This window comes from Flavobacterium sp. (assembly GCF_035299245.1).
GTDB lineage: Bacteria > Bacteroidota > Bacteroidia > Flavobacteriales > Flavobacteriaceae > Flavobacterium.
Genome location: NZ_DATGWY010000001.1, coordinates 1 through 57,671, shown reverse-complemented (window position 1 = coordinate 57,671; position 57,671 = coordinate 1). Strand labels below are relative to the sequence as shown.

44 protein-coding genes, 1 tRNA gene and 1 pseudogene are annotated in these 57,671 nt (G+C 35.9%); 39 read left to right on the top strand and 7 right to left on the bottom strand.

Annotation, left to right across the window (positions count from 1 at the left end; translation table 11 throughout):
- Window positions 1-53: 53 nt before the first annotated feature.
- Window positions 54-124 (top strand) — tRNA-Gln (locus VK161_RS00230).
- 202 nt (window positions 125-326) lie between these two features.
- Here VK161_RS00230 and VK161_RS00225 read toward each other — a convergent pair.
- Complete coding sequence (locus VK161_RS00225; RefSeq protein WP_324212728.1) at window positions 327-1,151, bottom strand: universal stress protein; 825 nt, start codon at window positions 1,149-1,151, stop codon at window positions 327-329.
- Window positions 1,152-1,327: 176 nt separating this feature from the next.
- On the opposite strand from VK161_RS00225, the gene rimP reads away from it, so the two are divergent.
- The 3 genes from rimP to infB are packed head-to-tail and all read left to right on the top strand — an operon-like array spanning window position 1,328 to window position 5,794.
- Window positions 1,328-1,795, top strand: a complete 468-nt coding sequence (rimP, locus tag VK161_RS00220) for a ribosome assembly cofactor RimP (RefSeq protein WP_324212727.1) — start codon at window positions 1,328-1,330, stop codon at window positions 1,793-1,795.
- An 8-nt stretch (window positions 1,796-1,803) separates the two neighbouring features.
- Window positions 1,804-3,045 carry a transcription termination factor NusA gene (nusA, locus tag VK161_RS00215; protein WP_324212726.1) on the top strand — a complete coding sequence of 414 codons (1,242 nt, stop codon included), beginning with the start codon at window positions 1,804-1,806 and terminating at the stop codon, window positions 3,043-3,045.
- Window positions 3,046-3,082: 37 nt separating this feature from the next.
- Window positions 3,083-5,794 (top strand): translation initiation factor IF-2, encoded by a 2,712-nt coding sequence (gene infB, locus VK161_RS00210; RefSeq protein ID WP_324212725.1) that lies wholly within the window; start codon window positions 3,083-3,085, stop codon window positions 5,792-5,794.
- 52 nt (window positions 5,795-5,846) lie between these two features.
- Here the strand turns inward: infB and VK161_RS00205 are convergent, their stop codons facing one another.
- Window positions 5,847-6,239: an SPOR domain-containing protein gene (locus tag VK161_RS00205; protein ID WP_324212724.1), complete on the bottom strand. Its 393-nt coding sequence runs from the start codon at window positions 6,237-6,239 to the stop codon at window positions 5,847-5,849.
- Between the two features lie 281 nt (window positions 6,240-6,520).
- Here VK161_RS00205 and VK161_RS00200 point away from each other — a divergent pair, with 281 nt between their 5' ends.
- The 10 genes from VK161_RS00200 to queG all read left to right on the top strand — a co-directional run bounded on the left by VK161_RS00200 (window position 6,521) and on the right by queG (window position 20,218).
- Entirely contained in the window at window positions 6,521-7,858 is a 1,338-nt protein-coding gene (locus VK161_RS00200; RefSeq protein ID WP_324212723.1) for a c-type cytochrome, read from the top strand.
- 33 nt (window positions 7,859-7,891) lie between these two features.
- Window positions 7,892-10,954: a TAT-variant-translocated molybdopterin oxidoreductase gene (locus VK161_RS00195; protein WP_324212722.1), complete on the top strand. Its 3,063-nt coding sequence runs from the start codon at window positions 7,892-7,894 to the stop codon at window positions 10,952-10,954.
- A gap of 28 nt (window positions 10,955-10,982) precedes the next feature.
- Window positions 10,983-12,389 (top strand): NrfD/PsrC family molybdoenzyme membrane anchor subunit, encoded by a 1,407-nt coding sequence (gene nrfD / locus VK161_RS00190; protein WP_324212721.1) that lies wholly within the window; start codon window positions 10,983-10,985, stop codon window positions 12,387-12,389.
- An 8-nt stretch (window positions 12,390-12,397) separates the two neighbouring features.
- Window positions 12,398-12,925: a DUF3341 domain-containing protein gene (locus tag VK161_RS00185; protein WP_324212720.1), complete on the top strand. Its 528-nt coding sequence runs from the start codon at window positions 12,398-12,400 to the stop codon at window positions 12,923-12,925.
- A 6-nt stretch (window positions 12,926-12,931) separates the two neighbouring features.
- Window positions 12,932-13,477, top strand: coding sequence for a cytochrome c (locus tag VK161_RS00180; RefSeq protein ID WP_324212719.1), 546 nt, complete (start codon window positions 12,932-12,934; stop codon window positions 13,475-13,477).
- 27 nt (window positions 13,478-13,504) lie between these two features.
- Window positions 13,505-15,049: a quinol:cytochrome C oxidoreductase gene (locus tag VK161_RS00175; protein WP_324212718.1), complete on the top strand. Its 1,545-nt coding sequence runs from the start codon at window positions 13,505-13,507 to the stop codon at window positions 15,047-15,049.
- A gap of 18 nt (window positions 15,050-15,067) precedes the next feature.
- Window positions 15,068-16,237 carry a cytochrome c oxidase subunit II gene (locus VK161_RS00170; protein ID WP_324212717.1) on the top strand — a complete coding sequence of 390 codons (1,170 nt, stop codon included), beginning with the start codon at window positions 15,068-15,070 and terminating at the stop codon, window positions 16,235-16,237.
- Between the two features lie 20 nt (window positions 16,238-16,257).
- Window positions 16,258-18,063: a cytochrome c oxidase subunit I gene (locus VK161_RS00165; RefSeq protein ID WP_324212716.1), complete on the top strand. Its 1,806-nt coding sequence runs from the start codon at window positions 16,258-16,260 to the stop codon at window positions 18,061-18,063.
- An 81-nt stretch (window positions 18,064-18,144) separates the two neighbouring features.
- On the top strand, window positions 18,145-19,167 hold the full coding sequence (gene ruvB / locus VK161_RS00160) for a Holliday junction branch migration DNA helicase RuvB (protein ID WP_324212715.1): 1,023 nt from the start codon (window positions 18,145-18,147) through the stop codon (window positions 19,165-19,167).
- 127 nt (window positions 19,168-19,294) lie between these two features.
- Window positions 19,295-20,218 (top strand): tRNA epoxyqueuosine(34) reductase QueG, encoded by a 924-nt coding sequence (queG, locus tag VK161_RS00155; protein WP_324212714.1) that lies wholly within the window; start codon window positions 19,295-19,297, stop codon window positions 20,216-20,218.
- 9 nt (window positions 20,219-20,227) lie between these two features.
- On the opposite strand, the gene VK161_RS00150 is transcribed toward queG, so the two are convergent.
- The gene (locus tag VK161_RS00150; RefSeq protein ID WP_324212713.1) at window positions 20,228-21,247 is read right to left on the bottom strand and encodes a LacI family DNA-binding transcriptional regulator; all 1,020 of its coding nucleotides are present in this window, start codon (window positions 21,245-21,247) and stop codon (window positions 20,228-20,230) included.
- Window positions 21,248-21,404: 157 nt separating this feature from the next.
- Here VK161_RS00150 and VK161_RS00145 point away from each other — a divergent pair, with 157 nt between their 5' ends.
- The 21 genes from VK161_RS00145 (at window position 21,405) to VK161_RS00045 (ending at window position 48,388) form a co-directional block, all read left to right on the top strand.
- Window positions 21,405-23,846 (top strand): TonB-dependent receptor, encoded by a 2,442-nt coding sequence (locus tag VK161_RS00145; protein ID WP_324212712.1) that lies wholly within the window; start codon window positions 21,405-21,407, stop codon window positions 23,844-23,846.
- A gap of 115 nt (window positions 23,847-23,961) precedes the next feature.
- Complete coding sequence (locus VK161_RS00140; RefSeq protein ID WP_324212711.1) at window positions 23,962-24,306, top strand: glutaredoxin family protein; 345 nt, start codon at window positions 23,962-23,964, stop codon at window positions 24,304-24,306.
- Between the two features lies 1 nt (window position 24,307).
- Window positions 24,308-25,618: an MFS transporter gene (locus VK161_RS00135; protein WP_324212710.1), complete on the top strand. Its 1,311-nt coding sequence runs from the start codon at window positions 24,308-24,310 to the stop codon at window positions 25,616-25,618.
- Window positions 25,605-26,783 (top strand): glycoside hydrolase 100 family protein, encoded by a 1,179-nt coding sequence (locus VK161_RS00130; RefSeq protein WP_324212709.1) that lies wholly within the window; start codon window positions 25,605-25,607, stop codon window positions 26,781-26,783. Before VK161_RS00135 ends, VK161_RS00130 begins: the two co-directional genes overlap by 14 nt.
- A 1-nt stretch (window position 26,784) precedes the next feature.
- Window positions 26,785-27,720, top strand: a complete 936-nt coding sequence (locus VK161_RS00125) for a carbohydrate kinase family protein (protein WP_324212708.1) — start codon at window positions 26,785-26,787, stop codon at window positions 27,718-27,720.
- A gap of 31 nt (window positions 27,721-27,751) precedes the next feature.
- Window positions 27,752-28,978, top strand: a complete 1,227-nt coding sequence (locus tag VK161_RS00120; protein ID WP_324212707.1) for an MFS transporter — start codon at window positions 27,752-27,754, stop codon at window positions 28,976-28,978.
- Window positions 28,979-29,170: 192 nt separating this feature from the next.
- Window positions 29,171-31,471, top strand: coding sequence for an NADP-dependent malic enzyme (locus tag VK161_RS00115; RefSeq protein WP_324212706.1), 2,301 nt, complete (start codon window positions 29,171-29,173; stop codon window positions 31,469-31,471).
- Window positions 31,472-31,535: 64 nt separating this feature from the next.
- Window positions 31,536-32,117: a Holliday junction branch migration protein RuvA gene (ruvA, locus tag VK161_RS00110; protein WP_324212705.1), complete on the top strand. Its 582-nt coding sequence runs from the start codon at window positions 31,536-31,538 to the stop codon at window positions 32,115-32,117.
- A 3-nt stretch (window positions 32,118-32,120) separates the two neighbouring features.
- Window positions 32,121-39,371: a cell surface protein SprA gene (gene sprA / locus VK161_RS00105; RefSeq protein WP_414655406.1), complete on the top strand. Its 7,251-nt coding sequence runs from the start codon at window positions 32,121-32,123 to the stop codon at window positions 39,369-39,371.
- Between the two features lie 84 nt (window positions 39,372-39,455).
- Complete coding sequence (gcvH, locus tag VK161_RS00100; RefSeq protein ID WP_324212704.1) at window positions 39,456-39,836, top strand: glycine cleavage system protein GcvH; 381 nt, start codon at window positions 39,456-39,458, stop codon at window positions 39,834-39,836.
- A complete protein-coding gene (locus tag VK161_RS00095) occupies window positions 39,829-40,200 on the top strand; it encodes a VanZ family protein (protein WP_324212703.1) in 372 nt (123 codons plus the stop codon). Before gcvH ends, VK161_RS00095 begins: the two co-directional genes overlap by 8 nt.
- 48 nt (window positions 40,201-40,248) lie before the next feature.
- Window positions 40,249-40,992, top strand: a complete 744-nt coding sequence (deoC, locus tag VK161_RS00090) for a deoxyribose-phosphate aldolase (RefSeq protein ID WP_324212702.1) — start codon at window positions 40,249-40,251, stop codon at window positions 40,990-40,992.
- 15 nt (window positions 40,993-41,007) lie between these two features.
- Window positions 41,008-43,131: a gliding motility protein RemB gene (locus tag VK161_RS00085; RefSeq protein WP_324212701.1), complete on the top strand. Its 2,124-nt coding sequence runs from the start codon at window positions 41,008-41,010 to the stop codon at window positions 43,129-43,131.
- Between the two features lie 87 nt (window positions 43,132-43,218).
- Entirely contained in the window at window positions 43,219-44,112 is an 894-nt protein-coding gene (gene cyoE, locus VK161_RS00080; protein ID WP_324212700.1) for a heme o synthase, read from the top strand.
- Window positions 44,112-44,693: a cytochrome c oxidase subunit 3 gene (locus VK161_RS00075; protein ID WP_324212699.1), complete on the top strand. Its 582-nt coding sequence runs from the start codon at window positions 44,112-44,114 to the stop codon at window positions 44,691-44,693. Before cyoE ends, VK161_RS00075 begins: the two co-directional genes overlap by 1 nt.
- A gap of 42 nt (window positions 44,694-44,735) precedes the next feature.
- Entirely contained in the window at window positions 44,736-45,737 is a 1,002-nt protein-coding gene (locus VK161_RS00070; protein ID WP_324212698.1) for a cytochrome c oxidase subunit 3, read from the top strand.
- Window positions 45,738-45,759: 22 nt separating this feature from the next.
- Window positions 45,760-46,113 (top strand): cytochrome C oxidase subunit IV family protein, encoded by a 354-nt coding sequence (locus VK161_RS00065; RefSeq protein WP_324212697.1) that lies wholly within the window; start codon window positions 45,760-45,762, stop codon window positions 46,111-46,113.
- Between the two features lie 78 nt (window positions 46,114-46,191).
- The gene (locus tag VK161_RS00060) at window positions 46,192-46,854 is read left to right on the top strand and encodes a hypothetical protein (protein WP_324212696.1); all 663 of its coding nucleotides are present in this window, start codon (window positions 46,192-46,194) and stop codon (window positions 46,852-46,854) included.
- 1 nt (window position 46,855) lies between these two features.
- Window positions 46,856-47,536 carry an SCO family protein gene (locus VK161_RS00055; protein ID WP_324212695.1) on the top strand — a complete coding sequence of 227 codons (681 nt, stop codon included), beginning with the start codon at window positions 46,856-46,858 and terminating at the stop codon, window positions 47,534-47,536.
- Between the two features lie 2 nt (window positions 47,537-47,538).
- Window positions 47,539-48,120: a DUF420 domain-containing protein gene (locus tag VK161_RS00050; protein ID WP_324212694.1), complete on the top strand. Its 582-nt coding sequence runs from the start codon at window positions 47,539-47,541 to the stop codon at window positions 48,118-48,120.
- Window positions 48,121-48,229: 109 nt separating this feature from the next.
- A complete protein-coding gene (locus tag VK161_RS00045) occupies window positions 48,230-48,388 on the top strand; it encodes a hypothetical protein (RefSeq protein WP_324212693.1) in 159 nt (52 codons plus the stop codon).
- Here the strand turns inward: VK161_RS00045 and VK161_RS00040 are convergent, their stop codons facing one another.
- Window positions 48,389-49,768 (bottom strand): DUF4403 family protein, encoded by a 1,380-nt coding sequence (locus VK161_RS00040; protein WP_324212692.1) that lies wholly within the window; start codon window positions 49,766-49,768, stop codon window positions 48,389-48,391.
- Between the two features lie 213 nt (window positions 49,769-49,981).
- Here VK161_RS00040 and VK161_RS00035 point away from each other — a divergent pair, with 213 nt between their 5' ends.
- From VK161_RS00035 to tsaB, 3 genes are read left to right on the top strand one after another with little or no spacing between them, the layout of a single operon-like run.
- On the top strand, window positions 49,982-51,349 hold the full coding sequence (locus VK161_RS00035) for a TolC family protein (RefSeq protein ID WP_324212691.1): 1,368 nt from the start codon (window positions 49,982-49,984) through the stop codon (window positions 51,347-51,349).
- A gap of 4 nt (window positions 51,350-51,353) precedes the next feature.
- Window positions 51,354-52,652 (top strand): efflux RND transporter periplasmic adaptor subunit, encoded by a 1,299-nt coding sequence (locus VK161_RS00030; protein ID WP_324212690.1) that lies wholly within the window; start codon window positions 51,354-51,356, stop codon window positions 52,650-52,652.
- An 11-nt stretch (window positions 52,653-52,663) separates the two neighbouring features.
- Complete coding sequence (gene tsaB / locus VK161_RS00025; RefSeq protein WP_324212689.1) at window positions 52,664-53,320, top strand: tRNA (adenosine(37)-N6)-threonylcarbamoyltransferase complex dimerization subunit type 1 TsaB; 657 nt, start codon at window positions 52,664-52,666, stop codon at window positions 53,318-53,320.
- 4 nt (window positions 53,321-53,324) lie between these two features.
- On the opposite strand, the gene VK161_RS00020 is transcribed toward tsaB, so the two are convergent.
- The 3 genes from VK161_RS00020 to VK161_RS00010 form a co-directional block, all read right to left on the bottom strand.
- The gene (locus VK161_RS00020; RefSeq protein WP_324212688.1) at window positions 53,325-54,146 is read right to left on the bottom strand and encodes a mechanosensitive ion channel family protein; all 822 of its coding nucleotides are present in this window, start codon (window positions 54,144-54,146) and stop codon (window positions 53,325-53,327) included.
- 68 nt (window positions 54,147-54,214) lie between these two features.
- The gene (locus VK161_RS00015; protein WP_324212687.1) at window positions 54,215-54,574 is read right to left on the bottom strand and encodes a YtxH domain-containing protein; all 360 of its coding nucleotides are present in this window, start codon (window positions 54,572-54,574) and stop codon (window positions 54,215-54,217) included.
- 63 nt (window positions 54,575-54,637) lie between these two features.
- Window positions 54,638-54,838: a dodecin family protein gene (locus VK161_RS00010; RefSeq protein ID WP_324212686.1), complete on the bottom strand. Its 201-nt coding sequence runs from the start codon at window positions 54,836-54,838 to the stop codon at window positions 54,638-54,640.
- Window positions 54,839-54,997: 159 nt separating this feature from the next.
- Between VK161_RS00010 and VK161_RS00005 the strand changes: the two are divergent.
- A pseudogene (locus tag VK161_RS00005) lies at window positions 54,998-57,671 on the top strand (hypothetical protein); the annotation flags it as partial.

The window sequence follows — 57,671 nt, the reverse complement described above, 5'->3', positions numbered from 1 at the left end:
TATTTGCTTAAAATAAAATTTGTATTAAATTTGCACCCGCATTCATGCATTATTGGTCTATGGTGTAATGGTAACACAACTGTTTTTGGTGCAGTCTTTCTAGGTTCGAGTCCTAGTAGACCAACAAAATAACCCTAACTTTTTTAGTTAGGGTTTTTTGTTTGTACTAGGTGAGAAGTTTATTCCGACAGCTTTAGCGTATCGGAAAGTCCTAGTAGACCAACAAAATAATCACAACAGTTAAGTTGGGATTATTTGTTTTTATAACAAATAAAAAACCTCTCGAATTGTGGAGAGGTTTTTTAAGTTGCTATTTAGGTTGGTTGTTATATTTTGAAAGTCACCACCGGACGAGTGGCATGGTTTACTAGATCTTCGCTAATACTTCCATTGAAGAAGTGAGACAGCCCTTTTCTTCCATGAGTACACATTCCAATTAAATCGGCATTAATGCTGTTAGAGAAATTTAAGATTCCTTTTTCAACATTAGTTTCGTTATAGATGTGTGTTTGATGTTTGTTTACTTTGAAGTTAGAAATAAAATTATTCATAATCTCTTCAGAAGTAGAAGTAGATTTAAAATCGTTTGGTGTGTTGATCATCGCTAAGTGTAAAGTTGAATCAAATTTGTTGGCAAATTCAACTACTTTTTCAAAAGGTTTTTTTACTTCATCACTAAAATCAGAAGCAAAAACGAAATCATTAACTTCGAAGTTTTCTTGCTCTTTTTTGATGATTAAAACAGGAACTTCAGAGTTTCTAACCACTTTTTCAGCATTAGAACCTATGAACATTTCTTTATATCCGCTTGCTCCATGTGAACCCATTACAACTAAATCAACGTTGTTTTTTTGACTTATTTTTAATATTCCGTCAAATGCTAATTCAAACTGAACTACTTCAGAAACTTTGATTCCGTCAAGGTAATCTTCATCCATTAAATCTTCCAATTTTTTGATTGCGGCATTTTTGAAAAACATTATTTCAGGGATATCTTTTCCAGCGCCAATGGCATCACCGGCTTGATGAGGCAACTCAAGCATGTGTAATAAAATAATTTCACCATCGTTTTTTTTGGCAATTTGAGCAGCTACTTTCAAAGCATACTCAGCGTGCTTAGAAAAGTCTGTAGGTATTAAAATTTTTTTCATGATTAGATATAAATTACTGGTTTTATTTAGTTTATTTTTTCTTTGATAAAGGTAAGGATTTTTTTTAAGATTCGTAAATGATATTTGTCATTAAAAAAAAATTGTATATTTGCACCGTTATTTATTATCAAAACTAAATAATGAGGGAAGCAATGCTTCCCTCTTTTTATAAAAATATGACATTTAAAGACAAAGTAATTGAATTGTTGAATCAAGCACTACAAGAAAAGCCAAGTCTTTTTTTAATTGATTTGACCATCGACAATTCTAACAAAATATCCATAACTTTGGATGGAGATAATGGAGTAATACTCCAGGATTGCATCGATATCAGCAGAATTGTTGAGAATAATTTGGATAGAGAAGAACAAGATTTTTCTTTAGAAGTAGCCTCGGCAGGTGTTTCTTCTCCATTAAAATTGGTACGACAGTACAAGAAAAATATTGGAAGAACGCTAAAAGTTAAAACCAAATCTGAAACAATTGAAGCAGAGTTGGAAAATGCAGACGAAGATAAAATAACTTTAGTTTGGTCGGCCAGAGAGCCAAAAAAGATAGGAAAAGGAAAAGAAACAGTGATTAAAAAGGCTGAAATTCCTTACAATGAAATAATAGAAGCAATTGTTACAATAAATTTTAATTAATAAGAATAATGGAAAATATTGCATTAATCGAATCATTTTCAGAGTTTAAAGACGATAAACTTATTGATCGAGTAACGCTTATGGCGATTTTAGAAGACGTTTTTAGAAATGCTTTAAAAAAGAAATACGGTTCGGATGATAATTTTGATATTATCATAAATCCTGACAAAGGAGATATGGAGATATGGAGAAACAGGGTTGTTGTTGCAGATGGAGAAGTTGAAGACGAAAATCAAGAAATTGCACTTTCAGAAGCACGAAGAATTGAGCCTGATTTTGAAGTAGGTGAAGACGTGTCTGAAGAAGTGAAATTAATCGACTTGGGAAGAAGAGCTATTTTAGCTTTACGCCAAAATCTTATTTCTAAAATTCATGAACACGATAACACCAATCTTTACAAACAATTTAAAGATTTAATTGGCGATATTTACACAGCAGAAGTACACCATGTAAGACCAAGAGTTGTAATTTTGGTTGATGATGATGGAAATGAAATTGTACTTCCAAAAGAAAAACAAATTCCATCCGATTTCTTTAGAAAAGGAGATAATGTAAAAGGAATTATTGAAAGTGTTGAATTAAAAGGAAATAAACCTCAAATTATCATGTCTAGGACAGCTCCAGCTTTCTTAGAAAAATTGTTTGAGCAAGAAATTCCAGAAGTGTTTGATGGTTTAATTACAATCAAAAATGTAGTGAGAATTCCGGGTGAAAAAGCAAAAGTAGCAGTAGATTCTTATGATGACAGAATTGATCCAGTTGGAGCTTGTGTCGGAATGAAAGGTTCTAGGATTCACGGAATTGTTCGCGAACTTGGAAATGAAAATATTGATGTAATCAATTACACATCAAACATTCAGTTGTACATTACAAGAGCATTAAGTCCAGCAAAAGTTTCTTCCATCAAAATTGATGAAGAAAACAAAAGAGCCGAAGTGTATTTGAAATTAGAAGAAGTTTCAAAAGCGATTGGTCGTGGTGGTCATAATATTAAATTGGCAGGTCAACTAACTGGTTACGAATTGGATGTAATCAGAGAGGGTAGCACTGCAGAAGAAGACGATGTTGAATTGACTGAGTTCTCAGATGAAATCGATGGATGGGTGATCGATGAATTTGCTAAAATTGGTTTGGATACTGCACGTAGTATTTTAAAACAAAATGTGGCTGATTTAGTGAGAAGAACCGATTTAGAGGAAGAGACAATTCAAGAAGTTATCAGAATATTAAAAGAAGAATTTGAGGATTAATTCTCACCAAAATAGTATAAAAAATTAATTAGATTTTATGTCTGAAGGAAATATTAGAATAAACAAAGTTTTAAGGGAATTAAATATTTCTTTAGAAAGAGCTGTGGATTATCTAAAAGATAAGGGAATTGCTATTGAAGCAAGTCCAAACACAAAAATTTCTGATGATGTATATAATATTCTTTGTGGCCAATTTGCTGGTGATAAAGGAAATAAAGAAGCTTCTAAAGGGGTGAGTGAGGAGATTAGAAAAGAAAAAGAAGCGCTTCGAATTGAAAGAGAAAAGGAAATTGAGGAAAAGAGAAAACAAGAAGAAGAACGTCAACGTCTTGAAGTAATCAAGGCTAGAGCAGTTGTTTCCGGGCCAAAGCAAGTAGGTAAAATTGAATTAGATCCAGTAAAAGTGGCTCCAGTTCAAGAAGTAAAACCTGAGCCAATTGTTGAAAAAATAGTTCCCAAAGAAGTTGAAACTCCAAAGGTTGAAGAGAAAAAAGTGGCTCAAGTTGTAGAGGAAACTCCAACTGAAGAAACCCATGAAACTCAATACCAAAGTTTAACAGGTCCGAAAATTACAGGTCAAAAAATTGATTTAGCTCAATTCGAAAAACCTAAAAAGAAAAAAGAAGATCCAAAAATTACTCCAAATAAGCCAGGTGATCCAAAACCAGGAGAGAATAAAAATAAGCGTAAGAGAATTCCACCAAAACCAGGTGAAAACAGACCAGGAACTCCAGGAGCAAATGGTGGTGCAAACAAACCAGGTGGAAACAAATTTGGAGCCAATAAGCCTGGAGGAGGTTTCCAAAAAGGGAATCGCCCAGCTATTGTTCAAAAAGTGGAGCCAACGGAAGAAGAGGTTAAAAACCAAATCAAAGAAACCTTAGAGCGTTTACAAGGAAAAGGTTCCAAATCGAAAGCTGCAAAATACAGAAGAGATAAAAGAGATTCTCACCGTCAACGTACAGATGAGGAACAAAAAGCAATTGAAGAAGGAAGCAAAACAATCAAAGTAACTGAGTTTGTTACTGTAGGTGAAGTTGCAACCATGATGGATGTGCCGATTACCAAAGTAATTGGAACGTGTATGACTTTAGGAATCATGGTAACCATGAACCAACGTTTAGATGCCGAAACCTTATCAATTGTTGCTGACGAATTTGGCTATGAAGTTGAATTCATCACAACTGATATTGAAGAAGCAATTGAAGTAGTTGAGGATAGAGAAGAAGATTTAGTCTCTCGTGCTCCAATTGTAACGGTTATGGGACACGTTGACCACGGAAAAACATCTTTATTGGATTACATCCGTAAGGAAAATGTTATCGCAGGTGAGTCGGGTGGAATTACCCAACACATTGGTGCGTATGCAGTGACTCTAGATAATGGTCAAAAAATTACGTTCTTAGACACTCCAGGTCACGAAGCTTTTACCGCGATGCGTGCTCGTGGTGCTCAAGTAACTGATATCGCGATTATTGTGGCTGCTGCCGATGATGATATCATGCCGCAAACTAAGGAAGCAATCAGTCATGCTCAAGCTGCTGGAGTTCCTATGATTTTTGCCATCAATAAAATTGATAAACCTGCTGCTAATCCAGAAAAGATTAAAGAGCAGTTGGCAGGAATGAATTTATTGGTTGAAGATTGGGGTGGAAAATACCAATCACACGATATTTCGGCCAAAATTGGTACAGGTGTAAAAGAATTGCTTGAAAAAGTGCTTCTTGAAGCTGAAATTTTAGATTTAAAATCGAATCCAAATAAACCTGCTGTCGGAACTGTTGTGGAAGCTCAGTTGGATAAAGGAAGAGGTTATGTAACTACTATTTTGGTGCAAGCCGGAACTTTAAGAGTAGGAGACTATGTGTTAGCAGGTAAGAATCATGGTAAAATTAAAGCGATGCACGATGAAAGAGGGAATTCGGTTAAAGAAGCCGGACCTTCAACTCCAATCTCAATTTTAGGTTTGGATGGTGCGCCAACTGCGGGTGATAAATTTAATGTTTTTGAAGACGAAAGAGAAGCAAAGCAAATTGCAGCCAAACGTACTCAATTGATGCGTGAACAATCCGTTCGTACACAAAAACACATTACATTGGCTGAAATTGGTCGTCGTATCGCGCTCGGACAATTTAAAGAATTAAATATTATCCTTAAAGGAGATGTGGATGGTTCTGTAGAAGCATTATCTGATTCGTTCTCTAAATTATCTACTGAAGAAATTCAAATCAATATTATACATAAAGGTGTTGGAGCGATTACAGAATCGGATGTAATGTTAGCTTCTGCTTCGGATGCTATCATCATCGGATTTAACGTTCGACCAGCAGGAAATGCTAAACAATTGGCTGATAAAGAAGAAATTGATATCCGTAACTACTCTATTATTTACGATGCTATCGATGACTTAAAAGATGCGATGGAAGGAATGCTTTCTCCAGAGATGAAAGAAGAAATCACTGGAACAGCCGAGATACGTGAAATTTTCAAAGTGTCTAAAGTCGGAACAATTGCAGGTTGTATGGTTACTGATGGTAAAATCTTCAGAAACTCTAAAATACGTTTAATTCGTGAAGGAGTTGTAATTTATACAGGTGAATTGGCTACTTTAAAACGTTTTAAAGACGATGTAAAAGAAGTAGCAAAAGGATACGACTGCGGTATGCAGGTTAAAAATTATAACGATATACAACAATACGATATAATCGAAGCGTTCCAAGAAGTGGAAGTGAAGAAAAAGTTGAAATAAAAAAAATCCCCGCTGAATAGTGGGGATTTTTTTTATGATTAAATCATAAAAATTATAACTTACTTGGTTTTATGATGAATGCATTTGGGTATTTTTTTACAAGTAATTTCAAGTTTCTTTCTGCTTCAATTCGTGTTTTATAATTTCCGACCCAAACTTTATAGGAAGGAGTGTTAAACACAATGGTCGCATCAAAGTCTTTGAATTCCTTTTTAAAATCTACAAAAGCCTTTTTAGACAACTCATTATTGCCTGTAAATACCTGAATTTTATAGCGATTATTGATTGTGATACCCGAGTTGATTTTTCTCTTTTCTTTTAATAATTGCTCAAATTTAGGATCCTGATTTACTTCTATATTTTGACTTAAAATCAAATTATTTTTACCAAAAAATACATTTAAAATAAAGAAAAAAAGAGCTTTTTTATACGTTGAAATATTCATAATATATTGATTTTAATGCAAATGTAACACATAGATAACTAAAGGAAAACAAAAATATTATTTAGAATTGATATAAATTAAGAATTAAGATATATTTAAGGTTTTGAGAATAATTGATAAGTCGTATTTTTGTGCAGGTTTTTTAAAAAGGGCAATGTTATTTTTGATAAAAATCATTAAAAAGCATGCCAAAAATTGTAAATTATCATTTGCTATATAAATACAGGAACGCACTATTGTAGGAATGTATTTTATATGATCTGAAAAAATTATACTAACACATGAAAAAAATGGGTAACCATAATTCGATTTCAAGGACTATAATTTTCTGTTTAGCTTTTGCGCTAACGTTCTCCTTAACTTCTTTTTCTCAAGAAACTGCCGCTCCAGCACCTGCTGCCGATGCTGCGGCTACAACAGCTGCTGCGCCTGCTGCTTCTGGTGGTGATCCAGTGGCTGGAAAAGCATTGTTTAATACCAATTGTGCCGCATGTCATAAATTAGATGCTAAAGCAACTGGACCTGCTCTTAGAGGTGTTGCAAATAAGTACGATATGGCTTGGTTGTACAAATGGATCAACAACAGTTCTGCTTTGATTGCTTCTGGTGATGCAAAAGCAGTAAAAGTTTTCGAAGAGAACAACAAGTCGGTAATGACAGCATTCCCGCAATTGACTACTACAGATATTGATAACATTATTGCTTATACTTCTGAGAAAAAAGAAGAAGTTACTCCAGTGGCTGGTGCGGTTGTTGGTAAAGTAGATGAAGGCGGAATTTCAAACAATGTAATTTTAGGAGCGCTTTCGTTGGTAATGTTGATGTTGGTGGTGATGTTGTTCTTGGTGAACAATGTTTTAACTAAAATCGCTAAATCAAATGGTATTGAAGGTGTTGAAAGAAAATTTGATTTCTTGGCTTTGCCTAAAGCATTTGTAAAAAATCAATTTTTAGTATTCGTGTCGGCAGTTTTCTTGTTGTTGGCAAGTGGATACTTTGTTTATGGGTATTTAAGTCAAATTGGTGTTGACCAAGATTATGCGCCAATTCAGCCAATTCACTATTCGCACAGAATCCACGCAGGAAGTAATGGTATCGATTGTAAATACTGTCACTCATCTGCAAGAACAAGTAAAAATGCAGGTATTCCTTCTTTGAATGTGTGTATGAACTGTCACAAAAATATTTCTGAAGTTGCTGATACTACTGCAACCGCTGAATACTCAAAAGCATTTTATGATGCGCAAATCCAAAAACTATACGATGCTGTAGGTTGGGACAAAGCAACTCAAAAATATACTGGAAAAACGCAACCGGTGAAATGGGTTCGCATTCACAAACTTCCTGATTTTGCTTATTTCAATCACTCTCAACACGTAACAGTTGGAGGTATCGAATGTCAAAAATGTCACGGTCCAGTTCAAGAGTACGAAATTCAAAAACAATTTGCTCCTTTAACCATGGGATGGTGTATTAATTGTCACCGTGAAACCAATGTTAAAATGGAAGGAAATGCTTACTACGATAAAATTCATGCTGAACTTTCTAAGAAATACGGTAAAGATAAACTTACTGTAAGCGATATGGGAGGTTTAGAATGTGGTAAGTGTCACTATTAATCAATTATTAAGAAGCTAAAATATTTATATACGATGTCATCAAACAAAAAATACTGGAAAAGTGTTGAAGAGCTAAACGAAAATAGTTCTATTGTTGAGACGCTTAAAAATAATGAATTTGTTGAAGAAATTCCAACAGATGAATTTTTAGGAGACGCAGCGTCTTTGTCATCATCATCAACTACTCGTCGTGATTTTTTAAAGTACGTAGGATTCAGTACAGCTGCAGCCACATTAGCTGCTTGTGAAGGTCCAGTACATAAATCAATCCCATACGTTGTTCAACCAGAAGAAATTATCCCTGGTATTGCAGATTATTATGCAACAACTATGTTTGACGGTTTTGATTTTGCCAACCTTTTAGTAAAAACTCGTGAAGGAAGACCAATTAAAATTGATAACAACACTATAGCTGGTGCTAAATTTACTGCTAATGCAAGAGTACATGCTTCGGTATTGTCATTGTATGATAGTAAAAGGCTTAAAAAATCAAAAATTTCTGGTAAAGAAGCAGAATGGGCTGATGTTGAGAAAGCAATTAAAACTAGTTTGGCAGAAGCAAAAACTTCAGGTAAGCAAGTTGTTTTATTGACTAATACTTTAGCTAGTCCATCTACAGAAAAATTAATTGCCGACTTTTTAGCAAAAAATCCAAACTCTAAACATATTATTTATGATGCTGTTTCAGAATCAGCTGCGTTAGATGCTGCTGAAGCTGTTTATGGTGAAAGAGTTTTAGTGGATTATGATTTTTCTAAAGCTGACGTCATTGTTTCTGTTGGTGCGGATTTCTTAGGAGATTGGCAAGGTGGCGGATACGATAGCGGTTATGCTAAAGGAAGAATTCCACAAAACGGTAGAATGTCGAAGCACATTCAATTTGAATCAAACATGACCTTATCAGGTGCTGCTGCAGATAAAAGAGTTGCCATGACGGTAGCCAATCAAAAGCAAGCACTAGTTAAATTATACAATGCAATTACAGGTTCTTCTGTTGGGACAAGTCTAAGTAAAGACTTGGATGCAGAGGTAACTAAAGCGGCACAACAATTATTATCTGCAAAAGGTAAAGGGGTTGTTGTTTCGGGTATCCAAGATAAAAACGCTCAATTATTGGTAATTGCAATTAATCAAGTGTTAACGAGTCAGGCATTCAACGCTTCTAGTGCACGATTGATTAGAAAAGGCTCAAATCAGCAAATGACACAGTTCATGGCTGATTTAAAAGCAGGAAATGTTCATACACTTATTATGAGTGGTGTGAATCCAGTTTACACTTTAGCAGACGGCGCTTCTTTTGCAAAAGATGTGAAAAAAGCAAAACTTTCAGTAGCGTTTTCCTTAAGAGAAGATGAAACCGCTTCGGTTACTACAATTGCTGCTGCTGCTCCACATTATTTAGAATCATGGAACGATCATAGTTTGACTAAAGGATCTTATTCTTTAACTCAACCTACTATTCGTCCTCTTTTCAATACTAAACAATTTCAAGATGTTTTATTGTTGCTCAACGGCACGCCAGGAAGCTACTATGATTACATCAAAGCAAATTCAGCCTCTTACACTGCCGGTGCTACTTGGAATAAAGTGCTTCATGATGGAGTTGCTGCTTCTGCAGAAGCTACTTTAGTTGGCGGAACCGCTGATTATGCTGCTGCTGCATCCGCTCTAGCGCAATCAAAGCCAGCTGGATTGGAATTAGTATTGTATACTAAAACCGGAATGGGTGATGGTCAACAAGCTAATAATCCATGGTTACAAGAGTTTCCTGATCCAATCACAAGAGTTTCTTGGGATAACTATTTAACTGTTTCTCAGGCTGATGCTAAAGAGTTAAAGTTGATGAATGAAATCGTTGCAAACGGTGGATTAAACGGTAGTTATGCTGAAGTAACTGTTGGAAATGTTAAAATGACAATTCCAGTTATTGTTCAACCAGGGCAAGCAAAAGGAACGGTTGGTTTAGCTTTAGGTTACGGTAGAAAAGCCGCTATGCAAGAAGAAATGCAAGTAGGTGTTAATGCGTATGCTTTCTACACCAATTTTAATAATGTTCAATCGGTAACTGTTAAGAGTACTGGTGATGTTCATGAGTTTGCTTGTGTTCAATCACAAAAAACCTTAATGGGTAGAGGTGACATCGTTAAAGAAACTACTTTAGAAGTTTTCAGAGCTAAATACGATACTCCACAAGAATGGAATCCGGTTCCAATGGTATCTTTAGATCACAAAGAAGTTCCTGCTACATCGGTAGATTTATGGGAGTCGTTTGATCGTTCTGTTGGACATCATTTTAACTTATCAATCGATTTGAATGCTTGTACCGGATGTGGTGCTTGTGTAATTGCTTGTCATGCAGAAAATAACGTTCCAGTTGTAGGTAAAGATGAAGTAAGAAGAAGTCGCGATATGCACTGGTTGCGCATCGATAGATACTATTCTTCAGAAGATACTTTTGCAGGAGATAACAAACGTAAAGATGAATTTGACGGTTTAACGGGTGAAAAAGGATCATTAAGCGGATTTGGAGAAATGGAATTGCCAGCTGATAATCCGCAAGTAGTGTTCCAACCTGTAATGTGTCAACACTGTAACCACGCTCCATGTGAAACGGTTTGTCCTGTTGCAGCTACTTCACACTCACGTCAAGGTCAAAACCATATGGCTTACAACCGTTGTGTAGGTACAAGATATTGTGCTAACAACTGTCCATATAAAGTACGTCGTTTCAACTGGTTCTTGTACGCCAACAATGATGAATTCAACTATCATTTCAATGATGATTTAGGTAGAATGGTCGTTAACCCAGATGTTAATGTAAGATCTCGCGGGGTAATGGAGAAATGTTCAATGTGTATTCAAATGACACAAAAAACTATTCTTGATGCTAAACGCGATGGAAGAGAAGTTAGAGCCGATGAGTTCCAAACAGCATGTTCAAATGCGTGTACTACAGGAGCAATGATGTTTGGTGATGTCAACAACCCAGAATCAGAAATAACTCGATTAGCCGCAGATAAAAGATCTTACCACTTATTAGAAAGTGTTGGAACGAAACCAAATGTGGTTTATCAAGTTAAAGTTAGAAATATTTAGTAATTAATAAGAAACAATATATAGAATTATGTCGTCTCATTACGAAGCACCCATTAGAAAACCTTTAGTTATAGGTGATAAAAATTATCACGATGTAACTGTAGACGTAGCTGCACCTGTTGAAGGAAGAGCCAATAAACAGTGGTGGACTGTATTTTCTATCGCATTAGCAGCTTTCCTTTGGGGAGTAGGTTGTATTATATACACTATTTCTACAGGTATCGGTTCTTGGGGTTTAAATAAAACTGTAGGTTGGGCTTGGGATATCACTAACTTCGTTTGGTGGGTAGGTATCGGTCACGCAGGAACACTTATCTCGGCGGTATTATTATTATTCCGTCAACGATGGAGAATGGCAATCAACCGTTCTGCGGAAGCAATGACCATTTTCTCGGTAATTCAAGCAGGTTTATTCCCAATCATCCACATGGGTCGTCCTTGGTTAGCGTATTGGGTAGTACCAATTCCAAATCAGTTTGGTTCGTTATGGGTTAACTTCAACTCACCTTTATTGTGGGACGTATTTGCGATATCAACCTACCTTTCTGTGTCATTGGTATTCTGGTGGACAGGTTTATTGCCTGATTTCGCAATGATTCGAGACAGAGCAGTTACACCATTTAACAAAAAAATATATTCTATCCTTAGTTTTGGATGGAGCGGAAGAGCAAAAGATTGGCAACGTTTTGAAGAGGTTTCTCTTGTGTTAGCTGGTTTAGCGACTCCACTTGTACTTTCTGTACACACTATCGTATCTTTTGACTTCGCAACTTCCGTAATTCCTGGTTGGCATACTACTATTTTCCCACCTTACTTCGTAGCAGGTGCGGTATTCTCAGGATTCGCGATGGTAAATACTTTGCTTATCATCATGAGAAAAGTATCTAATCTTGAGGCCTATATCACTATTCAACATATCGAATTAATGAATATTGTAATCATGATTACAGGTTCTATCGTTGGTGTTGCTTACATCACAGAGTTGTTTGTTGCTTGGTACTCAGGTGTTGAATACGAACAATATGCGTTCTTGAATAGAGCAACTGGACCTTACTGGTGGGCGTATTGGTCAATGATGACTTGTAACGTTTTCTCTCCACAATTCATGTGGTTCAAGAAATTAAGAACAAGTATCATGTTCTCTTTCGTTATTTCAATTGTAGTAAATATTGGTATGTGGTTTGAGCGTTTCGTAATTATCGTAACTTCATTACACAGAGATTATCTTCCATCATCTTGGACAATGTTCTCACCAACATACATTGATATAGGGATTTTTATTGGTACAATTGGTTTCTTCTTTGTGTTATTCCTTTTGTATGCTAGAACATTCCCAGTAATCGCTCAGGCAGAGGTTAAAACTATTTTGAAATCTTCTGGAGAAAATTACAAAAGAGAAAGAGAAAAAGCAGGTCATAATTCAGATAAACATTAATAATTATTATGAGTAGTAATAAAGTTATACACGCTATATATAATGATGATGACATCTTAATGGATGCTGTAAAGCAAACCAGAAAGGCACATCACCACATTGAAGAAGTTTATACTCCTTTTCCGGTTCACGGACTAGATAAGGCAATGGGACTTGCTCCTACTAGATTAGCAATTTGTGCTTTCATCTACGGTTGTATTGGTTTAACCGTTGCTACAACGATGATGAATTACATTATGATTACTGATTGGCCACAAGATATTGGTGGTAAACCAAGTTTCAGTTACATACAAAATATGCCTGCCTTTGTGCCGGTAATGTTTGAGTTGACCGTATTTCACGCAGCTCACTTAATGGTGATTACCTTTTATATGAGAAGTAAATTATGGCCATTTAAAAAAGCTGAAAATCCTGATGTAAGAACTACTGATGATCATTTTTTAATGGAAGTATCAGTTAAAGATAACGAAGAGGAATTGTCGACTTTCCTTAAAAATACTGGAGCAGTAGAAGTTAAAGTAATAGAAAAGCATTAATAGATTATGAAAAGTTTACTTAAATCAGTTGCACTATTAATAATTACAGTTTCATTGGTTTCGTGTAAAAACGATTTGAAGCCGAATTATCAGTATATGCCTAATATGTACGAATCAGTTGCTTATGAAACGTACTCTGAATCGAATGCTTTTAAAGGCGGAAGAGTAAGTCAAGTACCACCAGCTGGTACAATTAAAAGAGGTTTTACTCCTTATGATTTGCCTAATACTACAGAAGGTTATAACGCTTCTAAATTAATTACAACTTCACCTCTTGATTCAACTGCTGTTGATATGAAAAAAGCAGAAGAGTTGTTCACTATTTATTGTGCGATTTGTCACGGTTCTGCTGGAGACGGAAAGGGTAAATTAGTTCAACAAGAAAAATTCTTAGGTGTTCCTAGTTACAAAGATAGACCAGTTACTAAAGGAAGTATTTTCCATGTCGTTACTTACGGATTGAACTCTATGGGTTCACATGCCAATCAACTTAGTGCAAACGAGAGATGGTTAGTGGCAGAATACGTTTTAAAATTAAAAAGCGAATTATAATTGTAGAATAAACAGACTCTTATAGATATGTATACATTTCCAAATAAATTAAGAAACATTGCTTTTGCCCTTATGGTTTTAGGGTTAATAGGTATTGTATATGGTTTCTTATCTGCTCCTAAAACAGTTCAAGATGTTGAAAAAATAATGGAAGAGAATGCGCATGGCGGACATCATTCTGGAGCTAAGCATGAATCTCATTCAGAAACTACTCACGTAGTTGGAGAAACAACTCATGAAGAGCATGCGACAAATGAAAATGCTGAAGCTAAACACGAAAATGAAACTGCTAAACCAGCAGACTCTCTTAAGAATGTAGTAGCAGCAAATCACGAGGTAGTAGAAGATACTACTGTAGCTGAAGAATCAAACTTAGACGTTGCAGCTGTCACAGCTCATGATACTAAAGAAGTAAAATCTGAAGCAACTGTTGATCATGCTGATCACGAAGCAGAACATGCTGAACATATGCTTCATCAATTACAAAACAAACCTTGGGCAGCACTTTATGTTGCATGTATTTTCTTCTTGTTGTTAACAATGGGAGTTCTAGCTTTCTATGCTATTCAGCAAGTGGCTCAAGCAGGCTGGTCTCCAGTTTTATTCAGAGTAATGCAAGGAATTACGGCATATTTGCCAGTTGCCTCTGTTATTTTCTTTGTATTGTTATTACTATCTGGTTTCCATGTTAATCATTTATTTGTTTGGATGAATGATGGAGTAACGGATCCAAATAGTCCTAATTATGATGCATTAATTGCCGGTAAATCGGGTTATTTGAATTTTGCATTCTGGATTTCAAGAGCTGCTATTTTCCTTTTAGGTTGGAATCTTTACCGTTATTTATCAAGAAAAAACTGTTTAGCACAAGACGAAGCTACTGATAATTCTTTCTACAAAAAGAATTTCAAAATGTCAGCAGGTTTCTTGGTGTTCTTTATTGTTTCTGAATCAATTATGGCTTGGGATTGGATTATGTCTGTTGATCCACACTGGTTCAGTACATTATTCGGATGGTACGTATTTGCTAGTTTCTTTGTAAGTGGTATTACTACAATCTCAATGGTGACATTATACTTAAAATCTAAAGGATATTTAGAAAATGTAAATTCAAGTCACATTCACGATTTATCAAAATTCATGTTTGGTATTAGTGTTTTCTGGACCTACTTATGGTTTTCTCAATTCATGTTGATTTGGTATTCTAATATTCCGGAAGAGGTAACCTATTTTAAAACTAGAATTGAACAATTCAACTTACCATTCTTTGGTGCTGTAGTTATGAATTTCGTATTCCCATTTTTAGTGTTAATTAATACCGATTTCAAACGTATCGCTCCAATAGTAGTTGGCGCTGGAGTTGTAATTTTATTCGGACATTACATTGATTTCTTTAACATGATTATGCCTGCAACGGTAGGAGATCAATGGTTCATTGGTATTTCAGAAATCGCATCATTGTTATTCTTCCTTGGACTATTCATTTTTGTAGTATTCACTGCTTTAACAAAAGCACCACTTACTCCTAAACGCAATCCTTTCATTGAAGAAAGTAAACATTTTCATTATTAATATTTAAATAAACATCAAATGACAAGTTTATTGGTACTCATAATTTTAGTATTATTATCAATTGCTTTATGGCAATTAACTAAAATTTTTGATTTAACTCAAATTGGACAAAAATCTGAAAATTCTCAAGTCGCAAACGATGACGATAATAATGTTCAGGGATATTTAATGTTCGGATTTCTAGGGTTTATTTACTTAACTACAATTTTTTGTTTAGTTAAATACGGTAATTTGCCTTTACTTGATAATTCTGCATCAGAACATGGACCAATGATAGATAACCTAATGGTGATTTCTTTGGTGTTGATTTTTGTTGTCCAAACTATTACTCAAGCATTGTTGCATTACTTTGCGTTTAAATACAGAGGGAAAGAAGGTAATAAAGCTTTCTATTATGCAGATAATAATAAACTGGAATTCATCTGGAGTTCTATTCCAGCCATCGTTTTGGCAGGTTTAATTTTCTACGGATTGTACGCTTGGAATGATATTATGTTTGTAGATAAGGAAGACGAAGCAGATGCTATTGTTATCGAATTGTATGCCAAACAATTTGGTTGGGAAGCACGATACGCTGGAAAAGATAATGCATTAGGAAAAGCTAATGTTAGATACATTGAAGGAGTAAATACTTTAGGTGTTGATTTAGAAGATCCAAATGCACAAGATGATATTGTAGTTAATGAATTGCACTTGCCAAAAGGTAAAAGAGTAATTTTCAAAATACGTTCGCAAGATGTATTGCACTCGGCTTACATGCCTCATTTCAGAGCGCAAATGAACTGTGTTCCGGGTATGGTAACTAATTTTTCATTTACTCCTACCAAAACAACTGAAGAGATGAGAGGCACTGAGGCAATGATTGCAAAAGTGAACCACATTAACCAACTTAGAGAAAAGAAAAATAAACAATTAGTAGCAGAAGGTAAAACTCCTCTTGATCCTTACACATTTGATTACTTGTTATTGTGTAATAAGATATGTGGTGCTTCTCACTACAATATGCAAATGAAAATTGTTGTTGATACACCTGAAGATTTTAAGGCTTGGTTAAAAGACAAACCTACTTTGGTTCAAGCGGTTAAGACTGCTGCTGAAGCCGATAAAAAATCTGAAGAAGCTCCGGCAACTACAAAAGATTCAACTTCAACTATGACAACCGATTCAACAGCGGTTGCTATGAAATAATAAAATAATATACTAATTATATGTCAGCAATGAGTCACGAACACGATCACCACGAACACGATCACCACGAAGAGCATCATCATAAAGAAACATTCATTACTAAATACATTTTTAGTATTGATCATAAAATGATTGCCAAACAATACCTTTTAACAGGTGTTATTATGGGTGTGATTGGTGTAGGTATGTCTATGCTTTTCAGAATGCAATTAGCTTGGCCAGAAGAATCATTCAAAATTTTTAGCTTTTTCTTAGGCGAAAAAATGGCCCCAGAAGGAGTAATGACCAATGAAGCTTATCTTGCTTTAATCACAATACATGGTACTATCATGGTATTCTTTGTATTGACTGCTGCTTTGAGTGGAACATTTAGTAATTTACTTATTCCATTACAATGTGGTGCACGCGATATGGCATCGGGATTGTTGAACATGATATCGTATTGGTTGTTCTTTACATCCAGTGTAATCATGGTAATATCTCTTTTTGTTGAATCGGGACCAGCTTCTGCAGGATGGACAATTTACCCACCTTTAAGTGCCTTGCCTCAAGCAATTTCAGGTTCTGGTTTAGGGATGACTTTATGGTTAACTTCAATGGCAATATTCATTGCATCATCTCTTTTAGGATCTTTGAACTATATTGTTACAGTTATCAACTTAAGAACAAAAGGAATGTCTTTCACAAGACTTCCACTTACAATTTGGGCTTTCTTCGTAACAGCAGTTATTGGTGTAATTTCATTCCCAGTATTACTGTCTGCAGCTTTAATGTTATTAATGGATAGAAGTTTCGGAACTTCATTCTTCTTGTCCGATATTTACATTGCTGGTGAAGTATTGAATTACCAAGGAGGTTCTCCAGTATTGTTTGAACACTTATTCTGGTTCTTAGGCCACCCTGAAGTTTATATCGTATTATTACCAGCCTTAGGTATTACTTCAGAAGTTATTGCAACCAATTCTCGTAAACCAATTTTCGGTTATAGAGCGATGATTATGTCGATTTTAGCAATTGCATTCTTATCAACAATTGTTTGGGGTCACCACATGTTCATCTCGGGTATGAACCCATTCTTAGGTTCTGTATTTACATTCACAACCTTACTTATTGCAATTCCTTCTGCTGTAAAAGCATTTAACTATATTACTACTCTTTGGAAAGGTAACCTTCAGATGAATCCTGCAATGCTGTTTTCAATCGGATTGGTTTCTACTTTCATCACGGGTGGTTTAACAGGAATTATTCTTGGAGATAGTACCTTAGATATTAATGTTCACGATACGTATTTCGTTGTAGCTCACTTCCACTTAGTAATGGGTATTTCTGCTCTTTACGGAATGTTTGCAGGTATCTACCATTGGTATCCAAGAATGTACGGTAGAATGTTGAACAAAAACTTGGGATACGTTCACTTCTGGGTTACTGCAGTTTGTGCTTATGGAGTATTCTTCCCAATGCACTTCATCGGAATGGCAGGTTTACCAAGACGTTACTATACAAACACGAACTTCCCATTGTTTGATGACTTACAAGACGTAAACGTAATCATTACAATGTTTGCTCTTATCGGTGGTGTATTCCAATTGGTATTCTTATTCAATTTCTTCTACAGTATGTTCTACGGTAAGAAAGCTGAACAAAATCCATGGAGATCCAATACTTTAGAATGGACAGCTCCGGTAGAACACATCCACGGTAACTGGCCAGGTGAAATTCCAGAAGTACACCGTTGGGCTTATGACTACAGCAAACCAGGTCATGACGAAGATTTTGTACCACAGAATGTTCCGATGAAACCGGGTGAAGAAGTCCTACATCATTAAAATTTTGCCTTAAACTATAAAGAATGCCTTTCCTAACCGAAAGGCATTTTTATTTACTTACAACTTTGCTATATTTGTAGTATGAACGAAAATTTAGATCCAACCAACTATAACTATAATCCCGAAGAACTCGACTTAGAAAAAAAGTTGCGTCCGCTCTCATTTGACGATTTTGCCGGTCAAGAACAAGTTCTCGATAACCTGAAAGTTTTCGTTGAAGCCGCCAATCTTCGTAGTGAAGCACTCGATCATACTCTTTTTCATGGTCCACCAGGATTAGGTAAAACTACTTTGGCTAATATTTTGGCCAACGAATTAGGAGTTGGAATCAAAATCACTTCCGGTCCAGTTTTAGACAAACCAGGAGATTTAGCTGGATTGCTTACTAATTTAGAAGAGCGTGACGTGCTTTTCATAGACGAGATTCATCGCTTAAGTCCAATTGTTGAAGAATACCTTTATTCAGCAATGGAAGACTTCAAAATTGATATCATGATTGAATCCGGACCCAATGCACGTACAGTTCAAATCAATTTAAATCCGTTTACTTTAGTCGGCGCAACCACTCGTTCAGGTTTGCTTACTGCTCCAATGCGCGCTCGTTTCGGAATCCAAAGTCGTCTACAATATTACAATACCGAATTACTCACCACGATCGTTCAACGTAGTTCTGCAATTCTCAAAATGCCCATCACCATGGAAGCAGCTATAGAAATAGCAGGTAGAAGTCGCGGAACACCTCGTATAGCCAACGCACTTTTACGTCGTGTACGTGATTTTGCGCAAATCAAAGGTAACGGTAAAATCGACATTGAAATTGCCCGATTTTCACTCAAAGCACTCAACGTCGATGCACACGGTTTGGATGAAATGGATAATAAAATTCTCAATACCATCATCGATAAATTCAAAGGTGGCCCAGTGGGTTTGTCAACACTTGCAACTGCAGTTTCCGAAAGTGGTGAAACTATTGAAGAAGTATACGAACCTTTTTTAATTCAAGAAGGGTTCATCATGCGAACACCTCGTGGTAGAGAAGTAACAGAAAAAGCATACAAACATCTGGGTAAAATCCGAACGAATATTCAAGGCGGATTGTTTTAGGGCATTCCCATTTACTATGAGTTTTGCCTAAAGTAGAAATTATGTTTAAGTAAATGGTCGGGCTGTCCGCTGTATCTTTTGCTGCATTGTATTCCGCAAAAGGATGCCGCTGCTATCCCTAATGCACATGACTAATAAAGAAAAATACACCTCATTCATCAAACAAGAAGCCCAACGCTTCGGTTTCATGGCGTGCGGAATTTCCAAAGCGGGTTTTCTCGAAGAAGAAGCACCGCGTCTAGAACAATGGCTCAATAGCCAACAACACGGTCAAATGAGTTTCATGGAAGATCATTTTGACAAACGACTCAATCCAATTTTGCTAATGGATGGAGCCAAAAGTGTAGTCTCACTTTTAATCAATTATTATCCGCCAGAAACTCAAATAGAAGACAGTTACAAAATTTCTAAATACGCTTACGGCAAAGATTACCATAATGTAATTCTGAAGAAATTAAGAAAACTACTTCGTTCTATTAAAGCAGAAATCGGAGAAGTTTCAGGACGCGCTTTTATCGATATTGCACCCATTATGGACAAAGCCTGGGCGGCCAAAAGTGGTTTAGGTTGGATCGGCAAAAACAGTAATCTCATTACGCAAAAGGTAGGTTCGTTTTATTTTATAGCCGAACTTATACTCGATTTAGAATTAGAATACGACAACCCAACTACAGATCATTGTGGCTCTTGTACTGCTTGTATCGATGCTTGTCCCACTCAAGCTATTATCGCTCCTTGTGTTGTGGATGGTAGCAAATGCATCTCGTATTTTACCATCGAACTCAAAGATAATCTTCCCACAGAAATGAAAGGAAAGTTTGAAGATTGGGCATTTGGTTGCGATATTTGCCAAGATGTTTGTCCGTGGAACCGGTTTTCAAAACCACATAATGAACCACTTTTCAATCCGTATCCCGAACTATTATCCTATTCAAAAAAAGAATGGGAAGAAATTACTGACGATGTTTTTAATGAAGTTTTCAAGAATTCACCATTAAAACGAGCTAAACTTGAAGGGTTAAAACGGAACATTGATTTCCTAAAGATGTAGTTTATAAAATCACAAACTGGATTCTCTTTCAATAATACTAGTATCCAATTCAACAATCCGTGGCGATACTACTTTTCCTTCTTTTCTCATTTGAAGCTCATCAAATAATACTCTAAATGCTTGAACTCCCATTTCATAACTGGGTTGGTCAACTGTACTTAATTTGGGTGTGATTACTTGCGACATGAACCAATTGCTGAATCCAATCACTTTAATTTGGCTTGGAACCGAAACGTTATTTTCATTGAAGTAAGAGAGCACGCCAACGGCTACCAAATCGGTAATCACAAACATTCCATCAACATCTGGATGTTCTTTGATGATTTGCTCGGCAAAAGTTCTGCCTTCATCAAAGGTTACATTTTGACATGCGTACACGAGTTTTGGGTCAAAAGGGATGTTGTTTTTTTCCAATGCTTTTTTGTAACCTAAAAACCGATCAATAGAATTCTGAGGATTCAATGGCCCGCGAATATGAGCAATTTTTTTACATCCTTTTTTGATAAGATGTTCCACAGCATTGAAAGCCGCTTTTTGGTCGTCAATAATGATTTTTGAACTCGGAATTAACTTCGAAATTTTATCAAATTGCACTAATGGGATATCTCGTCTGAGAATTTCTTTTAAATGTGCATCGTTGTTGGATTCGTTGGAAAGCGAAATGATAATTCCGTCCACTCGCTTATTGATTAATAAGTCTACTTGCTTTTTTTCGAGCGCAATGGATTCGCCAGACTGAAGAATAATGACCAAATACCCATTTTTTTCGGCTTCGTCAATAATTCCATTAATGACACCTGAGAAAAAATGATGTACTACTTCAGGTATAATTAAACCAATAGTTTTAGATTCATTGGTGCGTAAATAAACAGCGTAACTGTTGGGTGTGAAATTCAATTCCTCTGCCAAATCCAATACCGCTTTTTTGGTCTTCGGACTTACATCAGGATAATCTTTTAACGCCTTGGAGACGGTAGTTATAGAAATTCCTAATTTTTCGGCAATTTGTTTGAGAGTAATGTCTTTCATTTAACAAATATCTTAAAAATAATAAGATTAACAAACCGAAAACGTTTTCGGTACTTTCGAAAACGTTTTCGGTATCGATTTCGTAATTTTTGGAGCTTAAATCAATAATTTCGGAAATAAATAATAACTAATTTATTAACCAAACAAATTCTAAAAAATGAAAAAAAGTACTTTATTTTTGAAAAGACTGTTGTTTATTATGGCTTTAATGCTATTTAATATGGCTTTTTCACAAAATGAGAATGAAACTTCGAACGATTCCATTAAAGGGGAAAAATTAGAAGAAGTAGTTGTTACTGGGGTTTTGAATCCTCGTTCTAAAGTGAAGTCGAGTGTTTCTATTAGCTCGGTGTCTGCTGCTCAAATCGAACAAGGAGCTCCGCGCTCAACTGCCGAGTTGTTCCGTTTACTACCAGGTATCAAGTCAGAATCAACTGGTGGAGAAGGAAACGCTAACATTACCGTTCGCGGTATTCCAATTGCATCGGGTGGAGCAAAATTTTTACAATTACACGAAGACGGTATGCCTGTAATGCAATTTGGAGACGTTGCTTTCGGTAATGCCGATATTTTCGTAAGAAATGATCAAACCATCAACAGAGTGGAAGCCATTCGTGGAGGTTCTGCGTCTACATTGGCAAGTAATTCACCTGCAGGTATTATCAACTTTATTAGTAAAGATGGTAAAAAAGAAGGAGGTTCATTAATGCATTCCATCGGTTTAGATTTCGGAAGTAACAGAACCGATTTTGAATACGGTACTCCTATCTCTGAAACATTGCGTTTTCACGTTGGAGGTTTCTTCCGTCAAGGGGAAGGCCCAAGAAATGCGGGTTATACCGCTAATTTAGGAGGACAATTCAAAGCCAATATGACCAAGGAATTTGAAAAAGGTTATGTTCGTTTGTATTTCAAATACCTAAACGATCGTTCAATAGGTTATTTACCAATGCCAGTTAAAGTATCAGGAACAAATGCTAACCCAACGTGGAGTTCATTGCCTAATTTTGATATCTTACACGATACGCCACACAGTCCTTATTTCTTAGACAACCTAACCATTGGAGCTGATGGTGAACGCAGAAGAAGTAATTTGTCGGATGGTATGCGACCTGTTGCAACCTCATTTGGAGGTGAAATGAAATTTGATTTAGGTAACGATTGGAAGGTAGAAGAGCGTTTCAGACAAAATTACCACAATGGTAGATTTGTGTCGGCTTTCCCAGCCGAAGTTGCTACGGCAAGTGTAATCGCAGCTAGCTTTGGAGAAACTAGTTTGACATACGCTAACGGACCATTTGCCGGACAAACCTACAACAACAACGATTTGGTAATGCGTATTCACACTTTTGATACAGAAATCAATAACTTCAACAATTTCACAAACGATATGAAACTTACTAAATCGTTTGGAAAATTTGATTTGACTTTAGGATACTACAAAGCCTACCAAAACATCAATATGTCATGGTTGTGGAATTCGTATCTATTAGAAGTAAAAGGAGAAAATGCTGCATTATTAAATGCTGGAGCGAATTCTGTTAACGGTTTATATGCGTATGGTGTTCCTGCTTGGGGCAACTGTTGTCAAAGAAATTACGATGCCAACTACGATATTTCTGCGCCTTATGTGGCAGGTCAGTTGAAAGTAAATGACAAAATCAATATTGATGCGAGTGTGCGTTTCGATTCAGGAAAAGCACGTGGTTCGTACGCAGGTTCTACGCAAGCATTAAACCTTGATGTAGATAATAATGGTACAATTGAAGGTCCAGAGTTGAGCGTTTCTGTAGTAGACAATGCCAACAGAAAACCAATCAATTACGATTATGATTATGTGTCGTACTCAGTTGGAGCTAATTATTTGTTAAGCAACAATCAATCGGTTTTTGGACGTTACAGCCGAGGCGGAAGAGCCAACGCCGACCGTTTATTATTTGGTCCGAATGTTTTAAACTCAGGTGAAGCTGCTCCAGGTTTGAGCGCAGATATGGTAAATCAAGCTGAATTTGGCTACAAAAGAAAAGGAACAAATCATACATTCTATGCTACTGCATTCTTTGCTAATGTGGCTGAGCAAAACTGGGATTTTGGTGGTGCTGGTGGCGGAATCAGACAAATTCAAAGAAAATACAATTCGGCTGGTTTAGAGTTGGAAGGAAGTTATAAAGTAAAAGATTTCTCAATCAACGGAAGTGTAACTTACACTAAAGCAGAAATTAAAGACGACGTAATTACTCCAGCATTAAACGGAAACAAACCAAGACGTCAAGCCGATTTCATTTATAGTTTTGTTCCTGCTTACAAATTTGGTGGCAGTAAACAACACAACGTTGGTTTCTCTGCTATCGGAACAACAAAAGCATACGCTCAAGACGATAACCAATTGGTAATGCCAGGATATGTATATTTCAATCCGTTCATCAATTTTGAATTGACTAAAGGTTTATCAGCATCTTTAAATGTAAACAATGTTTTTGATACTATCGGGATTACCGAAGTAGAAGAAGGCAGTATTGTTGAAAATCAAGATAATATCTTAAGAGCTCGATCAATCAACGGAAGAACAACTTCGTTAACTCTTTCGTACCGTTTCTAAGAAAAGTTTCATGTTTATTTTGTACAATTCCTGTATCAGCGATGTTGATATGGGAATTGTTTTTAAAAATAAATGTATCTTTAGTTCAAAGTTTAATGACTTAAAAAACAATAAAATGAATAAATTAATAGGCTTGCTCATTCTTTTTTTGGGAGTTTTTAATGCTGATGCATTGGCGCAAGAAGTGCAAAAAGAAACTTCAAAAGCTAAAGTTATGATTGTTTATGGTAGTGACGATTGTCATCATTGCACCGATACTAAAGCTTTTCTAAAAGAGAACCACATTGATTTTGTTTTTTATGACATTGATAAAAATCAGGAAGCACTCAAAGAAATGTTGACTAAATTGCGCAACGCCAACATCAGTACTTCCAACCTTGGAATACCCGTAATTGATAAACAAGGAATCATTTTCACCAACAACGGCGTTTTTGAAGATTTTTTGAAAAAATTAAAATAAAATGACACAAAAAATCAAACTCAGCTTTTGGCAAATCATCAATATGAACATTGGTTTTTTCGGAATCCAATACAGTTTCGGTTTGCAACAAAGCGCTGTAAATCCTATTTATGATTTTCTAGGTGCAAGTCCAGATGAATTACCCTTACTCAATCTTGCTGGGCCATTAACCGGATTGTTAATTCAACCCATAATCGGAGCTTTGAGTGACAAAACGTGGTCGCCGCGTTTAGGCGGAAGAAGAAAGCCATATTTTTTTATTGGTGCGTTAATTTGTAGCATCGCTTTATTTTTGTTCCCATTCAGTAGTTCACTATGGATGGCAGCAGGATTACTGTGGATTTTAGATGCTGGAAACAACACTGCAATGGAACCGTACCGTGCGTTCATCGCCGATAAATTAGACGAATCACAACAAGCAACAGGCTTTCAAGCGCAGAGCTTTTTTACCGGTTTTGGTCAGACTTTAGCGAATGTTTCGTTGTTTATTTTTCCTATGATTTTCATCGGAACTACCGGAAAATTGCCCACTTGGGTTTTTGCTTCCTTCTTTTTAGGTTCGGTGTGCTCCATAGCGTCTGTGTGGTGGAGTTCGTATACAACTAAAGAAATTCCTCCAACCGAAGAAGAAATTCAAAAAATACAATCAGAAAAAATTAACATATTCACACCGTTTATCGATATTGCTAAAGCCGTAAAAGAAATGCCAAAAGTGATGTGGCAATTGGCTTTAGTGTATTTATTTCAATGGTATGCGTTGTTTTGTTATTGGCAAAATTCCTCCAAAAGTATAGCGCTTTCGGTGTGGAATACTACTCCCGAAAAAGACATGAATTTGTACGGTGAAGCGGTGAGTTGGACAGGTTTGGTCAACGGCTGGTACAATATTGTTACGTTTCTATCTGCTTTCAGTTTGGTGTATTTTGCCAAAAAATATTCCCCAAAATGGGTGCATTTCGGATGTTTGTTACTCGCTGCAATTGGGTTTTTAGTTTTTCCACACATCCACAATAAATATTTATTATTTCCAGCAATTACAGGTTTTGGAATCGGTTGGGCGAGTATGATGGGAATTCCCTATTTGATGGTAGTCAATACTATTCCCAAAGAACGCTACGGCGTTTATATGGGAATTATCAATATGATGATTGTGATTCCGATGTTCATTCAAACCGTTACTTTTGGATACATTATGAAGCATTTTCTAAATAATGATCCTCGATCAGCGATTACTTTCGCTGGAGTTTTATTGATACTCGGAGCTGTTTTTACCTTATTTATAAAATCGACAAAAGCAGATGTTAAGCAATAGTGATTACCATAAATCGATTGAATTTTTAAAACAATGTTCTTCTCCCGAAGGATTCTTGGCGAGTGCTCAGGATATTTCAAATTATCAAAGAGTTTGGGCAAGAGACGGTGTTATTTGCGGTTTGGCTGCTTTGGCTTCGGGCGATGAAGAACTCATAGAAACGTTCAGAAAGACATTAAAAATCCTAGCCAATAATCAGCATCAAAACGGAACAATTCCCTCTAATGTTAGTGTTAACCAAGAAGAAATTGGAGTTAGTTATGGTGGATTAGCTGGTAGAGTTGATGCTGTGACTTGGTTTGTTATTGGGGTTTGTCAGTATGCCTATTATAAAAAAGACATTACTTTTGTAGCCAAATACCATAAGGAAATTAAAAAGTGCCTCAAATTATTGGATGCATGGGAATTCAACAATCGACACCTAATCTACGTGCCACTTTCAGGAAATTGGGCTGATGAATACATTACTGATGGTTATGTTTTATATGATCAATTATTACGGATTTGGGCTTTAAAAAGCTACAATCATTTTGCAAATGACAACTCCATTTCAAAGAAAATAGAGGCAATTATAAGTCAAGTAGTAATCAACTTTACACCTAATTCAACTGGAGAGAAATACCATGAACGAGCATACGCTGAAGCTACTATTCAAAACTTCATGCCGTGTTCTTTTTCGCCTGCGGGTTATAAATCGCAGTTCGATGCCTTTGCCAACTCATTGGCAGTAATTTTAAATGTGGGTCCGGATGAATTTCAAAACTCCATCATCAACTATTCAGAAGCGATTAAAAATGCTACCCAATTGAAATTAATACCTGCTTTTTGGCCGCCAATTCAAGATACAGACATGGATTGGAATTTATTGAAAAATAATTGTAAATACGAATTCAGGAATTACCCCAACGAGTTCCACAACGGTGGAAGTTGGCCGATGGTAAATGGTTTTTATGGTTTGGCTCTTTTGAAATTGGGTAAAAAAGAAGAAGCCCAACAAATCTTAGAATCCATCAACAAAGCAAATGCTATGGAAGATTATGGGTTCTATGAGAATTTCAACACCCAAACGGCTCAACCCAACGGAGTCAAATTTTGCGCATGGAGTGGAGCAGCAGCCATTATTCTCCATCAAAGTTGTACAACAAATTTTAAATTTTTAGTTTAAATTGGAAAAAACTATCGACATATTATGCATAGGTGAAGTTTTAATCGACTTTATCGGACACGAAGTCAATACGTCCATCAATCGCACCAAAGATTATCATCGATTTTTAGGTGGTTCGCCTACTAATGTAGCAGTGAATGCGTCACGATTAGGTTTGAATTCGGTACTTGTTGCAACCTGCGGACAAGACGGCTTAGGCGATTATATCGTAAGAAAATTAAAAGCCAATAACGTCAATACGGCACACATCAGAAAGTCAGATTCGATTCCGACTTCAGTGATTTTTGTTTCGAAATCGACCGAAACACCTGATTTTATTCCGTACCGCGAAGCCGATTGCCATATCATTCAAAGTCAGTTGCCGGATGAAGTGATTCAGCAAGCTAAAATTTTCCACACCACTTGTTTTGCATTGAGTAAAAATCCAGCACGAGAAACCATTTTGAATCGTGCCGCAAAAGCCAAAGAATTTGGACTTCAACTGAGTATTGATATTAATTTCTCTGAACGAATTTGGCCCAATCGCGAAGAGGCAAAACAAGTCTTAAAAGATTATTTAAAAAACAATCCTTTAGTCAAATTAAGCGAAGACGATTGCTATCGTTTATTTGCAGAGCTGAAATCAGAAGACTATATTTTTGACTATTTCCACAATTTAGGCGCATCTACTATTTGTCTGACCAAAGGGAAAAAAGGCGTTGTACTTTCAGATGTTACTAAAGGTCTCTTTTTTCAAGAAGCTATTCCAATTAGTGAAATCAAAGATGCAACGGGTGCAGGCGATGCTTTTTGGACAGGTTTTTTGTATGCTCAATTGAAAAACAAAGAGTTGGAAGAAAGTATTTCAATCGCGCAAAAATTAGCTGCTATTAAGTTGCAAAATGTAGGAAGATTGCCTGACGGAATTAATTTTGAAGACTATTTAATAGCTAAATAAAAGTTCTATTTCATAACTACACATTGTTTAGATGAACAAAACACGGCTCAAATTGGCGATTTATCTGAATTATTTTGTGTTTGCAATAGTATTGTGTAGTATGGGCATTGTCATTTTACAAGTGCAACGCAATTTTGGCATCACAAGTTCAAAAGCATCAGTAGTTGAAGTATTTAAAGATCTTCCAATAGCTATTACTTCTTTTATAGTCGCTTCATTTCTTCCTAAAATAGGCTTGAAAAAATCCATGCTCATCGGATCGGCTTTAGTCACAACAGCTTGTTTTCTTTTGCCTTTTTCCAATGCTTTTTGGAATTTCAAACTGTTTTTTTTAATTGCTGGAGCTTCCTTTGCATTGGTTAAAATTTCGGTTTTTGCCATCATCGGAATTGTTACTATGAACGAAAAAGAACACAGTAGCTTTATGAGTACACTCGAGGCTGTTTTTATGGCTGGAGTCTTGTTTGGCAATTTTTTAATCAGTCAATTTGTCGATGATAGTCAGCCCAAGTCAGCCCAATGGCTCAATGGTTATTGGGTAGTTGGAGTGCTTTCTGTAATTGGTTTTTTGTTGCTATTTTTTAGCCAACTGGACGAAAGTCAGTCGAAGTTGGAAAGCCGATCTTTAACAAATGATTTCAAAGAAATGCTTCGGTTAATTGTAAAACCATTGACGATAGTTTTTATAATTTCAGTGTTTTTTTATGTGCTTTTGGAACAAAGTTTTACTTCTTGGTTTCCCACTTTTTACAAAGAGATTTTAAATGCTCCATCCAGTTTGGCCATACAATCAGCGGCAATTTTAGCGGGAGCAACATTTGTCGGTCGATTGATGTCGGGTTACATCTTGCTCAAAGTAAAATGGATTTATTTGCTTTCTTTTTGTTTGCTGGCTATAGGAATAATTGTTTTAGTGGTAATGCCAATGGCAAAAAATACCCAAATTTCGAGCGAAACCATTTCGTGGTTCAGCGCGCCATTAGTGGTTTATTTGATGCCGATTATGGGGTTGTTTCTGGCACCAATTTATCCGACAATAAATTCTACTATTTTATCTGCAATGCCCAAACATACCCACAGTTCAATGTCGGGATTGATAGTGGTATTCTCTGCATTAGGAGGAACAACGGGTTCCATAATTACGGGTCACGTTTTTCATTCGTTTAATGGTACAACTGCTTTTTATCTTTCATTAATTCCAGTAAATGTAATCTTTGTTGCGCTATTGATATTGAATCGAATTATTTCCCAAAAATAAACAGAGCCGATTGCGAATTGATAAAAAAAGTAAGCATCAAAGCTGAAGGCAAAGAAATAGGTATTCATTCATCTTTTTACCTTTATTTTCGCCACTTTTTCTAATTAAGATATTTTAAAAAAGTATTCTTTAAAAAATTTCCTTTTTCCGTTGATACTGCTACCTTTGTAAGTCAGAAAAACAAAAACGACAATGCACAAAGATAGTAAACGCAGAGAGGCACTTTTATACCACGCCAAACCGACTCCCGGAAAAATCAAAGTGGTTCCAACCAAAAAATACGCTACCCAAAGAGACTTGTCCTTAGCCTATTCACCAGGTGTTGCTGAACCGTGTTTGGAAATTGCCAAAGACATCAACAATGTTTATAAATATACAGCTAAAGGAAATTTAGTGGCTGTAATTTCCAATGGAACTGCGGTTTTAGGTTTGGGCGATATTGGTCCGGAAGCCTCTAAACCGGTAATGGAAGGAAAAGGATTGCTGTTTAAAATCTTTGCCGATATTGATGTTTTTGATATTGAAGTTGACACAAAAGATGTTGATGCGTTTATCGAAACAGTGAAAAATATTGCGCCTACTTTTGGTGGAATCAATTTGGAAGACATCAAAGCACCGGAATCTTTTGAGATTGAACGTCGTTTAGTTGAAGAATTGAATATTCCGGTGATGCACGATGATCAACACGGAACCGCAATTATCTCTTCTGCTGCTTTGTTGAACGCCGTTGAATTGGCTGGGAAAAAAATGGAAGAGGTGAAAATGGTCATTTCTGGCGCTGGTTCTGCCGCTATTGCTTGTGCGAATTTGTACGTTTCTTTCGGTGTGAAAGAGGAAAATGTAGTAATGTTCAACAGTAAAGGCGCACTCAGAAAAGACGATCCGAATATTTCTGAAAATCAAAGACGCTATGCTACCGATAAAAATTTTGAGTCTTTAGGAGATGCAATGGTTGGTGCTGATGTTTTTGTCGGACTTTCAACTGGCGATATTGTAACTCCAGAAATGCTGTTGAGTATGGCTGAAAATCCGATTGTTTTTGCGATGGCGAATCCCAATCCGGAGATAAAATACGATGTCGCGATTAAAACTCGAAAAGACATCATCATGGCAACGGGTCGTTCGGATCATCCCAATCAAGTAAATAATGTACTCGGATTTCCTTATATTTTTCGTGGCGCGTTAGACGTTAGAGCGACTAAGATTAACGAAGAAATGAAAAAAGCTGCAGTTGTGGCTTTAGCTGAATTGGCCAAAGAATCGGTTCCAGAGCAAGTAAATATTGCTTATGGGGAAACCAAATTAATCTTTGGTACGGATTACATAATCCCAAAACCATTTGACCCTCGATTGATTGCCAAAGTTCCACCAGCTGTTGCTAGAGCAGCAATGGAATCGGGTGTAGCGTTAAATCCGATTACTGATTGGGAAAAATACGAAGAAGAATTGTTAGAACGAATGGGTTCAGACAACAAAATGGTGCGTCTGCTTACTAACAGAGCCAAAACGGATCCGAAGCGAATTGTTTTTGCTGAAGCGGATCAATTGGATGTGTTAAAAGCAGCTCAAATTGTATATGAAGAAGGCATTGGTCATCCTATTTTATTAGGAAGAAAAGAAGATATTTTAGAATTAAAAGAAGAAATAGGTTTTGATGCTGAAGTTCCCATTTTTGATCCGAAAACCAAAGAAGAAGATCAACGTCGAATGGAGTATGCTGAGATTTACTGGAAAGGAAGACAACGCAGAGGAATTTCGTTACTCGATGCCCAAAAATGGATGCGCGAACGCAATTATTTTGCTGCTATGATGGTCAATCAAGGCGATGCTGATGCTATGGTTTCAGGCTATTCACGCAGTTATCCATCGGTAGTAAAACCCTTGATGCAATTGGTAGGAAAAGCACCTGGAATTTCATTAATCGCTTCTACGAACATGATGATGACCAACCGCGGACCCATGTTCTTGTCGGATACAGCGATTAATCCAAATCCATCGGCCGATGATTTAGCTAAAATTGCATTGATGACCGAAAAAACGGTTCGTATGTTTGGAATGGAACCCGTAATTGCGATGGTTTCGTTCTCCAATTTCGGTTCGTCTAATTATGAAAGCGCTAATAAAGTTAGAGAAGCAGTTGCTTATTTGCATAGTTATTATCCAAATTTGATTGTGGATGGCGAAATTCAAACCGATTTTGCCTTGAATCCAGAAATGCTTCAGAAGAAATTCCCTTTTTCAAAATTAGCTGGGAAGAAAGTCAATACACTTATTTTTCCGAATTTAGAATCGGCTAATATTACCTATAAATTGCTCAAAGAATTGTATAAAGTAGATTCTATCGGGCCAATAGTGATGGGAATGGACAAGCCTGTTCACATCTTCCAATTGGGTGCGAGTGTAGAGGAAATGGTCAACATGTCGGCCGTTGCTGTGGTTGATGCGCAAGAAAAAAGCAAGAGATTGAAGAATTTTGACGTTAAATTAGAGTAGAAAGTAGCGAATAATTAACCCAGTTAAAGTTTTTTGTTATATTTGAAATGACTTTATAAACAGTATGATAGCACATATTCAAGGAAAATTAGTAGAAAAAACACCTACAGAAGTCGTAATTGATTGTAATGGTGTTGGTTATCATATTAATATTTCCTTACATACCTACTCATTGTTACCTAATACTGATTTTATTAAGCTATTTACACACCTTATTATCAAGGAAGATTCACATTCTTTATATGGATTCGTAGAAAAATCAGAGAAAGAAATTTTCAAGATGTTACTCACTGTTTCCGGAATCGGTGCTGGAATTGCTCGAACCATGCTTTCGTCATTAGAACCAAAGCAAATTATTCAAGCATTAGCGAGCGGTGATGTCGGAACCATTCAGTCCATCAAAGGGATTGGAGGGAAAACTGCACAACGAGCCATACTTGATTTGAAGGATAAAGTGTTAAAAATATATGATTTGGACGAAGTTTCAGTCGTTCAAAACAATACAAATAGAGATGAAGCGTTATCTGCTTTGGAGGTTTTAGGATTTGTTAGAAAAGCATCCGAAAAAGTAGTGGATAAAGTAGTAAAAGACAACCCTGATGCCTCTGTAGAAGTGATTATTAAACAAGCATTAAAAAATTTATAGTTCTTGGAAACACAAAATTACAAAAGTATACTTACTCATTTTAAAAACGGATTTTTAATTCTGTTTTTGTTTTTTGGAATACAATCTTACTCTCAAGAAGAGGAACCGCAAGACAGTGTAAAAACAGGTGTTGATTTGGGAAGCATTCAATTGGCAAATCCTGTAAGTATTGTAGATGCATATACCTATGATCCGAAAACTGATCGATACATTTACACCAGTACTTTTGATGGTTTTAATATCAATTATCCTATTATTTTAACTCCGCAAGAATACCAAGCTCTTCTGCTTCGTGAAAATATGCGTGATTATTTTCAAAAGAAAACCAAAGCCATTGATGGGAAAGGTACAGAAGAAGATAAAAAAGATTTACTACCACGTTACTACGTAAATTCAGGATTTTTCGAAACTATTTTTGGATCCAATACCATAGACGTGAAACCAACAGGTTCTGTAGAAATGGACTTAGGTGTTCGTTACACCAAACAAGACAATCCCTCTTTTTCACCTAGAAACAGAAGTACTACCACTTTCGATTTTGATCAACGCATCAGTATGAGTTTAACCGGAAAAGTGGGAACTCGTTTGAATGTGAATGCCAATTACGATACTGAATCTACCTTTGCTTTTCAGAATTTAATCAAGTTGGATTATAGCCCAACCGAAGATGATATCATCCAAAAAATTGAAGTCGGAAACGTGAGTATGCCACTCAATAGCTCGTTAATACGTGGTGCGCAAAGTTTATTTGGGGTCAAGGCACAATTGCAATTCGGTAAAACTACAGTAACTGGAGTTTTTTCCGAACAAAAATCACAAACACGAAGCGTTACGGCTCAAGGTGGTGGAACCATTCAAGACTTCGAATTATTTGCATTAGATTACGATTCTGACCGTCACTTTTTCCTATCGCAATACTTTAGAAATCGATACGATCAGGCATTAAAAAACTATCCATTAATTAATAGCAGAGTGCAAATTACTCGTATTGATGTTTGGGTAACCAATCGTCAAAATAGGGTAAGTACTACCGGAAATAACTTAAGAAATATCATTGCGCTTCAGGATTTGGGAGAATCTGAACTTACTGGAGTGCCAAATGGACTAGTCGTTGCTATTGATCCAGCTACTCAACCTGGTTTCTTTACATCCTCTGTTGATTCTCCAACCGATAACGACAACAATTTATATAATCCTATTCTCATTGGTGCTGGTGGATTACTTAATTCAAACATCAGAGAAATCGTAACTTCAGATTCAGGATTTAATAACAACGTTGCCATTAGTGAAGGGTTGGATTATTCTAAATTAGAGAATGCCCGAAAATTAACCGCAAGTGAGTTCACTTATCATCCGCAATTAGGATATATTTCATTACAGCAACGTTTAGCAAATGATGAAGTATTGGCAGTTGCCTATGAATATACTATCGGAGATCAAGTGTATCAAGTGGGTGAATTTGGAACCGATGGAGCAGAGGCAACAGTAGTTAATAACGGAATTCCAGAAACACAAACACTAATTCTGAAATTATTAAAAAGTAACTTAACTAGTGTTGAAAAACCAATTTGGAACTTGATGATGAAAAATATTTATCAAATTCCTGGTGGTTTCCAATTACAACAAGAAGATTTTAGATTTAATATTTTATACACTGATCCATCGCCGATAAATTATATTGATTCGGTACCAACTTCTAATTTCCCAAATCCAACACCAGGTTATAATTCAGATCAAATTACTAACACTCCTTTGTTAAAAGTGTTTAATGTTGATCAATTGAATTACAACAACGACCCACAAGACGGTGGTGATGGTTTCTTCGATTTTATTCCTGGATTGACAGTAGACCAACAAAATGGTCGATTGATTTTTACCTCGGTAGAACCTTTCGGTAAGATGCTGTTTGAAAAATTGCGTTTGAATCCAGGTGAGATTTATACCGATGAAAACACGTACAATCCAAATCAAACAAAATACGTTTACTCAAGTATGTACCGCAGCACACAGGCTTTTGCGTTACAACAAAGTGAGAAGAATAAATTCCAGTTACGAGGTAAATACAAATCATCGGGTGGAGACGGAATTCCGATTGGAGCCTACAACGTTCCAAGAGGTTCGGTTGTTGTAACTGCCGGAGGAAGAGTATTGGTTGAAGGTGTAGATTACAGTGTAAACTACCAAGCAGGAAGAGTTCAAATTTTAGATCCTTCGCTACAAGCTTCTAATACACCAATTGAAGTTTCGGTTGAAAACAATTCGGTTTTTGGTCAACAAACGCGTCGTTTCTTTGGGGTAAATGTAGAACATAAATTTACCGATAAATTCTTAATCGGAGCAACCTTCTTAAAAATGACGGAACGTCCGTTTACTCAAAAATCAAACTACGGACAAGAATCAGTAAACAACTCTATTTTTGGTTTCAATGTAAACTATTCAGCTGAAGTGCCTTTCCTAACTCGTTTAGTGAACAAACTTCCGAATATGGATACAGATGTGCCTTCTAATTTCTCGTTCCGTGGTGAAATGGCTTATTTAAAGCCCGACACACCAAAAGCCGACCAATTTGAAGGTGAATCTACTATTTATATTGATGATTTTGAAGGTTCGCAAAGTAACGTAGACATGCGTTCGCCTTTGTCGTGGAATCTTTCATCAACACCAGTTGTACCTACTACAGGGAACGCACCTGATTACAATGATTTTGGAGGAGGAAACAATGATTTGTCCTACGGTTACAAAAGGGCAAAACTATCATGGTACACTATCGACCCAACGTTTTATACCGAAGATCAAGGCGATATCTCACAGGAAGATTTAGAATTAAATAAAACTAGAAGAATTTTCAACGCCGAATTATTTCCAAATTTAGAATTGGCGCAAGGGCAATCAACAGTTGTTAATACTTTTGACCTGACCTATTATCCTGAAGAGCGTGGACCTTATAATTTTGATCCAGCGGCAGCATCAAGTAATTTATTACCCAATCCAGGGCAAAATTTTGCTGGAATTACTCGGGCATTAAATTCAACTAATTTTGAGCAAGCCAATGTAGAGTACATTCAGTTTTGGATGTTAGACCCTTATTTTGACCCCGGAAATCCTTCGGCTCAAGCAAGCCCAGGTAATACAGGTAGAATCTATTTCAATTTAGGAGAAATCTCTGAAGATGTTCTGAAAGACGGAAGAAAACAATACGAAAACGGTTTGCCCGATGCAACTGCAACTCAACCGGCAGTTCCCAGTATTTGGGGAAAAGTTCCTGCATCTCAATCCTTAATCTATGCTTTTGATGCGGATGCTACCAACAGAAGTTTACAAGACATTGGTTACGATGGTTTGAATGACGCAGAGGAAGCCGCTTTATTTCCACAATTTGCGGGTCAACCCGATCCATCAGGGGATAACTATCAGTATTTTTTACAAGCAGGTGGCAATGATGTTGTGAATCGTTATAGAAATTACAACAATACTCAAGGCAATTCACCCACTGATGTTACTGATGACAACAGAGGTTCAACTACAACTCCTGATGTTGAAGACATCAATCGTGACAACACCATGAACACGATTAATGCGTATTATGAGTATCCTGTAATAATTAATCCAAATGATTTAGAAGTTGGTGATGTTGGGTCAAATTACATTACTGACATCAGAGAAACTGATATTACTTTGCCATCAGGAAACACTACAAAAGCCAGATGGATTCAATTTAAAATTCCAATTACTAATCCGCGAAATACCATTGGAGGAATATCCGACTTTAGATCGATTCGTTTTTTGCGTATGTTCATGACAGGTTTTACTCAACCTATAACTATTCGTTTTGGTACTTTAGATTTAGTACGTGGTGAATGGAGAAGATACAACAGCTCATTAGAATTTCCGCCGGATAATCCTGAAGATGACGGAACCAATTTTGATGTCTTAACTGTAAATCTTCAAGATAATAACTCAAGAGTGCCAATTCCTTATGTAACGCCTCCAGGAGTTGTTCGTGAGCAATACAACACAAACAACACGGTTATTGATCAAAACGAGCAATCATTATCGTTAAGAGCATCTGGAACAAATGGTTTAAGACCGGGTGATTCTCGCGCTGTTTTTAAAAATGTTAGCGTGGATATGCGTCAGTTTAAAAAACTAAAAATGTTTTTACATGCCGAAGCATTAGTAGAAGATCCAAGTCCATTAGAAGATGACGAGATGGTAGGTTTTATTCGTTTCGGAAATGACTTTACCAATAACTATTACCAAGTTGAAATTCCGTTAAAAGTATCAGCTCAAACTGCTCGTTCTCAAGAAGAGATTTGGCCTGAAGCAAACGAAATGGAATTATCACTCGATTTGTTGACACAATTAAAAATTAAAGCCATGAGCGAAGTTTCAACTTCTCCCGATGGTGTGTTGTATTACAATGAAGATGAGTTAGATCCTTCTTTAGCTAATAAGCCAAATAAATTAAGATTAGGAGTAAAAGGAAATCCAAATTTTGGTTTAGTGCGAACTTTGATGGTTGGTATTAAAAATCAAACGGATGTTTTAGACACTTCTATACATCCATTGAATCCAAGAGACATTGGAGGTGAAGTTTGGTTCAATGAGTTGCGAATTGCCGATATGGACAACAAAGGTGGTTATGCCGCTGTGGCTAACATCGATACTAATTTGGCCGATTTTGCAACTGTTTCTGCAACAGGTAAAAAGAGTACTATTGGGTTTGGTGGTTTAGAAGAAGGACCAAACGAAAGAAGTAGAGAAGATCTACTTCAATACAACATTGTAACTAATTTAAGCTTAGGAAAATTACTTCCCAAAAAATGGAACATTAATTTACCGTTCAACTACTCGGTTGGCGAAGAAACTATTACTCCAGAATACGATCCTTACAATCAAGATATTCGTTTGAATTTATTGTTGGACAATACAACTGATGACGCCGAAAGAAACAACATAAAAAACAGAGCGGTTGATTACACCAAAAGAAAAAGCATCAACTTCATTGGGGTTAAAAAAGAACGTGGAGAAAAACAAAAACAACACTTCTACGATCCCGAAAACTTAACGTTATCGTATTCGTATAACGAAGTTGAAAAACACAATTACGAATTAGAAAGTTATACGGATCAATTAGTAAATACTGCTGTTGATTATACCTACGCATTCAAAACAAAACCTGTTGAGCCTTTTGGGAAAACCAAAGCGTTTTCTAAAAGCGAGTATTGGAAACTGTTAAAAGATTTTAACTTCAATTACTTGCCATCAAATGTTTCTTTCAGTTCTAATATCAATAGACAGTTTAACAAACAACAATTCAGATTAGTTGATGTGGAAGGAATTGGTTTAGGTGAATTGTACCGTAGAAACTTCTTGTTCAATTACCAATACGGTTTCAATTACAATTTGACTAAATCGTTAAAATTAAACTTTACCGCTGCGTCAAATAATATTGTTCGAAATTACATCAATGAAGATAACGTTCCTGATAACTCTTACACAATTTGGTCAGACTATTGGAACATTGGTTCACCTAATCAACACAACCAACAATTAACGGTGAACTATGATTTGCCCATTAACAAAATTCCATTCTTGAGTTTTGTAAAATCAGCTTATACTTATACGGGAGATTACAGTTGGCAACGTGCTTCTTTAGCTTTGTCTGAAGTTGAAGATGAGAATGGTGATGTTTATAATTTAGGAAATACAATTCAAAATGCAGGTTCACATCGTTTGAACACCACGTTTAACATGGATACTTTTTATAAGTACATAGGATTAACTAAGAAAACAAAGAAAACCACATCAAAACCTTCAGCGGCTCCAAAACCTGGTGAAAAAGTAGTTGCTAAGGCTCAAGTACAAGAGGATGAAAATAAATTGGTGAAAACCTTAAAAGGGATATTAACTAGTTTGAAAACATTCCAAGTTGATTACACTGAAAATCGCGGAATGGTATTGCCTGGGTATTTACCATCCATTGGTTTCTTCGGATCTGCAAAACCTTCACTCGGATTTGCATTTGGTAGCCAAGATGACGTGCGTTTTGAAGCAGCACAAAGAGGTTGGTTGACTAATTATCCTGAATTCAATCAAAGTTTTACTCAAGTTACCAATAGAAAATTAAATTTCACCGCCAATTTAGAGCCAATTCCTGATTTGAAAATTGATTTGAACGGAAACCGTTTGTATGCTGATAATTACTCTGAGCAATATTCAGCTATTAATGGAGAGTATCAATCGCTATCTCCATTCAATACTGGTAATTTTGCTATTTCAACAGTTATGCTTAAAACTTCATTCAAACGAAGTGATGAAATTGAATCTTCTGCTTTTGATCAGTTCAGAAATAACCGATTCATCATTGCTGATCGTTTGGCACAAGAATACTATGGAACAACAAATTATCCGCTCGGACCTGATGGTTATCCAGCTGGATTTGGAAAAAACAGTCAAGTGGTTTTAATTCCTTCCTTATTGGCAGCTTATACTGGATTTGGTTTGGTTGATCACAAAGATGGTGAAGCAGCTAAGAAAATTTCATTCAGTGCTTTCCGTGATATTCCACTTCCAAACTGGAACATCAAATATACCGGTTTGATGAAATTAAAATTCTTCAAAGACAAGTTCAAACGATTCTCTATCCAACACAGTTACAAGGCATCGTATACAATCAATTCTTTCCGTTCGAATTTCCAATACAATCAAAATCCAAATGGTGTCGATGTAGGAGGAAATTTCAATCCTAAAATGTTAATTGGAAACATTAATTTAGTGGAACAATTCAGTCCGTTAGCTCGAGTGGATTTTGAAACTAAAAACGCCTTTAAAATATTGGCAGAAATGAAGCGAGACCGTTCGTTGTCACTCAGTTTTGATAATAACTTGCTAACAGAAGTAAAAGGAATTGAGTATGTTCTTGGTTTTGGTTATCGAATCAAAGATGTAATTTTCTCATCAAAATTGGCCGATTCTCCAACCGGAATTATCAAAAGCGATTTGAATTTTAAAGTTGATTTCTCTTATCGAAACAACAAAACCATAGTTCGTTATTTGGATTATGAAAACAACCAAATTGCTGGTGGACAAAATATTTGGTCAGCAAAATTAACAACCGATTATTCGTTTAGTAAAAACCTTACGGCTATTTTCTTTTACGATCATCAGTTTTCTAAAGCAGTTATCTCAACATCATTTCCATTAACTAATATCAGAAGCGGAATCACATTGAGATATAATTTCGGAAACTAAAAAATGTTAATAAAAATCATTTGGATAATTAAGAAGAAGTAATACTTTTGAGGAAAATTAAACATCAATAAATAAATAGAAAAAATGAATATTCCAGCGCATTTAAAATATACCAAAGATCATGAATGGGTTTCAGTTGATGGTGACATCGCTACAGTAGGGATTACTGATTTTGCTCAAAAAGAGTTAGGCGATATCGTTTATGTTGAAGTTGAAACTTTAGATCAAACCTTAGAAAAAGACGAAGTTTTTGGTACGGTTGAAGCCGTAAAAACAGTTTCTGATTTGTTTTTGCCGGTTTCGGGTGAAATCATTGAGTTTAACGACAGTCTAGAGCGTACACCTGAAAATGTTAATACGGATCCTTATGGTGATGGTTGGATGATCAAAGTTAAAATTGCTGATGCTTCTCAATTGGATGAATTGTTGGACAGCGAAGCTTATAAAAACCTAATTGGTGCCTAAAAAAGCTTCTTTATTTCTTGCCATAACTTGGACCACTTTAATTACTTTTTTGAGTTTGGTCAATGTTGGAAGCCTAGGAAATTCCATAAAAATACCTTACAAAGACAAAATGGTTCATTTTGTCTTTTATTTTTTATTTTATGTTTTGTGGTTTAGCTTTTTCAAACTCAATACAAGTTGGCCGAAATTAAAAATCAAAATACTTTTGATAGCTATCGGATATGGAATTCTGATGGAAGTACTTCAAGAGATTATGTCCAATCATCGAACATCTGATTCTATTGATGTTTTGGCTAATTCAGTTGGAGCATTTTGTGGACTAATTGCTGTCACTTACTTTCTTTCAAATAAAAAAGGCAATTGAATCTCACATTGGTGGGATTTTTTTATTTTTACATAAATATTACTAAAAATGAACATTAAGCAATACCTCGATTCTACGTATTTGAAGACACCAGAACAAGCCGGACTTTCAATCGAAGAAAATACCAACGTGGTTAAAAGATGTATACAAGAAGCTATTGATGAGGGATTTAAGCTAATTATGATTCGTCCGGATATGGTTCCGTTAGCCAAAAAAATGATTACCGCTGCTCATTCAAAAGTGACCATCGGAACGGTGATTGGTTTTCATGAAGGAACTCATTCTCTTGAGAGTAAACTAGCAGAAGCTCAAAAAGCTATTGAGGATGGAGCCGATGATTTGGATTATGTGTGTAATTACGAAGCTTTTAAAAAAGGTGAAATTGATTTGGTGAAGAATGAAGTTTTAGAAGGAACAAAGCTTGGCTTAAGCCATCATAAAATTGTAAAATGGATTATTGAAGTTGCGGCTTTAAATGATACTCAAATTATTCAATTATCAACTTTAATTAAGAATGTTATTATTGCCAATTTTAAAGAAGATTGTTATCCTTCCGTTTTTGTAAAATCATCAACTGGATTCTACCAAACAGAAGATGGAAAACCAAATGGAGCCACCGTTCCAACTATTGTTTTAATGTTGGAAAATAGTTCTCCATTGCCAGTAAAAGCAGCTGGTGGAGTTCGAACTTATGAGGAAGCTGTCGAAATGATTAATCTCGGCGTAAAACGCATCGGAACGTCTTCAGCTAAGGCAATTGCTAGCGGACAAACTTCAAAAAGTGATTATTAAAACCCAAAAGGAAACATGTTAAAAAAAATAATTGTAGTACTTTCTCTGTCTTTTTCAATCTTTGGAATTGCCCAAGCCAATAGCGAAAAATTCCCTGTTTTCCCCAATTGTGAAGGAAAACAATCCGCCGAATTGCAGTCGTGTTTTTACTTTGAAGTACAAAATTTTGTCTACAACAATTTCAAAGTTCCAGCCAATGCGCAAGAATTAAAAACTGCGGTTAATGTTCTTTTTGAAGTAGATCAAGAGGGTAATTTTAAAGTGCAATATATTGATGCGGTTAATGAAGAGCTTACTACCGAAAGTAAACGAGTTTTTGCCATGTTACCCAAAATTCAACCTTCAACCTACAACGGAAAACCTACCTATTCGAAATATTCCATAAGAATACCAATTCCGTTGCAAAATCCTTCAGAAGCTCCAGTTGAAACAACAACAGTTGCTCAAAACAACACCTCAAAATCGAAAGAGACGGAGAAATATAATTCTTATGATATCCGTAAAGAAAATCCAGAATTTGATGCCATAAAGTATCAGAAATTCAGCAATCCACAATTCAAAAGCCATTTGAGTATTCCTCTATCACATAGTTACTATGCTCAATTTGACGACGAAATGAACCAGCTCGGGACCAACAGTCATACCTCTTCTAAACCGTATACGTATGCCGAAGTTTCTAAGTATTCTGATTTGTCAGCAAAAAATGATCAATTGATGAAAAACAAAACTTCATGGTGGGGAAGAAAAGTGTGGAATGAAAATACAGTTGCCATTCAAGGAGATGATTATTGGTTTACTTTGAATCCAGTTTTAGATTTGCAACTAGGAAAAAGTGATCCAAGTACAACCGATTTTACCTATGTGAATACTCGCGGAGTACAAATTCGAGGTGGATTGGGAAGTCAGCTTAATTTTAGCGCTACGATTTATGAAAGTCAAGGTCGTTTTGCTGATTACTTCAATCGATACGCAGTTTCCATTCGTCCATCAGGTGGAAATCCTGCGGTAATTCCAGCTATTGGTATTGCCAAAGATTTCAAAACAGATGCTTTTGATTTCCCATCTGCGGAAGCCAATATTACGTATGCTCCAAGCAAACATTTTGATTTGCAATTAGGTCATGGTAGAAATTTCATTGGCGATGGCTATCGTTCGTTGTTGTTGAGCGATGGTTCAAGTTCGTATCCGTATTTCAAAATCAATACTCAATTTTGGAAAATCAAATACACCAATATTTACAGTTGGATGAAAGACATTCGTAATGAAGTTACGGTTGATCGTACCTATGCAACTAAATACATGGCCGCGCATTTTTTAAGCTGGAATGTCAACAAAAAACTGAATTTAGGCTTCTTTGAATCGGTAGTTTGGTCCAATCAAAACCAACGCGGATTCGATATGAGTTTTGTTAATCCAATTATCTTTTACAGAGCCGTTGAGTTTTCTTCTTCATCACGAAGCGGAAATGCATTATTGGGTTTGACAGCCAAATACAAATGGAACAATCAGTTTAATTTTTACGGACAGTTTTTACTCGATGAATTTTCTTTAGGAGATGTAAAAGCAGGTGAAAAAAGTTGGAAAAACAAATTTGCTTATCAAGTTGGAGCCAAATATTACCATGCTTTTACTATCAAAAACTTATTACTTCAATTAGAGTACAACCATGTTCGTCCGTATGTGTATGCTCACAGTGAAGTGTTAACCAATTACGGTCACAACAATCAAAGTTTAGGTCATCAATGGGGCGGAAATTTAAGAGAGTTGATTGCTATTGCGCGTTATTACAAAGGCAGGTATTTTGCCGATGCTAAACTTACAGTAGGAAAACGAGGTTTGGATTTTGCCGATTCTGGAACCATTTCCAATTACGGAAGCAACATTTATAGAGATTATGATGAAGATCGTTACGCTGATAATTATGTTGTTGTTGGTCAAGGAAATAAAACGAATGTTTTTATTGCCGATGTTCAGGCGGGATACTTAATTAATCCTCAGACCAATTTAAAACTTTTTGGAAGTTTAATCTACAGAAATTTCAAGCCCGAGGAAGATACTTTAACCGATTTTAAAGAAAACACCACTTGGTTTTCTGTAGGATTGCGATGCGATATTTTCAATTGGTATTTGGATTATTAAAAACAAGAAACTTTTATAAAATGTTTTTTGTCAAATCCTTTTTGATGAACTACTTTTGCAAAAAAATTAAGGTAAATCAATTCACCATTGACAACAACACTTTCAATTCAAAGTATTTTCAAGGATTTTAAAGAAATCACAAAAGCAGGATTGGCGATTAGTGTTTTGTTTTCCTCTATTGCTGGGTATTTATTGGGTTTTGACTCAGAATTTCCTTTTTCTTGGTCAACTCTAATTATGCTTTCTATTGGTGGATATTGTATGGTTGGCGCTTCTAATGCATTCAATCAAGTCATCGAGAAAGATTTGGATGCTTTAATGGATAGAACCAAAAATCGTCCAGTTCCATCCGGAAGAATGTCAGTTAATACTGCCTTAACGATTGCTTCTTTACTCACTTTAGTTGGTTTGGTATTGTTGTATTTAATCAATCCTAAAACAGCGATGTTTGGTGCGATTTCTATTTTTTTATACACTTCAGTTTATACACCATTAAAAACGAAAACGCCTTTATCAGTTTTTGTTGGAGCTTTTCCGGGCGCGATTCCTTTTATGTTAGGTTGGGTTGCAGCAACAGGTAATTTTGGTATAGAAGCAGGAACGCTCTTTTTAATTCAATTTTTCTGGCAATTTCCACATTTTTGGTCCATTGGCTGGTTCTTGTATGAAGATTACGAAAAAGCAGGTTTTTTTATGCTTCCAACAGGGAAGAAAGATAAGTCAACTGCCGTTCAGACCATAATGTATACAGGTTGGTTGATAGTAGCATCACTTTTGCCGTGTTTGGGATATACAGGCCAATTATTTATTTCGCCAATTGCCGCAATTATTGTATTTTTGCTTGGCCTTTGGATGTTGTACTTTGCTATTAAAATGTATAAAGAAAGAACAGCAAAAGCCGCCAAGGCGTTGATGCTTGCTAGCGTCTCCTATATTACATTACTGCAAATAACGTATATTGTGGATAAATTTTTAAGATAATGACAAAAACCATAAGTCCAGAGATTGCTCAACAAAACAGATCTTATAAACTATTGCTAATTGTAGCTATGGTGAGTATGACGATGATGTTTGCTGGTATAACCAGTGCATTTTTTGTGAGTAAATCACGCGTAGACTGGATGAAAGATTTCGTGATGCCTACGCCATTTTTTATTAGTACAATCTGTATAGTTTTGGTTAGTGTTTGCTTTTTTCTGGCTAAAAAAGCGATTAAAAAGGACAATCAAAAATCAACTTCTATCTTTTTGTTAGGTGCTTTAATTTTAGGAATTGCCTTTGTAGTGTTTCAATTTAAGGGTTTTGAGGTGATGATTTCACAAGGAAATTATTTCACCGGACCACAAAGTAATATCACTTCAACATTTCTGTACGTTGTTGTTGTGACCCATTTGGCACACGTTGCGGGTGGATTTATTTCACTATTAATTATAATTTATAATCATTTTAAACAAAAGTACAATTCGAGCCAATTCATTGGAATAGAGCTAGGTGCAATGTATTGGCACTTCCTTGATTTTCTTTGGATTTATTTGTTTTTGTTTTTATATTTCTTTAAATAAGAAAAAAGCGTAAATTTGGGAACTTTTTAACGAATAATTTTTATGGGATCGACAGTTACAACTGCAAATACTGTAGGAAAAACTTGGGATGGCGGAAATGAGCCATTAGGAGCAAGTTATGGTAAATTAATGATGTGGTTTTTCATCGTTTCGGATGCATTGACCTTCACCGGATTTTTAGCAGCTTACGGTTTTTCAAGATTTAAATTTATTGAAACTTGGCCAATTGCCGATGAAGTGTTTACGCACTTCCCGTTTTTACATGGACAATCATTGCCATTGTATTATGTTGCATTAATGACCTTTATTCTGATCTTTTCATCGGTTACGATGGTGTTGGCAGTAGATGCTGGTCACAGAATGCAACAGGGTAAAGTAGCTTTCTACATGTTTTTAACCATCATCGGAGGTTTAATTTTCGTTGGTTCTCAAGCTTGGGAATGGAAAAACTTCATCACGGGTGAGTACGGTGCGGTTGAAACAAAAGGAGGAAGTATTTTGCAATTCGTAAATTCAAAAGGAGAACGTGTAAAATTGGCAGATTTTGCAGTGTCATTGCCTGCGGAGCGTATCGAAGATACAAAAAGTAATTCAGTTTGGTTTGATGACAGTTCTGATTTGCCGTCAGTTTCTTTAGCTGAAGTACAAGCGGGTTTTGCTGCTAATAAAGATATTTTGATTCGTTCTGAAGTAATCTACCACGGTAAAGCTGAAGGATTGAACAAGCCAAAACACAAAACCATTTTAAGCAGAGAAGAATCTGAAAAAATGTTGGCTAAAGGTGCTTTAGTTGTGGAAGGTGCTAACTTACATCGTAACGAATACGGAAGTAAATTATTTGCTGATTTCTTCTTCTTTATAACTGGTTTCCACGGTTTCCACGTATTTTCAGGAGTAGTGATTAATGTTATTATTTTTATTAATATCTTAATTGGTACTTATGAAAGAAGAAAATCATACGAAATGGTTGAGAAAGTGGGACTTTATTGGCACTTTGTAGATTTAGTTTGGGTATTTGTATTTACCTTCTTCTATTTAGTTTAATTATATTTAATTGTAAGAAATCATGGCACACGACGCACACGAGTCTAATACAAAAAGAATTTGGTTTGTTTTCGGTTTATTATCGGTAGTAACTATAGTTGAAGTTGGTTTGGGTATGGCAAAACCAGCCGCTTTGTACATGACTAATTTCTTAGGGATGAACCTATTGAATTGGATTTTCATTATTTTGACATTATTTAAAGCTTACTATATTGTTTGGGCTTTCATGCACATGGAAGGTGAAGTAAAGGCATTGCGAAGAGCTGTTGTTTGGACGGTTATTTTCCTTGCTTTGTACTTAGTCTTTATATTATTAGTCGAAGCAAATTATGTGTTTGGAGTCTATAAAGATTCTACTATAAAATGGAATTTCTAATTCACAATTAATTCATAAAAAAGTCCCGTTCTTATCGGGACTTTTTTTATTTTTGTACTCCAATAAAATCTCTTTGTTATGAAAAAGAATTTAGTTCTTTTCGTCTTGTTTATCCTTCCAATTGTTGCGTATCTTTTTTTTGCTTCGGGTGTCAATGGTTTCATTAAACTTCCTGTGCTTACTCCGAAAGTTGCAGAGTTTAATAATTGGAAAACAATTGACAATAAAGAGATTCACTTGAAATCTAAAATAACTATTCTTGGTTTTCCTGGAGCCAATGTTGACTCTAGAAAAGGAAACTTTTTTAATTTAAATCAAAAGATTTTTAAAAAATACCGCGAATTCAAAGATTTTCAAATTGTTATGTTGGTGCCTTTTGGTTCTGAGCCTCAAGTAAAAGTAATGACTACCAAATTGGCAGGTTTAAATGATATCAGCAATTGGCATTTTGTTTTTGCATCTAATGAAGAAATTCAAAAGTTTTACAATAACATGGAATTATTGGAAAAAATAAATACTGAAGTTGGAACTACCCATGTTTTCATCATCGATAAAGAACGCAATGTTAGAGGTAGAAAAGGACAAGTGGATAAAGACGATGACGAGTACAGAGAAGGTTACAATACTTCTTTGGTTTCGGAAATGCACAACGAACTGAATGACGACGTCAAAATTGTTCTTGCCGAATACCGATTGGCTTTAAAGAAAAATAACGCTGATAGAAAAAAATACGGATTGTGATATGAAAAATAAATCCTACATCGGAATTGCATTTATTATTTTAGTTTTCGGAATCATCTTTGTTCCTAGAATTGTCAATCGCATAAAAGACGGAAAAACGGTTCAAAATGATCGATTGAGTGTTTCTAACGGAGAAAATACTAATGAAACTTTGTTTAAAATCGGTCCAGCTCCACAATTTGAGCTTACGAATCAAGAAGGAAAAAAAATCACCAATAAAGACTACGAAGGGAAAGTATATGTGTTAGAGTTTTTCTTCTCAACGTGTCCTACAATATGTCCTCGAATGAATCAGAACATGTTGACCATTCAAAACAAGTTTAGTAAAGAATTGGATTTCGGAATTGCTTCCATTACGATTAATCCGGAAAATGATACTCCACAAGTACTTAAAGATCATGCTCAAAAATTGGGTGTAACTTCCAAAAATTGGCATTTACTAACTGGAGATAAAACTTATATAATGAATCTGGCCAACAAAGGGTTCAATCTGTATGCGGGCGAAAATTCAAAAGTAAATGGTGGTTTTGAACATTCAGGGCTATTTGCTTTAATTGATAAAAAAGGAAACATCCGTTGTCGTAAAGACGAATACAACAATCCAATCATGTATTACGATGGCTTGGAAGCCAAAGGCGTAAACGCTATCAAAGAAGACATTCAATTATTATTAGAAGAATAGTTATGGAACATACTACTGATACAAAATACAACAAATTAATAATTGCCGTTTCAATTGTAATTCCGATTGTTGTGGCATTGCTTTTTAGTTTTAAATTAAAAGATTTTGGGTTTGATGTTGAACCGCTTTCTTTTTTACCGCCAATTTATGCTACTATCAATGGTGTTACAGCCGTAGTTTTAGTTGTAGCCGTTTGGGCAATCAAAAACGGAAATCGAAAGTTACACGAACGCTTAATGAAGTTTGCGATATTGTGTTCGCTGGCTTTTTTAGTAATGTATGTAGCCTATCATTTGACTTCCGTTTCCACTAAATACGGAGACAGCAATGCAGACGGAATTTTAGATGCTGCAGAATTGGCTTCGGTTGGCTCGATGCGATTGATTTATTTTGTCATCTTGATTACTCATATTTTACTTTCAATAGTAATCATTCCGTTGGTTCTTTTTACCTATGTAAGAGCTTTGGCACAACGTTTTGATAAACATAAAAAGTTAGCCAAAATTACTTTTCCGATTTGGCTTTATGTTGCCGTTACTGGTGTTGTAGTGTATTTAATGATTTCTCCTTATTATGCTTCATAAAGAAAATAGAACAAAGAACAGAGAAAATAGACGCAACAAAGTAAATTTAAGAATCATCTTTGTTCTACTCTCTATTTTCTATTCTCTTTCCACTTCTGCACAGTGCGCCATGTGTAGAGCATCATTAGAAAGTGAAGGCAATGTGGCTAAAAATGAAGCGCTCAATGATGGAATCGTTTACCTTATGGCAATTCCCTACATTTTAGTGGCAGCGATTGGTTTTGTGGTGTATCGAATGTTTGCAAAGAAAAAAACGGATAAGTCTTAATTAATCCATTCCATCAATACTCACATTCATTTTACCCGATGCTTTTATAAAGGCGATGATTGCTTGATTATTCAATTCTACTTTTTCAAATTCAAAATCATCCAAAGTGCCATTGACAAAAACACCTTTCATAGGCGAGAAATTGCTCAAATACGGCAGCATATTCTTTTTGGCATCGTCTAAGTTTTCTTTAATTGAATAACGACAGTTTTCTTGTATCTTTTTCAAAATTACACCTTGCAACAACCAATTAGCTGTTTTGGTAAGTAAGCCTTTGGTATTTAAAACATAATCCAAATTTTCAAAGTAAATTTCTTTGGTAATCGGATTGTAATTCGGAATTCCGCTCATATAAATCGTTCCGTCAATACTTCCGGTCATACTCAGGGCAATAATCATTTTGCCTTCTTTGTGCCATAAATCTACTTTTTGAACTACAATTTTTCTCGTACCACTCGCAAATTCTTTCCCTTGAAAATTCTTTGTCATAATGCGTGATGCACTTTCGTATGTTGAAACCGCCGCAATAGTAGCCGTAGTTTTGTTGGGCATTTTGGCAACGGGTTTGAAAGCAATACTTTCTCTGTTGTAACCTGTTTTTGGCATTTGGCCGACCAAGGTTTGCATGTTGCATTTCAATCCTAAATCCAATGCCACTTTACCGTTTTTGAGTACTGCATCAGTATTGTACATTTCAATCGGAACCATTTTAAACCATGTTTCGTATTGCTCGCTGGTTTGAATGGGTTTGCTAATGGTTTCTAAAACATCCAAAACATAGGGTTTGAAGTCGCAGGTTTTGTCAATGGCTTCATCAATTTTTTTAGAAACTTTCGATTTAAAAATGGATAGAGTTGGAGTTAAAATATACGTAATCGGAACTTTTTTTCCGGCTACTAATATGGTCGGACTTTCCGCCCATTCAAAGTCCTCAATAATTGATTGTGTTGTCATCTTAAAATTAGACAAAGAAGCCGTGCTCAGTAATGTAATCGTTCCGTTGGCTTCAATTTCACGCGTGTCATTCAAACCCATAAATTCGGTTCCGTACTTGAATTTAGCCCAAATTTTTAAAGGTAAAACGGATTGTATTTTCCCGTCTTTCTCAACCAGTTTGATGTTGGCTGTTTTCCAGATTTTCATCATGGTTTTATCATCATCCATATTGGTATCTTCATAAATCAAACCTACTAGCGACTTATTCAATTGGTGTTCTACTTCTTTCAAAGTAACTTCCATTGGCATGTTGACAAACGAAGTTGTAGTATTATAAACTACTGGAGTGTTTAAAGAAGGCTCGGGTTTTAAAGCTTCAATTTTTTTTGTGGTAGAACAACCAAATAAGAAGGATAACATAAGTAAGTATAACAGTTTCTTCATTGTAATAACGGAATAAATAATAAGTTGCTGAGCACAAATTTATAAAACGAATTTCTTCTTTTCGTTTCTTGCCTAACGCTTACAACTTTTTTCTGGTGTGAATGTAACAAAAATTTCAATTTCACGTCTGATAGAGAAAGTTAATTTAATTTTTTTACGATTAATTAGGTTAAATTTGCACTACTCATTGGTTTCGATGTAACATTCGTTTTTATGAAGAAAATACTTCCAATTCTATTTTTTATTTCACTTTTAGGTGGAACTTCTTTGGCACAATCTAAAAAATGGACGCTAGAAGAATGTGTTGATTATGCATTGAAAAATAATATTTCAATCAAACAAACTGAATTGGAACTTCGTACTGCCGATGTAGATAAGAAAGCTGCTTTTGGAAATTTCTTGCCAACAGTCAATGCAAATGCATCGCACTCATGGAACATTGGTTTGAATCAAAACATTACCACAGGTTTGCTGGAAAATCAAACAACTCAATTTACATCAGCGGGAATCAGTTCGAGTGTGGATATTTATAATGGTTTGCAAAATCAAAATCGTTTAAGAAGAGCCAATTTGTCAAAAGTTGCAGCGCAATATCAGTTGGATAAAATGAAAGACGATGTTTCGTTGAATATTGCCAATGCTTATCTGCAGATTTTATTCAATAAAGAATCGATTAAAGTTCAAAAAGAACAGTTATCTAACAACGAAAAGCAAGAAATAAGAACGACCGAATTGGTAAATGCAGGTGTAGTTGCAAGAGGTGATTTGTTGGATATTAAAGCTACAGTTGCAGGTGATAAACAACGATTAGTAGCTGCAGAAAACGCTTTGTTTTTATCTAAATTAAGTTTGGTTCAGCTGCTGCAATTGGACGATTACAAAGACTTTGATATTGCCGAAGAAAACGTTGCCGTTCCCTTAAGTACAGTAATGGCTCAAAAGCCTGAAGATATTATTGAAAAAGCAAAACAAAGTCGGGTTGAATTAAAAATTGCTTCAACTAATTTACAGCTTGCAGAAAAAGACATTACTATTGCCAAAGGTGCTTATCAACCGAGTTTGGGAGGTTTTTATAGTTTTGATACAAGAGCGAGTGATTCTCAGAGTTTTATTGGTTTTGATGACAACGGAAATCCGATGTTAGGAACTTTACCTTTGTTTGATCAGTTTAGTAATAATAAAGGTCACAGTTTTGGAGTGCGATTATCAATTCCTATTTTCAATGGATTTGCAACTAAAAATAATGTCGAACGTACTAAAATTGCTTTTGACAGAGTGAAAATTGCTCAACAACAAGCCGAAGTCGATTTGGAGCGCAATGTTTACAACGCGATAACCGACGCAAAAGGAGCTTTGAATAGCTACGAATCGGCACAAGTTGCTCTTGAAGCTAGAGCGGAAGCCTTTAATTATGCGAAAGAAAAATACGCTGTAGGAATGATGAACTCATTCGATTTTAATCAAGCTCAAACCTTATATTTGAACGCTCAATCGGAAGTGTTACGAACCAAATACGATTATATTTTTAAATTAAAATTAGTTGAATTTTACTTTGGTATTCCAATAAAACAAAATAATTAGAATCATGTCAAGAAAGAAAATTTTTATACTATTAGGAGTTGTAGCGGTAATTGTTGCTTTACTTGTTACCTTGTCTAAATCGGGTAAAATCGGAAATAGAGACAAAGGAAAAGAGGTTGAAGTAGCCAAGGTTGACGAAATTACGATAATCGAAACGGTTTCTGCCACAGGAAAAATTCAACCTGAAGTTGAAGTTAAAATATCATCTGAAGTTTCGGGAGAAATTATCGCTTTGCCTGTCAAAGAAGGACAAGTAGTAAAAAAAGGTGATTTATTAGTGCGAATCAATCCCGATTTATATACTTCGGGTTACAATAGAACAGTCTCTAATTTGTCTGGAACTAAAGCCGCTTTGAATCAGGCTGATGCCAGTTTCAAAGAAGCAAAAGCAAGTTACGATCGTAGCAAAACATTGTACGATAAAGGAATCATTTCGCGTTCAGAATGGGATAAAGCCATCGCTTCTTATGAAGTAGCAGTAGCTAATAAACAATCGGCGTATCATCAGGTTCAAAGTGCGAATGCAACGGTAAAAGAAGCTAAAGATAACCTAGGAAGAACTACTATTTATGCGCCAGCAGATGGAACTATTTCAATGCTAAATGTTGAATTAGGTGAACGTGTTTTGGGAACACAACAAATGACTGGAACCGAAATCTTGCGTGTTGCCAACTTGAATAATATGGAAGTGGAAGTAGATGTTAATGAAAACGACATCGTAAAAATTAATGTTGGCGATTCGGCTAATGTGGAAGTTGATGCGTATTTGAAAAAAGAATTCAAAGGAATTGTAACGAGTATTTCAAATTCAGCCAGTGCAACTACAACAGCTGATCAGGTTACTAATTTTAAAGTTAAAGTTCGAATTGTAAAAGAATCGTATCTCGACTTATTAGAAGGAAAACCTGATACATATTCACCTTTCCGTCCAGGAATGACAGCAACCGTTGATATCATTACCAAAAGAAAAGAAAAAGTGGTTGGAGTGCCAATTAGTTCTGTTGTAATGAAATCGGACACTACGGCAACTAAGAGTTATGAAGTAAAAGAGGAAAATGAAGAAGGAGTTGTTAAAGCTCAAAACGACAAAAAATTTGAATGTGTTTTTGTTAAAGTGGGAGATAAAGCCAAAATTCGAATTGTAAAAACAGGAATTCAAGACGATTCGAATATCGAGGTAATTTCAGGTTTGAAAAAAGGCGATGTTGTAATTGTGGGTCCGTACAACACAGTCACCAAAGAATTAAATTCGGGTGATAAAGTGGTTCTTGCTACTAAAAAGGAAGAGGAGAAATCGAAGTAAACCAATAGCGAATGTTCATTCTTAATTTAGAAACATCTACAAAAAACTGTTCGGTCTCATTGGCTAAAAATGGCACTACTGTTTTGTGTAAAGAAATTGCCGAGCAAGGCTATTCTCATGCTGAAAAATTGCATGTTTTTATTGAAGAAATTCTTAACGAAAGTAACGTTACTTTTGGTGATTTGAATGCAATAGCTGTTAGTAAAGGTCCGGGTTCATACACCGGATTGCGCATCGGAGTTTCGGCAGCAAAAGGTTTGTGTTATGCCTTACAGATTCCTTTGATTTCTGTTGATACACTGACTGTTTTAGCGCATCAGATTTCAATTGAAAACGGCCAGATTGTTCCGATGATTGATGCCAGAAGAATGGAAGTGTATTCGGCCATTTTTGATTCGAATTATGAAAAATTGCGTGAAGTTGAAGCAGAGATTTTGACTTCAGATAGTTTTTCAAATTTTGAAGGAACGCTACATTTCATTGGTGATAGTACTGAAAAGGCAAAAACCGTTTTAACGGATTCTCGTTTTGTTTTTCACGAAAAAACAATCTATCCTTCGTCTAATGAAATGAGTGTGTTGTCTTTTGAAAAATATCAAAAGAATGATTTTGAAGATGTGGCTTATTTTGAGCCCTATTATTTAAAAGACTTCTTATTGACTAAATAAAATCTTAGTTGGATCCTCTTACAAAAGGCTGGATGGAAATGCCTGCTTCTTCAAAAGCAGCTTTACAGTTCTCCATTACATCGGATGACACTTGTCCGAAATCTTCATTTTTTGACCAAGGACGAACCGCTAATTGAATTGCGTTGTCTGTTAAACTTTTTACAGTAACAGTTGGTTCGGGATCTTTAAGAATTTTTGGATGAGAATCCATTACCTTGGTGATTATTTCTCTGACTCTTTTGATGTCGGTGTCATAAGAGACTGCAAAATGTAGATCGGCTCTTCGAATACCTTCAACAGAATAATTTGTGATGATTCCGTTAGATAAAATACTGTTAGGGATAAAAATGGTTTGATTGTTTCCTGAGACTAATTTGGTTGTGAATATCTGAATATCAGTTACTGTGCCAACTACACCTTGTGCTTCAATAGTGTCTCCAACTCTGAAAGGTTTGAAAAGTATAATCAAAACGCCACCAGCAAAATTAGAAAGCGAACCTTGAAGCGATAAACCAACCGCTAACCCAGCGGCACCTAATATTGCTACAAAAGATGAAGTTTCAATGCCTAATTTAGAGATGAAGGTAACAAAAAGTAGCACTCGCAATGCCCAAAGCAAAATATCGGATAAAAACTCAGACAATGTTGGGTCGAGTTCACGTTTTACCATTATTTTTTTTACCACACGATATACAATTCGGATGGCGTATAACCCAACAAATAAGATAATAAATGCCGATATCAATTTAGGGGAATATTCGACTAACACTCTAAAGAATTCTTTTGTGTATTCGCCCATTGTGGCAATTTCAGATGTCTTTTTCATAACTTAAATAAAAAAAATCACGCTAAAAAAGCGTGATTTAAATTTTTGCAAAGGTAAACAATTCTTATTTAATCAGCATTTTCATCAGCTGCTTTTTCTGGATTGTCACTAGTAAAGTCATTTACTTTTTCTTTTACTGTTTCAACCGCATTGCTTGCCATTTCTTCTGCTTTATCAGCAATTTCACTTACTTTTTCTTTTACGGTTTCAACAGCATTTTCGATTGCTTCACCAGCTTGAGGTGCAAACTCGCTTACTTTGTCTTTTGCTGCTTCAGCAAAATCTTCTACTTTATCTACAATTGGAGCGGCAACTTCTCTTGCTTTGTCAATGGCTTCGCTAGCAAAATCTTCTGCTTTATCTACAAAAGTATCAACATTGGTATTGGCTTTGCCAAATAAATTCTTAAAAAAACTTCCTATTCCCATTTTTTATGATTTAAAATTAAAGTGCAATTTACACAAATAAATATGAAATTGTAATATCAGATATTATTCTATTTCAAAAGTCAACTTAAGATTAACTCTGTATTCTGTCACTTTCCCGTCTTTAACTTGTGCGCTTTGTTCTTGGACGTATACGGAGCGAATGTGCTTTAATGATTTTGCTGCTTGAGCAACCGCTTTTTGAGTTGCATCTTCCCAACTAGTTTCAGAACTAGAAAGTACTTCGATGACTTTTAATACTGCCATGATAATTGATTTTTAAGGTTTGCATAAAATTACAAAAAAAATCTTTTGGTTGTTGCTGAAATCTCTTTTTTAGCAAGAGAATAAAATTAATATTTTATCGTTTTTTTCTATGAGATTTTGTTTATAAATAGTAATTTGGCGCCCTAATTATTTTTAAGAATGAAACAAATTTATTGTAAGTATACTGCGTTTATTTTGATGCTTTTAATGACGCTAACAACAATTAATGTTAAAGGACAAAATTTGCTGACCAACGGTAACTTTGAAAGCGGAGGAAATGGTGTTGGATTCAATATAAATGGAGCAGGATATAATTTGATAACTGCGCCTTTTTCTGGAACAACATCAGCAGGAGATTATGCCTTTACCAATAACCCTTTTCCAATGAATACGGCTAATTTTATAGCGGGCGGAGATCACACAAGCGGAACAGGTTTGATGATGGTAATTGATGGAAATAATACTGGAGGAAATCAACGTTTTTGGCGTGCTGGAAACAGTGGCGGCGGTGTTTGTGGTTTAACTATTGGAACAACTTACACATTTAGTTATTGGATAAAATCAGTTTCTACTACAGTCATAGATGCAGCTACTAGTGCTAATATTGGTGTTCAGTTTAATAATACTAGTAGTTCAGCATTGGTTTCAGGAAGTACTCAAGCACCATTGCCAGCGAGTGGATGGCAACAAGTTGTTTATACTTTTGTGGCCTCAAATACTTGCGTAAACATTGAATTGTGGAACACCAATACCAGTTTTGTTGGAAATGATTTTGCTGTAGATGATTTTAGCGTAACTGCACCATGTGTAAATCCTACTTCGCCTCCAATATTATTTTGTGATGTTCCCAATCCAGCGATCATACCACCGCCAGCATCATTTGATTTTAATAATGTTGGGCAAACTAGTTTTACTTATACCTATACAATTGAAGGAGGCACGCCGGTAACTGGAACTTTTGTTGCTCCGTCTCATTACGATGTTACAGGTGTAGCACAAGGTCAAGCTGTTACTTTTACCTTAACTTGGGACGGAATTTGTACACCAAGTCAAACAATAACCTGTTATCCACCGTGTGTAACTCCAGTTACGCCTACTTTTACACAAGTTCCAGCAATTTGTTCTGGACAACCATTGGCTGCCTTGCCTACTACTTCTTTAAATGGCGTGCAAGGAACTTGGTCACCTGCTCTTAATAATTTAGCAACAACTACTTACACTTTTACTCCGATTGCTGCTGGTGAATGTGGAACAAGTACACAAATGACCATTACAGTTAATCCAATTGTTACTCCAACTTTTACACAAGTTGCTCCAATTTGTTCAGGTGCAACATTGAGCGCATTACCTACAACCTCTAATAATGGTATTACAGGAACATGGTCACCGGCTTTGAACAATACTGCAACGACCACCTACACTTTTACGCCCAACGCAGGACAATGTGCATCAACAGCACAAATGACCATAACGGTAAACCCTAATGTTACTCCAACTTTTACACAAGTTGCGGCTATATGTAGTGGTGGAGTTTTAAATCCTTTGCCTACAACATCCAACAATGGAATAACAGGAACTTGGTCGCCTGCTCTTAATAATACAGCTACTACTACTTATACTTTTACTCCATCAACTGGTCAATGTGCTACAACAGCTCAAATGACAATTAATGTGAGTTCTAATATTTCTCCAACATTTACAGCTGTTTCACCAATTTGCTCAGGCGGAATTTTGGCTCCATTACCCACTACTTCAAATAATGGAATTAATGGAACTTGGTCGCCTGCTATGAATAATACTGCGACTACAACGTATACATTTACACCAAATGTTGGGCAGTGTGCTACGACAACCCAGCTGACTGTAATAGTAAATCCTAATGTTACTCCAACCTTTACGCAAAGAGCACCAATCTGTTCAGGAGGGATTTTAACTGCTCTGCCCACTACTTCCAATAATGGGGTTACTGGAACTTGGTCGCCTGCTTTAAATAATACTGCAACTACAACTTATACATTCACGCCAAATGTTGGGCAATGTGCGTCAAATACAACAATGCAAATTGTCGTGTATCCTACTTCTGCTCCAACACTCAATATTCAACAATCTTGTGCCTCTAATACTGTTATTGTAATTGATCCAGTTGGGCCAGGATATGAGTACTCTCTAGATGGACAACCGTATCAAACCAATCCAAGTTTTTCTAACTTGGGTGCTGGTAATCACACTATTGTTGTTCATCAAGTTACTGCGAATTGTTTTACAAGTGCTGCGAACTTTACCATTACTAATGTTGTAAACGATGTTGTGGTATTCAACCCAGCACCGTTGCAAATTTGTGATACTGAAGACAATGATGGCATTCAGATTTTTGATTTAACTCAAGTAGTGAATTTTGTTACAGGTGGAAATACTTATGATGTTTCGTACCATGAGACAATTACTGACGCACAAGTTGATGCTACGTTCATTCCGAATCCACCTGCTTATACAAATATTTATCCTTGGACTCAAACTATTTATATCAGAGTACAATCGACAACTTCTACTTGTTTTGAAGTGGTTCCGTTACAACTCATCGTTCATCCAAAGCCTACTGCAGTAGAGCCGAGTGATTTGCATGAGTGCGACAATGGTGATGCTCAATTGGGTTTTACTGTTTTTAATTTAACGGATAAGGCATCAGAGATATTAGGTTCAATAAGTCCACTAACGCACACTATCAGTTATTATGAGAGTTTAGCTGATGCACAACAACCCATCAATGCGATAGGTAACCCAACAAATTATACTAATATAGTAGCCAATACCCAGACGATTTGGGTTCGAGTAG

Bases quoted from the DNA above. Each gene is read 5' to 3' on its own strand.
- ruvA (WP_324212705.1), top strand. From the start codon at position 31,536: ATGATAGCACATATTCAAGGAAAATTAGTAGAAAAAACACCTACAGAA.
- VK161_RS00020 (WP_324212688.1), bottom strand. From the start codon at position 54,146: ATGAAAAAGACATCTGAAATTGCCACAATGGGCGAATACACAAAAGAA.
- VK161_RS00135 (WP_324212710.1), top strand. From the start codon at position 24,308: ATGACACAAAAAATCAAACTCAGCTTTTGGCAAATCATCAATATGAAC.
- VK161_RS00045 (WP_324212693.1), top strand. From the start codon at position 48,230: ATGTGTAGAGCATCATTAGAAAGTGAAGGCAATGTGGCTAAAAATGAA.
- nrfD (WP_324212721.1), top strand. From the start codon at position 10,983: ATGTCGTCTCATTACGAAGCACCCATTAGAAAACCTTTAGTTATAGGT.
- VK161_RS00010 (WP_324212686.1), bottom strand. From the start codon at position 54,838: ATGGCAGTATTAAAAGTCATCGAAGTACTTTCTAGTTCTGAAACTAGT.
- VK161_RS00150 (WP_324212713.1), bottom strand. From the start codon at position 21,247: ATGAAAGACATTACTCTCAAACAAATTGCCGAAAAATTAGGAATTTCT.
- VK161_RS00205 (WP_324212724.1), bottom strand. From the start codon at position 6,239: ATGAATATTTCAACGTATAAAAAAGCTCTTTTTTTCTTTATTTTAAAT.
- VK161_RS00035 (WP_324212691.1), top strand. From the start codon at position 49,982: ATGAAGAAAATACTTCCAATTCTATTTTTTATTTCACTTTTAGGTGGA.
- VK161_RS00145 (WP_324212712.1), top strand. From the start codon at position 21,405: ATGAAAAAAAGTACTTTATTTTTGAAAAGACTGTTGTTTATTATGGCT.
- VK161_RS00085 (WP_324212701.1), top strand. From the start codon at position 41,008: ATGTTAAAAAAAATAATTGTAGTACTTTCTCTGTCTTTTTCAATCTTT.
- VK161_RS00180 (WP_324212719.1), top strand. From the start codon at position 12,932: ATGAAAAGTTTACTTAAATCAGTTGCACTATTAATAATTACAGTTTCA.
- VK161_RS00195 (WP_324212722.1), top strand. From the start codon at position 7,892: ATGTCATCAAACAAAAAATACTGGAAAAGTGTTGAAGAGCTAAACGAA.
- VK161_RS00015 (WP_324212687.1), bottom strand. From the start codon at position 54,574: ATGGGAATAGGAAGTTTTTTTAAGAATTTATTTGGCAAAGCCAATACC.
- VK161_RS00060 (WP_324212696.1), top strand. From the start codon at position 46,192: ATGAAAAAGAATTTAGTTCTTTTCGTCTTGTTTATCCTTCCAATTGTT.
- VK161_RS00120 (WP_324212707.1), top strand. From the start codon at position 27,752: ATGAACAAAACACGGCTCAAATTGGCGATTTATCTGAATTATTTTGTG.
- VK161_RS00130 (WP_324212709.1), top strand. From the start codon at position 25,605: ATGTTAAGCAATAGTGATTACCATAAATCGATTGAATTTTTAAAACAA.
- nusA (WP_324212726.1), top strand. From the start codon at position 1,804: ATGGAAAATATTGCATTAATCGAATCATTTTCAGAGTTTAAAGACGAT.
- VK161_RS00175 (WP_324212718.1), top strand. From the start codon at position 13,505: ATGTATACATTTCCAAATAAATTAAGAAACATTGCTTTTGCCCTTATG.
- VK161_RS00040 (WP_324212692.1), bottom strand. From the start codon at position 49,768: ATGAAGAAACTGTTATACTTACTTATGTTATCCTTCTTATTTGGTTGT.
- ruvB (WP_324212715.1), top strand. From the start codon at position 18,145: ATGAACGAAAATTTAGATCCAACCAACTATAACTATAATCCCGAAGAA.
- VK161_RS00115 (WP_324212706.1), top strand. From the start codon at position 29,171: ATGCACAAAGATAGTAAACGCAGAGAGGCACTTTTATACCACGCCAAA.
- VK161_RS00050 (WP_324212694.1), top strand. From the start codon at position 47,539: ATGGAACATACTACTGATACAAAATACAACAAATTAATAATTGCCGTT.
- infB (WP_324212725.1), top strand. From the start codon at position 3,083: ATGTCTGAAGGAAATATTAGAATAAACAAAGTTTTAAGGGAATTAAAT.
- VK161_RS00225 (WP_324212728.1), bottom strand. From the start codon at position 1,151: ATGAAAAAAATTTTAATACCTACAGACTTTTCTAAGCACGCTGAGTAT.
- gcvH (WP_324212704.1), top strand. From the start codon at position 39,456: ATGAATATTCCAGCGCATTTAAAATATACCAAAGATCATGAATGGGTT.
- tsaB (WP_324212689.1), top strand. From the start codon at position 52,664: ATGTTCATTCTTAATTTAGAAACATCTACAAAAAACTGTTCGGTCTCA.
- queG (WP_324212714.1), top strand. From the start codon at position 19,295: ATGACTAATAAAGAAAAATACACCTCATTCATCAAACAAGAAGCCCAA.
- VK161_RS00165 (WP_324212716.1), top strand. From the start codon at position 16,258: ATGTCAGCAATGAGTCACGAACACGATCACCACGAACACGATCACCAC.
- VK161_RS00055 (WP_324212695.1), top strand. From the start codon at position 46,856: ATGAAAAATAAATCCTACATCGGAATTGCATTTATTATTTTAGTTTTC.
- VK161_RS00065 (WP_324212697.1), top strand. From the start codon at position 45,760: ATGGCACACGACGCACACGAGTCTAATACAAAAAGAATTTGGTTTGTT.
- VK161_RS00200 (WP_324212723.1), top strand. From the start codon at position 6,521: ATGAAAAAAATGGGTAACCATAATTCGATTTCAAGGACTATAATTTTC.
- deoC (WP_324212702.1), top strand. From the start codon at position 40,249: ATGAACATTAAGCAATACCTCGATTCTACGTATTTGAAGACACCAGAA.
- VK161_RS00185 (WP_324212720.1), top strand. From the start codon at position 12,398: ATGAGTAGTAATAAAGTTATACACGCTATATATAATGATGATGACATC.
- VK161_RS00030 (WP_324212690.1), top strand. From the start codon at position 51,354: ATGTCAAGAAAGAAAATTTTTATACTATTAGGAGTTGTAGCGGTAATT.
- rimP (WP_324212727.1), top strand. From the start codon at position 1,328: ATGACATTTAAAGACAAAGTAATTGAATTGTTGAATCAAGCACTACAA.
- VK161_RS00070 (WP_324212698.1), top strand. From the start codon at position 44,736: ATGGGATCGACAGTTACAACTGCAAATACTGTAGGAAAAACTTGGGAT.
- VK161_RS00170 (WP_324212717.1), top strand. From the start codon at position 15,068: ATGACAAGTTTATTGGTACTCATAATTTTAGTATTATTATCAATTGCT.
- VK161_RS00140 (WP_324212711.1), top strand. From the start codon at position 23,962: ATGAATAAATTAATAGGCTTGCTCATTCTTTTTTTGGGAGTTTTTAAT.
- VK161_RS00075 (WP_324212699.1), top strand. From the start codon at position 44,112: ATGACAAAAACCATAAGTCCAGAGATTGCTCAACAAAACAGATCTTAT.